This window comes from Streptomyces sp. F001, from assembly GCF_004187715.1.
GTDB classification, from domain to species: domain Bacteria; phylum Actinomycetota; class Actinomycetes; order Streptomycetales; family Streptomycetaceae; genus Streptomyces; species Streptomyces flavusporus.
In genome coordinates this window covers 400,678-458,348 of sequence record NZ_QZWF01000005.1, presented here as the reverse complement: position 1 = coordinate 458,348, position 57,671 = coordinate 400,678, and the positions used below count along the sequence as shown (strand labels likewise).

The window sequence follows — 57,671 nt, the reverse complement described above, 5'->3', positions numbered from 1 at the left end:
GGTGCCGGTGCCCGACGCCTTCGAGTCCGAGGACGAGGAGGACGGCGTCGACGAGGACGAGGTCGACGGCTTCGACGACGCCGGCGAGCTGCTCGACGAGGAGCCGCGGCTGTCGTTGCGGTAGAAGCCGGAGCCCTTGAAGACGATGCCGACGGCGGAGAACACCTTCTTGAGGCGGCCACCGCAGTTGGGGCACTCGGTCAGGGCGTCGTCGGTGAACTTCTGCACCGCCTCGAGGCCCTCGCCGCACTCGGTGCACTGGTACTGGTAGGTCGGCACTTGTCTTCCTCCTGGCACTCTTACTCGATGAGTGCTAACGACGGTCCATAGTGACGTATTCCTCGGGTTCAGTCCACTGCGACCGGCGTGCGGTGACCGACGCCACGCGCGACGGTGCGGCTGTGGGACCGTGCCGTGAGCTGCGAGCGGAGCGCCACCAGCGTCGCCAGGGCGAGCGCCGTGCCGCCGAGCGGAACGAGGAACCCGGCGCCGTTCCAGAAGCGGTCCTCCAACTGTCCGGCCACCGTGACCGCGCCCGCCTGGCCGAGCGCCACCGCGCCGGTCAGCCAGGTGAAGGCCTCGGTGCGCGCCCCGGCCGGAACCAGCCCCTCGACCAGCGTGTAGCCGGTGATCAGGGCGGGCGCGATGCACATGCCGACCAGGAGGCCGAGACCTGCGAGCAGGAGCACCGAGTGTGCCGCCCACAGGCCGGAGGTGGCCAGGGCGAGGGCCGCGTATCCGACGACCAGGCGCTGTTGGGGGGCCGCCTTCCATGCGATGGCGCCGCAGGCGATGCCGGAGAGCATGTTGCCGGCGGCGAAGGTCCCGTACAGGACGCCGTTCAGGCCGGGCTCGCCGATCGACTCGGTGAAGGCGGCCAGCGACACCTGCATGCCGCCGAAGACGGAGCCGATGCCCAGGAAGGCCACGATCAGAACACGCACCCCGGGGACCCGGAGCGCGGAAACGGGCTGCACGCGCGCGTGCCCACCGGCGGCGACCGCGGGTTGGGTGCCCTTCTGCGCGGCGAACAGCAGACCTCCGACCAGCGTCAGTGACGCCTCCGTCACCAGGCCGGCGGCCGGGTTCACGGCGGTGCACAGCGCGGTGGCGAGCAGTGGACCGACGACGAAGGTCAGCTCGTCCGTGACCGACTCGAACGCCGCCGCCGTCGTCATCAGTGGCGAGTCCTTGAGCCTCACTCCCCAGCGGGCGCGCACCATGGGGCCGATCTGCGGGACCGAGGCGCCGGTGGGGACGGCGGCCGCGAACAGCGCCCACAGGGGGGCGTCCGCCAGCGCGAGCGCCGTCAGGGTGAGGCCGGACAGCGTGTGCACCAGCACGCCGGGGATCAGTACGGCGCGCTGCCCGAAGCGATCCGCCAGGCGGCCGCTGTAGGGCGCGAACAGCGCCATGGAGACGCCGGTGACGGCCGCGGCGGCGCCTGCCACGCCGTACGAGCCGGTGGTGTGCTGCACCAGCAGCACGATGGAGATCGTGAGCATCGCGAACGGCTGGCGCGCCGCGAAACCGGGGAGCAGGAACGTCCAGGCGCCACGGGTGCGCAGCAGTTGCCCGTATCCCGGGCGGGAGGAGGGGGCCGGCGAGTCCTTCGACGGCGTGACCGTGGATGCCACGGCCTGTGCCTTTCTGCCGCCTGGTAGCGCGCCCGTGCGGGTGCGCCGAGAGCTGTCCTCTTGCGCGGAACTGCGGTAGATACCGGCGCCCACTGAGGGAGGCGTCCCGGCCGCCATACGGTCGCGCCAGCTCTGCGTCAGGCAGAGTTGGTTCGATCAAGGTCCGCCTTCATCGTACAGGGGTCAACGGCTGGTGCACCTGTGAAAACGAGCACCTTGGGCCTGTTCGCCTGCGATTGGCGGTGGTGTGAACCGTATGAAACACACCCTTAACGCTCCGCCCCGGCGCCGTTCACGCCCAGCCAGCCCGCCAGCTTGCCGCCGCGGCCCACCGCGCGCAGTCGCCGCTCCGCCGCGTCCCGGACCGGATCCGTGGCCACCACGAGGAGTTCGTCGCCGCGCTGCAGCACCGTCGTGGGCAATGGCACGAAGGATGTGCCCTCCCGCACGACGAGGGTGACCGCGGCTCCGGCCGGCAGCCTCAGCTCGTTGATCTCGACTCCGTGCATCTTCGACTCGGTGGGGATCGTCACAGAGAGCAGATGCCCGCGCAGTTGCTCCAGGGGTGCCGATTCGATCCCGAGGTCGGCGGCCCCGGACTCGTCGCCCAGGTGGAGTTTGCGGGCGACCCAGGGCAGCGTCGGCCCCTGGATCAGGGTGTAGACGACGACCAGGACGAAGACGATGTTGAAGATCCGGTCGCTGTCCTCGACATCGCTGACCACGGGAATCGTCGCCAGGATGATGGGCACGGCGCCGCGCAGCCCGGCCCAGGACATGAGGGTCTGCTCCCGCCACGGCACCCGGAACGGCAGGAGGCAGAGCACGACGCTCAGCGGGCGGGCCACCATGGTCAGCACGAGCCCGATGACGAGCGCGGGCGCGATGTCGTCGCCTATCTCGTGCGGGGTGACCAGCAGACCGAGCAGGACGAACATGCCGATCTGGGCGATCCAGCCGAGCCCGTCGGCGAACCCGCGCGTGGCGGGCCAGTGCGGGAGTCGTGCGTTGCCCATCACCATGGAGGCGAGGTAGACGGCGAGGAAGCCGCTGCCGTGCGCGAGCGCGCCCGCCGCGTACGCCGCGACCGCGATGGCCATGACGGCGATCGGGTAGAGGCCGGAGGCGGGCAGGGCCACGTGTCGCAGCCCCCACGAGCCCAGCCAGCCCACCGCGAGACCGATGGCCGCGCCGATGGCCAGCTCCAGCGCTATCTCGCCGATCAGCACGTACCAGTGCTCGATCGGGCCGACGGCGGAGAAGGAGACGACCAGGATGACGACGGGAGCGTCGTTGAAGCCGGACTCGGCCTCCAGCGTGCCCGTCACGCGCGCGGGGAGCGGGATCTTCCGTAGTACGGAAAAGACCGCCGCCGCGTCCGTTGAGGAGACGACCGCCCCGATGATGAGCGCCTGACGCCACTCCAGCCCGACGAGATAGTGCGCGGCCGCAGCTGTGATTCCGACGCTCGCGGCGACCCCGGCCAGAGCCAGCGAGGTCGCGGCCGGCAGGACCGGTTTGATCTCCTTCCACTTCGTGCCCAGGCCGCCCTCGGCCAGGATCACCACCAGGGCCGCGTACCCGATGACCTGGGTCAGCTCGGCGTTGTCGAAGTGGATGCCGCCGATCCCGTCCTCGCCCATGAGGACGCCGATGCCCAGATAGACGAGCAGGCTGGGGAGCCCGCTGCGCGAGGAGATCCGGACCGCGGACACGGCGACGAGCAGGACGATCGAGCAGACGAGCAGGAGCTCATTGAGGTCGTGGATACTCAGCGGCCGTTCCCTTCCCTGGTGCAGTTACTTTGTTACCTTACCTAACTCTTGACGATTTCTTGACGCTTGCCAGGGCAAGATCGAACGTCCGTCCGTGCTGGTTCCCCAGTCCGCGTCAAGGCCCGTCGGGCCCTGCGCCTATGGTTGCTCCAGCGCTCATTCAAAGTCACAGCCCGACCTGCCGCTCGCGTTAGGACAGCAAGGACAGCGATGCCCCCCAACACCACCGCTCCAACGGGTCAGCAGCCCGGCAAGTCCGGCAGGAAGAAGGGGCGCAAAGCCCGTCTTATCGTGCTCGTGCTGGTGCTGGCCGTCGTCGGCGGCGTCACGGGCGGGGCGTACTGGTCCATCAGCACCGTCCGTGCATCCTTCCCGCAGACGAAGGGTTCGATCACGCTGGACGGCCTGTCCGGGCCCGTCGACGTCAAGCGGGACGGGCATGGCATCCCGCAGATCTATGCCTCCTCCGACGAGGACCTGTTCATGGCGCAGGGCTTCGTCCAGGCGCAGGACCGGTTCTACGAGATGGACGTACGCCGTCATATGACCTCCGGGCGTCTGTCGGAGATGTTCGGCAAGGACCAGGTCGACAACGACGAGTTCCTGCGCACCCTGGGCTGGGACCGGGTGGCGAAGGAGGAGTACGACACCAAGCTGTCCGCCGCCACGAAGAAGTACCTGCAGGCGTACGCCAAGGGAGTCAACGCCTACCTGGAGGGCAAGGAAGGCGAGGACATCTCCCTGGAGTACGCGGCCCTCGGCTTCGCCAACGACTACAAGCCGCAGCAGTGGACCCCGGTCGACTCGGTCTCCTGGCTGAAGGCGATGGCCTGGGACCTGCGCGGCAACATGCAGGACGAGATCGACCGCTCCCTGATGACCAGCCGTCTCGGCCCCCAGCAGATCGAGGAGCTGTACCCGCAGTACCCGTACAGCCGGAACCAGGTGATCGTCCAGCAGGGCCAGTACGACGAGCTCACCCAGACGTTCGACGGGGGCGACGACGCCGACGGCAGTTCCACGGACGGCACGGCCGCCGGCACCGGTGCCGCGGACGGGACCGCCTCGTCGGCGCTGCAGAGCCAGCTGTCGGGCCTCTACGAGGTCCTGGAGGACGTCCCGACGGCCGTCGGCGTGAACGGCAACGGCATCGGCTCCAACTCGTGGGTCATCGGCGGAGAGCACACCATCACCGGCAAGCCGCTGCTGGCCAACGACCCGCACCTGTCGGCCTCCCTGCCGTCCGTCTGGTACCAGATGGGCCTGCACTGCCGCACGGTCTCCGACAAGTGCCAGTACGACGTCTCCGGCTACACCTTCGCGGGCATGCCCGGCGTGATAATCGGCCACAACCAGGACATCTCCTGGGGCATGACCAACTCCGGCGCCGACGTCACCGACCTCTACCTGGAGAAGCTCACCGGCGACGGCTACCTGTACGACGGCAAGGTGAGGCCCTTCGAGTCCCGCGAGGAGACCATCAAGGTCGCCGGCGGCACCTCGAAGGAGATCGTCGTCCGGGAGACCAACAACGGCCCCCTGCTGTCCGACCGCGCCGACGAGCTCGTGAAGGTCGGCAAGAAGGCCACCGTCGACACCGCCGCCCCCGACCGCGGCGACGGCTACGGCATCGCCCTGCGGTGGACCGCGCTGGAACCGGGCACCTCCATGGATGCCGTCTTCGCGTTGAACAAGGCGGCCGACTGGGACGACTTCCGCGCGGCGGCCGCCCTGTTCGACGTGCCCTCGCAGAATCTCGTCTACGCCGACACCCAGGACAACATCGGCTACACCCTGCCCGGAAAGATCCCCACGCGCGCGCAGGGCCACGACGGCTCGATCCCGGCGCCGGGCTGGGACGCCAAGTACCGCTGGACCGACTACATCGACCAGGACGAGCTGCCCTACGAGTACAACCCGGACCGCGGCTACATCGTGACCGCCAACCAGGCCGTCGTGGACAAGGACTACCCCTACACGCTCACCACGGACTGGGGCTACGGCGCCCGCAGCCAGCGGATCGCCGACCTGATCGAGTCCAAGATCAAGGGCGGCGGCAAGGTCTCCACCGAGGACATGCGCCAGATGCAGCTGGACAACTCCAGCGAGATCGCCAAGCTGCTCGTGCCGCAGCTGCTGAAGATCGACGTCGGTGACAAGGACGTCCGCGAGGCCCAGAAGCTCCTCGAGGGCTGGGACTACACCCAGGACGCCGACTCCGCGGCGGCCGCCTACTTCAACTCGGTCTGGCGCAACGTCCTCAAGCTCGCGTTCGGCCACAAGCTGCCCAAGGAGCTGCGCGTCAAGGGCCAGTGCCTGTGGGTCGAGCCGGTCGACACCACCGGTCCCGCGGACGAGGAGCGCCGGGTGCGCGAATGCGGGGCGCGTGACGCCGACCAGGCGCAGCCGGACGGCGGCGACCGCTGGTTCGAGGTCGTGCGCAGCCTCATGGACGACGAGGACAGCGACTGGTGGAAGACGCCCGCCTCGCTCACCCGCCCCGGCGCCGACAACCGCGACGACCTGTTCAAGCGCGCCATGATCGACGCCCGCTGGGAGCTGACCGCCAAGCTCGGCAAGGACATCGACACCTGGAGCTGGGGCCGGCTGCACCGTCTGTTCCTGAAGAACCAGACCCTCGGCACCGACGGCCCCGGCTTCCTGCAGTACGCCCTCAACCGCGGCCCCTGGAAGCTCAGTGGCGGCGAGGCGACCGTCAACGCGAGCGGCTGGAACGCCGCCGGCGGCTACGGCGTCGTCTGGGTGCCGTCGATGCGGATGGTGGTCAACCTCGACGACCTCGACAAGTCGAAGTGGATCAACCTCACCGGAGCCTCGGGGCACGCCTACAACGCCCACTACACCGACCAGACGAGCAAGTGGGCCAAGGGCGAGCTGCTGGACTGGTCCTTCTCCCGGCAGGCGGTCGACGAGAGCACCGGCGACACGCTCGTACTGAAGCCGTGAGCCGCTGACGGCGAGCGACGCCAAGGGCCCTCCACGCGCGCGTGGAGGGCCCTTTCGCCTGACAAATGTTACGAGTCGCCGGTGAAGCGGCGGACCCCCGATGGCGTCACCACCGCGTGCACCGGCCGGTCGTGCGCCTGAGCGGGGACACGCTCGACGACCTCGGAGTCGTACAGGAGCACCACCAGCGCCGGCCGGACGCCCGCGTCCTCCAGGCGTGCGAGCACGCGGTCGTACGAGCCTCCGCCGCGCCCCAGACGCATCCCGCGCGCATCGACCGCGAGCCCCGGCAGCAGGACGACGTCGGCGGCGGTCACCGCGTCCGGTCCGAGGCGCTCACCGACGGGCTCCAAGAGGGCCATTTTCCCGCCGTGTTGGACGCGCGCGAGGGAGCCCTGTCCGGCGTATGCGCCCCAATCCAGGTCGTTGTCGGGCAGAAGCACCGGAAGCAGGACGCGTTCGCCCCGGGAGTGCAGTGCGTCGAGCAGGGCGAGCGTTCCGGGTTCGCTCCCCACGGAGACGTACGCCGCCACGGTGCCTGCCTGCGCCAGTTCGGGCAGATCCAGCGCACGCTGGGCCAACGCGGCCGAGACCGCCTGTACGTCATCCGCAGGCAACCTGTCTCTCACTGCGAGGATTTCTCGTCGCAACGTTTGCTTGTCAGGCTCGGCCGCGCGTCCGATGTGACTCATGAGTTGCTCCCGTACCGTCTTCGAAGTGCTCATATGAGGGCCAATTAACCGGAGCCACAGATTCCACACAAAGGCACCGGATATGGTTGCGGGCATGACTCAGTCGCACCTCAGGATCAGCAAGGCCGTCATCCCCGCAGCAGGCCTCGGCACCCGCTTTCTGCCGGCCACCAAGGCCACTCCCAAGGAGATGCTGCCGGTTGTCGACAAGCCTGCGATCCAGTATGTGGTCGAGGAGGCCGTGTCGGCCGGTCTCGACGACGTTCTCATGATCACGGGCCGCAACAAGCGTCCCCTTGAGGACCACTTCGACCGCAATTACGAACTCGAGTCTGCTCTGCAGAAGAAGGGCGACGCCGGGCGGCTCGCCAAGGTCCAGGAGTCCAGCGACCTCGCGACGATGCACTACGTGCGCCAGGGTGACCCCAAGGGCCTGGGCCACGCCGTCCTGTGCGCTGCCCCGCACGTGGGCAACGAGCCGTTCGCCGTCCTCCTCGGCGACGACCTGATCGACCCGCGCGATCCGCTCCTCAAGCGGATGATCGAGGTCCAGGAGCAGCGCGGCGGCAGCGTCATCGCGCTCATGGAGGTCGCGCCCGAGCAGATCCACCTCTACGGATGCGCCGCCGTGGAGACCACCGAGGACAGCGACGTCGTCAAGATCGGCGACCTGGTGGAGAAGCCGGACCCGGCCGACGCCCCCTCCAACTACGCGATCATCGGCCGGTACGTCCTCGACCCGCGCATCTTCGACGTCCTGCGCAAGACCGAGCCCGGCCGCGGCGGCGAGATCCAGATCACCGACGCCCTCCAGCTGCTCGCCCAGGACGAGAAGGTCGGCGGCCCCGTGCACGGCGTCGTCTTCAAGGGTCGCCGCTATGACACCGGCGACCGAGGCGACTACCTGCGTGCCATTGTCCGACTCGCGTGCGAACGTGAAGACCTGGGCCCGGACTTCCGGACCTGGCTTCGCAGTTACGTCACCGAGGAGATGTAGCCACCTTGAGCACCACCGCGCCCCGCGCCACCGGCCAGGACCACCTGTGGTCGGTGGACGAACACCTGGAGGACATCCTCGAGACCGTCCGCCCCCTCGAACCCATCGAGCTGCAACTCCTCGACGCCCAGGGCTGCGTCCTGGTCGAGGACGTCACGGTGCCGGTCTCCCTGCCGCCGTTCGACAACAGCTCCATGGACGGGTACGCGGTGCGGGTCGGGGATGTCGCGGACGCGAGCGAGGAGTTCCCGGCCGTCCTCGAGGTCATCGGGGACGTCGCGGCCGGCCAGGCGGATCTGCTCCAGGTGGGTCCCGGCCAGGCCGCCCGCATCATGACCGGCGCCCCGCTCCCGCCCGGCGCCGAGACGGTGGTCCCCGTCGAGTGGACCGACGGCGGCCTCGGCGAGGGCCCCGTCACCGGGATGCGGGCGCGCAGCCTCGCCCCCGAGGGCGCCACCGGGCACGTGCGCGTGCACCGGCCGGCCGGGGCACGCGCGCACGTACGCGCGAAGGGCAGCGACGTGAAGGCCGGCGACCGCGCCCTGGAGGCCGGCACCATCCTCGGCCCGCCGCAGATCGCCCTGCTCGCCGCCATCGGCCGCGGCACGGTACGCGTACGCCCGCGCCCGCGCGTGGTCGTGCTGTCCACCGGCAGCGAACTCGTCCAGCCCGACGAGGAACTGGGCAGCGGCCAGATCTACGACTCCAACAGCTTCGCCCTCACCGCGGCCGCCCGTGACGCCGGCGCCATCGCCTACCGCGTGGGTGCCGTCGCCGACGACGCCGAGACCCTGCGCACCACCATCGAGGACCAGCTCGTCCGCGCCGACCTCATGGTCACCACCGGCGGCGTGAGCGTCGGCGCGTACGACGTGGTCAAGGAGGCGCTGTCGCACGTCGCCGACGAGGACGAACCGGGCAGCGGCATCGAGTTCCGCAAGCTCGCCATGCAGCCCGGCAAGCCGCAGGGCTTCGGCTCCATCGGCCCCGACCACACCCCGCTGCTGGCCCTCCCCGGCAACCCGGTGTCGTCGTACGTCTCCTTCGAACTGTTCGTCCGCCCCGCGATCCGCACCCTCATGGGGCTGGAGGACGTCCACCGGCCCAGGACCCGGGCGACCCTGACCGCGGACAAGGCGCTGACCTCGCCGAAGGGCCGCCGGCAGTTCCTGCGCGGTACGTACGCCGACGGCAAGGTGACCCCTGTCGGCGGCGCCGGCTCCCACCTGGTGGCCGCCCTCGCGCACGCCGACGTGCTGATCGTGATCCCCGAGGATGTCGAGTCCGTCGCGCCGGGCACCGAGGTCGAGGTGGTCCTGCTCGGCTGAGCGCCCCGGGTTGGCGGTACCGTGTCGCGCACAGCAGGCCCGTGCGCCGCACCGCGACGGGCCCGGACCGGGAGCGCCACACCATGACCGTGCCTTCCCGGGGGGAGACCCCCGGATCCCCTGTGCAGGACCGACTGACGCACATCGACGACGCGGGGGCCGCCCGCATGGTCGACGTGTCGGACAAGGACGTCACCGCGCGCACCGCGCGCGCGAGCGGACGCGTCCTCGTCTCGCCCCGTGTGATCGAGCTGCTGCGCGGCGAAGGCGTACCCAAGGGCGACGCCCTGGCCACCGCGCGGATCGCGGGCATCATGGGCGCCAAGCGCACCCCGGACCTGATCCCGCTGTGCCACCCGTTGTCGGTGTCGGGTGTGACACTGGACCTGTCGGTCGCGGACGACGCCGTGGAGATCCTGGCCACGGTGAAGACGACGGACCGCACGGGCGTCGAGATGGAGGCCCTCACCGCGGTCTCCGTCGCCGCGCTCACCGTGATCGACATGGTCAAGGCGGTCGACAAGGGAGCGGTCATCACGGACGTACGGGTGGAGGAGAAGACGGGCGGCAAGTCGGGCGACTGGAGCCGGGCATGACTCTCGACGCCTCAGCCGGCGGAGCCCTGGCGGCGCCGTACAGCGCTCTTGTGGTCACCGCCTCCAACAGGGCTGCCGCCGGCCTGTACGAGGACAAGGGCGGCCCGCTGATCGCCGAGGGCCTCAAAGGCTTCGGGTTCGCGGTCGACGGACCACAGGTCGTCCCCGACGGGGACCCCGTGGAGGCCGCCCTGCGCGCCGGTGTCGACGCCGGGTACGACGTGATCGTCACCACCGGCGGCACGGGTATCTCGCCCACCGACCGCACGCCCGAGGCGACCCGCGCGGTGCTCGACCACGAGGTGCCGGGCATCGCCGAGGCCATCCGCGCGTTCGGACGGGAGAAGGTGCCGACCGCCGCGCTCTCCCGGGGGCTGGCCGGGGTGGCGGGGCGGACACTGATCGTCAACCTGCCGGGCTCCTCCGGCGGGGTGCGGGACGGACTGGCCGTCCTGGAGCCCCTCCTGATCCACGCCGTCGACCAGCTGCGCGGCGGCGACCACCCCAGACCCAGCAGTGGGGGTGCGAGCTGAACAGCCCGTCCTGGCCCGTCGAACTGGTGGAGGGCGATGTCGTCCTCCGGCCGATAAAGCTGCGCGACCAGCGGGCCTGGCGTGAGGTCAACCGGCGCAACCGTGACTGGCTGCGCCCCTGGGAGGCGACCATTCCGCCGCCCGCCCCCGGCGGGCCGGTCGCGCACCGGCCGACCTACCGCCAGATGGTGCGCCATCTGCGCTCCGAGGCGAACGCGGGCCGGATGCTGCCGTTCGTCATCGAGTACCAGGGGCGGCTGGCCGGGCAGTTGACGGTGGCCGGGATCACCTGGGGTTCGATGTGCTCGGGGCACATCGGTTACTGGGTGGACGAGTCCGTGGCCGGACGCGGTGTGATGCCGACGGCCGTGGCGCTCGCCGTGGACCACTGTTTCCGGACCGTCGGGCTCCACCGCATCGAGGTCTGCATTCGCCCCGAGAACGCCCCCAGCCGCCGCGTCGTGGAGAAACTCGGATTCCGCGAGGAGGGCCTCAGGCCCCGTTATCTCCACATCGACGGAGCCTGGCGCGACCACCTCGTCTTCGCCCTCACCGCGGAAGAAGTGCCCGACGGACTGCTGAGCCGCTGGCGGCGGAACCGGCTGCGGAACACGGGCGAGAGCGGGCAGAGCACGCCGCGCGACCCGCAGAGCCTGCCGTGGAACCCGCAGAACGCCCCGGGCAATCACGCGTAACCCCGGAATTGAATAAATGTTCGAAAATGATCGGACGGTGACTACTCCGGGGCGTTGAATTCGCGACCTCGGTGACCTACTGATCGCATCGCTCACAAAAAAAGCTCGAAATATCAGCCAGATCGTGCGACACACCGGCCCAATTGGCAGATGGCCTCACGCAAACCCCTCTACCGTGTGAGGCGTGAGCAGCAGCGGCCTCATCTACGCAGTCATTGTCGGGGCCTGGGCCGCCTACTTGGTGCCCATGTGGCTCCGTAGGCAGGACGAGCTGAACGAGGCCCGTCCGACGGAGCGCTTCAGCACCGCCATCCGGTTGCTGTCCGGACGGGCGGCCATGGAGCGCCGGTACGCCAAGGACCTGCAGGCGCGCTCCACCGACGAGGGGGAGCCCGACCCCGACCCGGACGCCGCCACCGACTCGGTGGACGTCCGGGCCTTCGCTGTGTCTCCGGCCAGGCCCCGGACGCAGGCGACGGTCCAGGCGCAGGGCACGGAGCAGACGCAACCGGCACGCGAGCCCGCCGGCGCGTCCGTGCGGGAGCCGGACAGTGCGCCCGCGCGGAAGCCCGGTGACGCGTCCGCGCACCCATCCGGCGCCGCGTCCGCGCGCGAGGGCGACTCGGCGCCGACGGGCGACCGAGTGCCGTCCGCCCGTCGCGCGCCCGCCGCGGAGGCGGCCGCGGCGCGCGCCCAGCGCTCGAAGGTGCTCGCGCGCCGCCGACGTACGACAGTGATGCTCTTCTTCGCGTTCACGCTCGGCGCGATCGTCGCGGCCGTGGGCGGGCTCGCCTTCCTGTGGGCGCCCGGTGTGCCCGCAGTGCTGCTCAGCGTGTACATCGCGTATCTGCGCACCCAGGAGCGCCGCCGCTTCACCTACCAGATGGACCGCCGCCGGGCGGAGGACGCAGCACAGCACCTGCGTGAGCGGGCACGCCAGCCCCGCCGACAGGCGGCCGCCGAGATCGACGCCGGCGACCCCGACGAGGGACCCGAGCCGGAGGCCGACCCGGGGCTGTCGGCGCTCGCGGCGGACCGGCGGGCGCTCGTCGAGCAGACCGATCACGCGGAGTGGGTCGACCAGCAGCGGGAGCGGCAGCGCGGGCCGGGCCGGGGCGAGAGCTGGGAGCCGGTGCCGGTACCACTGCCGACGTATGTGACGGCGCCGGTCGCTCCGCGGGCCACGCCCGATGTCGATCTGGGGGCACCGGACGCGTGGAGTTCGGCGCGGTCGAGTTCCGTCGTGCGGGACCAGGAGGCCGGGGACGGGGCCTCCTCCACGGCCTCCCCGGAAGGCGTGGAGACGGCGGAGCCGGACGAGGCGGCGGACCGTACGGACGGTGACGACCGCAGCGACGCCCGGCGCGCGGCCTCGGCCCGCCGGGCACGGGAACGCGGGCGTACGCCCCTGTTCGACCAGTACGAGGACGGGGAGCGACCGCGGGCGGCCAACGAGTAGGGCAGCTCGGGCCTCACGGCAACGGATTTCCGAGCAGGCCGATCGGGGTGCTAAAGTTTCACTCGTTGCAAGGGCCTGTGGCGCAGTCCGGTAGCGCACCTCGTTCGCATCGAGGGGGCCAGGGGTTCAAATCCCCTCAGGTCCACCGCAACAACTGCCCCGGGGAAACCTGGAGTCGGTTGACAGGAGCCCGCCCGATCGATTGATCGGGCGGGCTCCTTTTGGTGCCTGCCCCGGCCCGGCTGATGCCGGGTCAGGCGAGGGGCTTCGCGTAGCAGCGGCTGTTCTCGTGGAAGCGGTAGTAGCCGAACTTGGTGCACGGCTCGTAGTCGCTGGAGGTGTAGAGGGCGATGGCCTCCGGCTGCTCTGTGCCGGTCTCCAGGACCATGCGGATACGGCCGGCGGCGCGGGCGTCGTCCTCCAGGGCGGTGAGCATGCGCCGGGCCAGGCCGCGGCCACGCAGCTCCCTGATCACGTACATCCGCTTGAGCTCGGCGTCGCCGTCCTCGTTGCCCTCGCCGTTCCGGTCCCGGCTGCGCCAGCCGCCGGTGGCGACGGGGCGGTCGGACTCGTCGTAGGCGATCAGGTAGACGCCGTTCGGCGGCCGGAAGTCCGACGGGTCGAGAACGGTGGCGTCGCCGCCGTCGCCGTAGCGCTCGTGGTACTCGGCCTGGACCTCGTCGTTGAGCTTGACGGCGTCGGGGTGGTCGAAGGAGACGCGACGTATATTCATGCTGGACATCATATATCTATGCGATGATCGGATCCGGACTCCGTCCAGTGTGCCGGTATCGTGCCCGGGTGCTCACTGTGACCTCTGTGAACGTGAATGGACTCCGCGCTGCCGCGAAGAAAGGCTTCGTGGAGTGGCTCGCCGATACGCAAGCCGATGTGCTCTGCCTGCAGGAGGTGCGTGCCGAGCCGCAGCAACTGCCCGAGCAGGTCCGCGCGCCGGAGGGCTGGCATGTCGTGCACGCCCCCGCGGCCGCCAAGGGGCGCGCCGGCGTCTCGCTGTACAGCCGGCGTGCGCCGGACGCCGTCCGCATCGGATTCGGGTCGGCCGAGTTCGACGACAGCGGGCGCTACGCCGAGGTCGACCTGCCCGGTGTGACGATCGCCTCCCTCTATCTCCCCTCCGGCGAGGTCGGGACCGAACGGCAGGACGAGAAGGTCCGGTTCATGGGGGAGTTCCTCGCCCACCTGAAGGCGCTGCGCGAGCGGGCCGCCGCCGATGGCCGCGAAGTCGTCGTCTGCGGCGACTGGAACATCGCCCACCAGCGGGCCGACCTCAAGAACTGGCGCGGCAACACCAAGAACTCCGGCTTCCTGCCGGAGGAGCGGGAGTGGCTGGGGCGGGTCTTCGACGTGACGGACGGGGGTTATGTCGACGTCGTGCGGGCCCTGCATCCCGAGGTCGAGGGGCCGTACACGTGGTGGTCGTACCGGGGGAGGGCCTTCGAGGCGGATTCAGGTTGGAGGATCGACCTCGCCGTCGCGACGCCCGGGCTGGCCGCCCGTGCCGTCAAGGCGTTCGTGGAGCGGGCGGCCAGCCATGAGGAGCGGTGGTCGGATCACGCTCCTGTGACGGTGGTCTTCGACAGGTGAGACGCGTCGACTCGTTCGCCGACTGTGAAGGTCAAGCGAGAGATATCCGGTCCGGCCAGCCGCTCCGGTCCGCCGCCCGACCGCCCCTTGGCTACTGTGACGCGAACTCCGTCCGTGAGGAGTTGCTCCCGTGTCACCTCGCCGTTCACGGCGAACGCCTCGCGGTAGCGGCTGACGGTGTACTCGTCGAGCCAGTCGGCGCGGATCGCGGCGGGGGCGGGACAGGTCGTGCCGCGGGCAGCAGCGCAGCAGCCGTAGTCGCCGTAGGTATAGGCCTTCCGGGCGGCGAAGTACATGCGGCCACCACACCCGGCGCAGTGCGCGACACCGATGAGCAACGACGTCTCCCGGCGCTTGGGGTGGATGCCGTTCGAGCGGGCGTTGAGGATGTCCTGGAGGGCCTGGAACTCCTCTTCGGTGAGCAGTGGGGGACCGATCAGCACGGGTGAGCCCTCAGCGTCACGGACGGTCTTCCCCTTGTGTACGCGGTGGCCCATCAGTGCCGGTGTGCGGAGGATCTTGCACAGACTGCCCGGTGTCCAGCTGAATCGCTCGAAGTCGTGTCCGTGGCGGCGTCCACCTGTGGGACGTCCCTGAAGTTGGGCGTGGCGGTCGCGCGGTACTAGAACGCCCGCGCTTTCGAGTTTGCGGGCGATGGCGACCAGGGACAGTCCCGAGTGAACATCGTCCACAATCGCGCGGACAACGGTGACGGTCTCCGGGTCGGGAGCCAGACACCAGCCGATGCCGGAGGGATGAGGTGCCTTCTTGTACCCGAACGGTACAAGGCCACCGCCGTATCGGCCCGTCGCGCGCAGCGCTTCGTGGGCGCCGGTGAGGCGAGCAGATAGGGCGCGAGCCTCCTGTTCGGCGGCGTAGGCCAGATTCATGCAGCGGCGAATGGCATCGCCATCTGCCTGCGGCGTGACCACGAGCGGCTGAGGTTCTTCAGGCATCCCGAAGACGAGTGTCGTTGCATGCTGCTGACCCCACTCGATCAACTCGGACATGTGGGCGACGGAACGCACGGCGCGGTCCACATGTGACCACACGATGGCGTCGTAGTCGTCCGGGCGTTGCAGCCACGGCGACAGTGAAGGTCTCTCGAAGGGGGACATCGTGCGGGCGGATACTCCCAGATCTGCGGCTTCGGCGATCAGGGTGAAGCCCAGTTGCTGGGTGCACTGCTGGATGCAGGCGCGCTGCCTGCCGGGCGAGGTGGTCACTTCGGTGAGGTTGCTGAGGCGCACAGCTCCAAGAGCTCGCGGGTTTTCGGTCGGGGTCGAGGTCGGTTGTGATGGCTGAGGACTACGCTTGGGCACGTCGACGCTCCGTGAAAGTGTCGGCCGTACCCCGGGGCTGGTCGCACAGCCGCCGGGGCCTTTTCGATCTCACTCTCGGAGTGCGAACCGAATTCCGTCTGCCGTTCCCCGAAAAGTGCCCTGATGGAGTGAAAGTTCATGAATGCCAGGCACTTGAAGGTCCGGGAACCTACGCTTTGCTGTCGGTGTGACCGCGAGGCTATCGCTGCTTCCGCAGCCGCCGGTCCATGGCCAGCGACAGCTCCGCCTCCACCACGCTGCGGGCCAGCGGGCGCAGGCGCGGCAGGTCGTCCTCGGTGGCGTGGCGCAGGACCAGGTCGGCGAACAACTCCGCCAGCGCGTCGGCGTGTTCACGGACCCGTTTGCCCGCCACCAGGACCTCCGCGAGCGGGATGCCCTCACGCACCAGTGCGGCGGACACCTCCAGCAGGCGGCGGCTGATGTGGACGATCTCGTCGCCGTCGGTGCCGAGGTAGCCGAGTTCCATTGCGGCGGCGAGGTTCTCGGAGGTGGCCTGGCCCGCGAAGTGGTCGGCGAGTTCCTCGGGGTGAGGCGGACGGGGGTTTCCTCGGTGGGGGCGCCCAGGCCGAGGAGGTCGCCGACGTCGCGGCCGTTGTCGAAGGCCTCGGCCAGTTCCGCTATGCCGCTCAGGGTGTGGCCGCGTTCGAGGAGCGCGCCGATGGTGCGCAGACGGGCCAGGTGGTGGTTGTCGTACCAGGCGATACGGCCTTCCCGGCGCGGTGGTGGGATCAGCTTGCGTTCGCGGTAGAAGCGCAGGGTGCGCACTGTGATGCCGGCCAGCCGGGCCAGCTCCTCCATGCGGTACTCACGCTTGTCTGCCACGAACGCACCCTAAGTCGTACTGCCGGTAACTTTCCTGGCGCACGCCCCCTACCCATCAGTACGGAGCTGCCCTACCCTCCCATTGCGCCAGTGTTCACTGGCGGAGTCGCGAACGAAGCGTGGAGGCGGGATGGCCGAGCACGAGCACGAACATGTGCGGGTCGCGGTGGTCGGGTCCGGGTTCGGCGGGCTCGGGGCGGCCGTGCGGCTGCGCCGGGAGGGGATCACCGACTTCGTCGTCCTGGAACGGGCCGACAGCGTCGGCGGCACCTGGCGGGACAACAGCTATCCGGGATGCGCCTGTGACGTACCGTCGCATCTCTACTCGTTCTCCTTCGCGCCCAACCCGGACTGGCCGCGCACCTTCTCCGGGCAGGAGCACATCCGCGCCTACCTGGAGCGCGTCACCGACGTCTTCCGGCTCCGCCCGCACCTCCGCTTCAACTCGGAGGTGAAGAAGATGACCTGGGACGGCCAGGAGCTGCGCTGGGAGATCGAGACCAGCTCCGGCCGGCTCACCGCCGACTTCGTCGTCTCGGCGACCGGCCCCCTGTCCGACCCGAAGGTCCCGGACATCCCCGGCCTCGACACCTTCCCCGGCAAGGTCTTCCACTCGGCCCGCTGGGACCACGACTACGACCTGCGCGGCAAGCGGGTCGCCATGGTCGGCACCGGCGCCTCCGCCATCCAGATCGTGCCGGCCATCCAGCCCGACGTGGCGAAACTGGTCCTCTTCCAGCGCACCCCGCCCTGGGTGATGCCCCGCATCGACCGAGCCATCAGCGGCGCCGAGCGCCGGCTGCACCGCGCCGTTCCGCTGACGACCCAGCTCCGGCGTGGACTGCTCTGGGGGATCCGCGAGTTGCAGGTCCAGGCCTTCACCAAGCACCCGGGCGAGCTGGGCCTGGTCGAGCAGTTGGCCAAGCGCAACATGGCCCGCGTCATCAAGGACCCGGCCCTGCGCGCCAAGCTCACGCCCGACTACCGCATCGGCTGCAAGCGGATCCTGCTGTCGAGCGACTACTATCCGGCGCTCGCCCGGCCCAATGTGGACGTCGTTGCGAGCGGGCTCAGCCAGATCGACGGCTCGAAGGTCATCGCTTCCGACGGCACCGAGACCGAGGTCGACGCGATCGTCTTCGGCACCGGCTTCCATGTCACCGACATGCCGATCGCCGAGCGGGTCGTCGGGGCGGACGGCCGGACACTCGCCGAGACCTGGAAGGACGGCATGGAGGCCCTGCGCGGCGCCTCCGCCGCCGGGTTCCCCAACTGGATGACGATCATCGGTCCCAACACCGGCCTCGGGAACTCGTCCATGATCCTGATGATCGAGTCCCAGCTGAACTACATGGCCGACTTCGTACGGCAGTTGGACGTGCTCGGCGGACGTGTCGCCCTCGACGCCCGCCCGAGCGCCGTGCACGCCTGGAACCGGCGGGTGCAGGAGCGGATGAAGCGCACGGTGTGGAACACCGGCGGCTGCACCAGCTGGTACCTGGACGCGGCCGGCCGCAACACGACCATCTGGCCCGGTACGACAGGGGAGTTCCGGCGCGCGACACGGCGGGTGGATCTCGCCGAGTACGCGGTGCTGCGGCCCGGAACCGAGGTCAGTACCGACGAGCAGGGCACCGTGGAGGCCGCCGTATGAGCCGCCTGCTGCACGTCTCATCCGGCCCCTACGCCCCACCCGTCCCCGCCCGCGAACTGATCGTCACCTCCGCGACGGCTCCCGCCTGCACGTCGAGGTGCACGGCCCCGAGCAGGCGCCGCCCGTCGTCCTGGTCCACGGCTGGACCTGCTCCACCGCCTTCTGGGCGGCGCAGATCCGGGCCCTGGCCGCCGACCACCGGGTCATCGCCTACGACCAGCGCGGCCACGGACGCAGCCCGGCGAGCCCGGCGTGCAGTACCGAGGCGCTCGCCGACGACCTCGAAGCCGTACTCGCCGCGACGCTCGCGCCCGGCGAACGGGCGGTGATCGCCGGACACTCCATGGGCGGCATGACGGTGATGGCCGCGTCCGCGCGCCCCCGCTTGCAGGCGCACGCGGCGGCCGTCCTGCTGTGCAGCACGGGCAGTTCGCGGCTGGTCGCCGAGTCGACGGTGCTGCCGCTGCGCGCGGGCCGGCTGCGCACCGCGCTGACGCGGCGCGTCCTCGGCTCCCGGGCGCCGCTCGGACCGGTCACGCCGCTCGCCCGGCGGATCCTCAAGTACGCCACGATGGGCGCCGGTTCGGCCCCGCACATGGTGGAGGCCTGCGCACGTATCGTGCACGCCTGCCCGCGCAAGGTGCGCCACGCCTGGTCGCACGTACTGGACCTGCTCGACCTCGACCACGGTGTACGGGAGTTGGCGGTACCGACGGCGGTGGTCGTCGGGTCGCACGACCGGCTCACTCCGCCGGTGCACGCGCGGGCCCTGGTCGCCGCACTGCCGCAGTGCGTCGGGCTCACCGAGCTGCCCGGGCTCGGGCACATGACACCGGTGGAGGCGCCCGAGCTGGTCACCGGCAGGATCCGGGAACTCGTCACCACCTACGTGAACAGCGCGGCGGACACCGACGTCAAGGAGGGCGCATGAGCAAGGTGAGCCTGCAGGGGCAGGTCGCGGTCGTCACCGGGGCCGCGCGGGGCGTCGGCGAGCTGCTCGCCCGGAAGTTGTCGGCGCGCGGCGCCACGGTGGCGCTGGTCGGGCTGGAGCCGGACGCGCTCAAGGAGGTCTCCGCGCGGCTGCACGGCGACAGCGACCACTGGCACGCCGACGTCACCGACCACGAGGCCATGGCGAGGGTGGCCCGCGAAGTCAAGGAACGCTTCGGCAAGGTCGACATCGTCGTCGCCAACGCCGGTGTCGCGACCGGCGGTCCCTTCGTCGACTCCGATCCGCAGGCGTGGCGGCGGGTCATCGAGGTCAATCTGATCGGATCCGCGGTGACGGCACGGGCGTTCCTGCCCGTGCTGGTGGAGAGCCGGGGCTATCTGCTCCAGATCGCCTCCCTCGCCGCGATCACGCCGGCGCCGATGATGACCGCGTACTGCGCCTCCAAGTCGGGCGTCGAGGCGTACGCGCACAGTCTGCGCGCCGAAGTCGGGTACCGGGGCGTGAAGGTGGGCGTCGCGTATCTGTCGTGGACCGACACCGACATGGTGCGCGGGGCCGATCAGGACGATGTCATGCGGGAGTTGAGGCAGCGGTTGCCGTGGCCGTCCAGCAAGACGTATCCGCTGGGGCCCGCGGTCGACCGGATCGTCGCCGGGATCGAGCGGCGGTCGAGCCATGTGTACGGGCAGTGGTGGCTGCGCGGGATGCAGGGGGTCCGCGGGTATCTGCCGGGAATCATCGGGACGGTGGGGCAACGGGAGATGCGGCGGTTCGCGGATCGGTTGCAGGGGATGCGGACCGGGCTCGTCGGTGCGGGCGGCGCGGCCGATGAACAGGCCCGCGCTACAGAGCGTAGTTGATCGAAATGCGTGCTTAGTCCGTCCGTGTAAATCTGGTCGAGGCCCGATCCCCTCACCCACCTTGGGAGTGAATCTCATGGGCATGAAGGACCAGTTCCAGGACAAGGCCGAGCAGATCAAGCAGCAGGCCAAGCAGAAGCGCGGTCAGCAGGACGAGCGTGAGCGCGAACGCAGCGAGCGCGGCGAGCCGATGAGCGAGCGCGGCCGGCGGGAGACGGAGCGCGAGCAGCGCGAGGCGGAGGACCGCTTCGACCAGGACTACGACGTGTGACGTCTGTCAACTTGTCCTCGGCCTCGGCCGATTGACGCGGGGTGCCCTGGTGAGGGCGCCCCGCGTTCCTTCGTTCACGGGGGCGGCGCTCAGATCCGCGGCGGGAGCTTGGGGCGGGAGCGGTTCGGGATGTCGCTGTGGTCCGGGGGTGTGGCCGCCGGATTGGTCGTCAGGAGCTCCAGGGCCAGCCGGACTGCGTCGTCGAGTTGGGCATGGCGGCCCTCCGCCCAGTCGAGGGGGGTGCGCAGCGCCTCCAAGTCGGGGGCGACACCGTGGTTTTCGACGGACCAGCCGTAGGCGTCGAACCAGGCCGCGTTCATCGGGACCGTGATGACGGTGCCGTCGCCCAGGCGGTGCCGGCCGGTCATGCCGACGACTCCGCCCCAGGTGCGCTGCCCGACGACCGGGCCCAGGTTCAGGAGTTTGAAAGCGGCCGTGATCATGTCGCCGTCCGAGGACGTGGCCTCGTCGGCCAGCGCCACCACCGGCCCGCGGGGCGCGTTCGAGGTGTACGACACCGGCTGGGCGTTGCGGGTGAGGTCCCAGCCGAGGATCGTGCGGGTCAGCTTCTCGATGACGAGTTCGCTGATGTGCCCGCCGGCGTTGCCGCGCACGTCCACGATCAGCGCGGGCCGCGAGACCTCCATCCGCAGGTCGCGGTTGAACTGGGCCCAGCCGGAGCCGCCCATGTCGGGGATGTGCAGATAGCCGCAGCGGCCGCCGCTCAACTCCCGTACCACCGCACGGCGTTTGGCCACCCAGTCCTGGTAGCGCAGCGGCCGTTCGTCGACGAGCGGGATGACGGCGACCCGGCGGGAGCGTCCCTCGCCCCCGGACGGGGTGAACGTGAGCTCCACCGTCGTACCGCCGGCACCCGCGAGGAGCGGGTAGGGGCCGGCCACCGGATCCACCGGGCGTCCGTCCACATGGGTCAGGATCGCCCCCTCCCGGATCCCCGAACCGGCGAGCGGGGAGCGGGCCTTGGAGTCGGAGGAGTCACCCGGCAGGATCCGTCTGACCGTCCAACCGTCGTCCCGGCGCACGAAGTTGGCGCCGAGCAGGCCCTGCCAGCGCTGGTACTGCGCCGGCCCCTCGTTGCGGCGGGCGGCGGAGACGTAGGCGTGCGAGGTGCCCAGCTCGCCCAGCACTTCGCGGAGCAGGTCGGCGAACTCGTCCGGCGACGCCACCCGGTCGACCAGCGGCCGGTACTGCTCCAGGACCGCGTCCCAGTCGATGCCGCACATCCCCGGGTCCCAGAAGTACGCGCGGATGAGCCGGCCCGCCTCCTCGTACGACTGGCGCCACTCGGCACCCGGATCCACCTCGTGCATGATCCGGCGCACATCGATCCAGGTCGTCGTGTCGCTGTCGCCGGACTCCGTGGACGGCACCGCGCGCAGGTCGCCCTCGTCGGCCACGACGAGCCGGGTGCCGTCGCCGCTGACCGCGAAGAGGTCGAGGTGCTGGACGAGTTCGGACTTCTTCGCCTTGGTGATGTTGAAGTACTCGAGGGTGGGGCGGCCGCTGGTGTCGTCCGGGTTCACGAACGTCTCGCCGAGTGCGCCCGAGATCGGCCAGCGCAGCCAGACCAGTCCGCCGCCCGCGACCGGGGCCAGCGCCGAGTACTTGGAGGCCGCGACCGGGAACGGGGTCACCCGGCTCTCCAGGCCCTCGATCTCCACGGTCACCGCGCCGGCCTCGCCGGGCTCCTCCTCCTCGACCGGGTCCAGGCCGCCGGCGGCCGGGCGGCCGTCGGGGCTCAGGGCGAAGGGGGACGGCGTGGCGGAGGAGAGCGGGACCAGGTACGGGCGGCAGCCCAGCGGGAAGGACAGGTCGCCGGTGTGGACGTCGTACACCGGGTCGAAGCCGCGCCAGGAGAGGAAGGCGAGATAGCGGCCGTCGCGGGTGAAGACCGGGTTCTCGTCCTCGAAGCGGCCGTTGGTGACGTCGACGATGAAACGGTCCTTGATGCGGGCCATCTTGATCTGGCGCAGGGTGCGCCCGATCCCCGGGTGCGACCACGTCAGCCACGTCCCGTCCGGCGAGAAGGCCAGGTCCCGCACCGGTCCGTTGATCGACCGGATCAGCTCGGTCACTTCACCGTTCGAGTCCTCCGTCGCGTCGATCAGCAGCAGCCGGCCGTCGTGCGCGGCGATCGCGAGCCGCTCGCCCTGCGGATCGCAGACCATCTCCAGGACGCGTCCCAGCTCCCCCTGTGCCAGCCGCCGCGGCTCGCGGTCGCCGGTGGCCCGCGGCAGATAGGCGATCTCGATCGCGTCCTCGCCCTCCGCGTCCGTGATGTAGGCGACCTGGCCGCCCGAGCCGAGCATCTCCGGGAGCCGGACCCGTACGCCGGGCGTGTCGGTGAGCGTGCGCGCCGGTCCGTCCCGGTGCGTCAGCCAGTAGAGACTCCCTCGTACGACGACCGCGCTCGCGCGGCCCGTCTCGTCGACGGAGATGCCGTTCACGTGCTGGGCGGCGGGCACCTGGTACGTACGCCGGCCCGCGCGCGGCCCGCTCAGGCGCACGTCGAGGCGGCGCGGCGCCGAGTCCGCGGCCAGATCGTCGACGATCCACAGGTCGCCCGCGCACTGGTACACGACCCGCGTGCCGTCGCTGGAGGCGTGCCGGGCGTAGAAGGCGTCGTGGTCGGTGTGGCGGCGCAGGTCGGAGCCGTCGTAGGCGCACGAGTAGAGGTTGCCGACGCCCTCGTGGTCGGAGAGGAAGGCGATGCGGCCGCCGACGAACAGGGGGGAGTGCAGATGGCCGTTCAGGTCGGCGAGCAGGCGTTGCCCGTGCAGCCACAGCCGGCCCGTCGCCCCGCCCCGGTAACGCTTCCAGGAGGCCGGTTCGTGGGGTGGGGTGCCGGTGAGGAGAAGTGTCCTGCGCTCCCCCTCGATGTCGGCGACCTGGATGTCGGAGACCGGCCCCCAGGGCAGCTTGCGGCCCGGATCGCCGTCGGGGGAGACCTTGTAGGCCCAGGTGAAGTGGGAGAAGGGCTCGCCGTGCGAGGCGACGGCGAGGATGTCGCCGTCCGGGGTCCAGCCGCAGACCTGGGTGTCCGCGCTGCCCCAGTAGGTCAGCCGGCGTCCCGCACCGCCCTCCACCGGGACGAGATGGATCTCCGGGACGAGGCTGCGCCAGCTCGTGTACGCAAGGTGGCGGCCGTCGGGCGAGAAGCGAGGATGGCCGATCTTGGTGCGGTCGACGGTGAGCCGCCAGGCGCGGCCCGGGCCGTCGAGCGGGGCGAGCCAGAGGTCGTCCTCGGCGACGAAGCACAGCAGGTCACCGCTGAGGTGGGGCAGACGCAGATAGGTCACCTTTCCATGCTTTGCCCGGGGACGAAGTGGAGCAAATCGTGAAAAACTGACCGTGCGTGACGCAGGACACGTACGAAACGGTTTCGTTTCGAATGGCGGTTGCGCTACCTTCGTCGTGTACGAAACCGTGTCGTTCGGAACAGGAAGGTGAGCGGAATGGCTGAGGTCGCAACGCCGCGTCGCAGTCGTATCACTCCCGAGCGCGCGGCCGAGCTGTACGAGGCCGTGCTCGACCTGCTCCGTGAAGTCGGCTACGACGCCCTCACCATGGACGCCGTGGCCGCCAGGACACGCTCCAGCAAGGCCACGCTCTACCGCCAGTGGGGCGGCAAGGCCGAGCTGGTCGTGAAGGCCATCCAGCACAACAAACCGGGTTCGTTCGCCGGCGTCGACACCGGCACGCTCCGGGGCGACCTGCATGCCCACATGGAGCTGGCGGACGACTGCCAGATGGAACAGAACGCTGCGCTCATGCGGGGTCTGGCCATGGCGGTGCACAACAACCCCGACCTGCTGCGGGAATTCCGGGAACAGCTCATCGAGCCGGAGATGACGGAGTTCCGTCGTGTGCTGCAGCGCGCCATCGACCGGGGTGAGATCCGTGCGGACAACCCGGCGCTGGACTTCGTGGTGCACATGATGATCGGCGCATTCGTCACCCGGGGGCTGATCGAGGATCAGCCGCCGAACCGGGCCTTCCTCATCTCGTACATCGACGCCGTGGTCCTCCCCGCCCTCGGCGCGCCCACCACCTGAGCCGCATCCCCCTCAGCTAGTACCCGACCAGTACCTGACGCGACCTCCCCCAGCCTTCGAATCCGCTCAGGCCGGGGGCGCCCCCATCGTCGTCGGGCCGATCACCCCTGCCACCCCCCGGGTTGATCAACCCTGCCCTGAACACCCCACGACCTGACCGGGAGACGCCCTCGTGGCCACGTTCCTCTACAAACTCGGCCGGCTCGCCTTCCGGCGACGGCATTTCGTCGCCCTGATATGGGTGGCGCTGCTGACGCTCGCAGGCGTCGGCGCCGCCAGTGCCCCCGCCGCCGGCACCACCTCCTTCTCCATCCCCGGCACCGAGGCCCAGAAGGCCTTCGACCTGCTGGAGGACCGCTTCCCCGGCATGAGCGCCGACGGAGCGACCGCCCGGGTCGTCTTCAAGGCGCCCGACGGCGAGAAGATGACCGACGCCGAGAACAAGGCGACCGTCAAGGAGACCGTCCGGGAGCTGTCCGACGGCTCCGAGGTCGCCTCCGTCGCCGACCCGTACCAGGCGCAGGCCGTCAGCAAGGACGGCACGGTCGCCTACGCGGCGGTGAGCTACGACGTCTCCGGCATGGAGCTGGAGGACTCCACCAAGGAAGCCCTGGAGGAGGCCGCGCAGAACGCGCGGGACGCCGGGCTGACCGTGGAGGTCGGCGGTGACGCGCTCCAGGCCACGCCCGAGACCGGCACCACCGAGATCATCGGTATCGCGGTCGCCGCGGTCGTCCTGGTGATCACCCTGGGCTCGCTGGTCGCGGCCGGACTGCCGCTGCTGACGGCGATCATCGGCGTGGGCATCGGCGTCGCCACCATCACGGCCCTCGCCAACACGCTCGAACTCGGCTCCACCACCTCCACGCTGGCCATGATGATCGGCCTCGCCGTCGGCATCGACTACGCGCTGTTCATCGTCTCCCGCTACCGGGCCGAACTCGCCGAGGGCCGCGACCGCGAGGAAGCGATCGGCCGGGCGGTCGGCACGGCGGGCTCCGCGGTGGTCTTCGCGGGCCTGACGGTCGTGATCGCCCTGGCCGGACTCGCGGTCGTCAACATCCCGATGCTGACGAAGATGGGCTTCGCCGCAGCGGGCACCGTCGTCATCGCCGTACTGATCGCGCTGACGATGATCCCGGCGCTGCTCGGATACGCGGGCCGCAAGGTGCAGCCGGCGGGGGAGAAGAGCAAGCTGCTCGGACGCCGGAAGTCGTCGGCGCAGAACAAGCCGAACATGGGCACGCGCTGGGCGAGCTTCGTCGTCCGCCGTCCCGTCGCCGTCCTCCTCTTCGGCATCATCGGCCTGGGCGCCGCCGCGGCCCCGGTCGGCTCGCTCGAACTGGGCCTGCCCGACGACGGTTCGCAGCCGACGTCGACGACCCAGCGCCGCGCCTACGACCTGCTGTCCGAGGGCTTCGGGCCCGGCTTCAACGGTCCGCTGATGGTGGTGGTCGACGCCAAGTCCAGCGACGACCCCCAGGCGGCCGCCGCCACGGTGACCGACGAGATCAAGGACCTGGAGGGCGTCGTCACGGTGGCCCCGGCGGCGCCCAACAAGGCCGGTGACACCTACACGATCACCGTGATCCCGGACTCCAAGCCCTCGTCGACCGAGACCGAGGACCTGGTCCACGGCATCCGTGACGCGGGCGCGGACATCAAGGCCGACACGGACGCGGAGGTGCTGGTCACCGGCACCACCGCAATGAACATCGACTTCTCGCAGAAGATGAACGATGCGCTGATCCCGTACCTGGCGCTGGTGGTGGGCCTCGCGTTCCTGCTCCTGATCGCGGTCTTCCGCTCGATCCTGGTCCCCCTGAAGGCGGCCCTCGGCTTCCTGCTGAGCGTGCTGGCGGCGCTGGGTGCCGTGGTCGCGGTCTTCCAGTGGGGCTGGATGGCCGACCTGATGGGCGTCGAGGAGACCGGCCCGATCATGTCGATGATGCCGATCTTCATGGTGGGTGTCGTCTTCGGCCTCGCGATGGACTACGAGGTGTTCCTCGTGACCCGGATGCGGGAGGCGTACGTCCACGGCGAGAAGCCCAGCCAGGCGGTCGTCACGGGCTTCAGGCACGGCGCGCGGGTGGTCACGGCCGCGGCAGTGATCATGATGGCGGTGTTCGCCGGCTTCATCGGCTCCAGCGAGTCGATGGTCAAGATGATCGGCTTCGGCCTCGCGATCGCGGTCTTCTTCGACGCGTTCATCGTCCGCATGGCGATCGTCCCGGCGGTGCTCGCCCTGCTCGGCGACAAGGCCTGGTGGCTGCCGAAGTGGCTGGACCGCGCCCTGCCCAACGTCGACGTCGAGGGCGAGGGTCTGAAGGCGCAGTCGAAGGACGCGGATCCCGATGAGGAGAGGGAGCTGGTACGCGTCTGACGCACCGCTTCTGATTCAAGACCAGCCGGTGAGGGTTCCGTGGGGACGGGGCTGCCCTCACCGGCTTCCTTCTGCGCTCGCTTCGGCCCAGACCGTCTTGCGCGGTGCCGGACCGGCGGCCACACCCCAGGGGACGGCCAGGGCGTCGACGAGTGTGCGTAGCGGGACTGTCTCGGCTTTGTCTCGTGCTGTCTCGGCTGTCTCAGGGGTTGTAGGGGTACGACTGCGCGGTGGAGGTGGGGCATGAACGAGGTTGCGGACGAGGCCGGTTGGGATGTCGAACCCGGGGACGAGATCGAACCGGTGGTCGAGGCGGTGGGGCGGCTGCTGAAGGTGTGCCGGGAAGCTGCGGGCATGCGGGTGGCCGACTTCGGGGAGGTCATGGGCTACGGCGAGGACATGATCCGCAAGATGGAGCGGGGACAGCGGATTCCCCGGCCGGAGTTCCTGGACAGAGCGGACGACGTCCTGAAGGCGCAGGGGCATCTCAAGGCGTTCAAGAAGGACATGGAGAAGGCTCGGTATCCGAAGAAGGTGCGGGATCTCGCGGACTTGGAGGAGCGGGCGGTGGAGATGCTGCTGTACGGCAGCCACAACCTCCATGGCCTGCTGCAGACTCCGGAGTACGCGCGAACGCTGTTCGAGATGAGGCAGCCCGCACTCAGCGAAGACGTCGTAGAGCGCGAGACCGCCGCACGCATGGCTCGGAAGGCCGTTTTCGAGCGGGAGCTCGCGCCGACGCTCAGTTTCGTCCAGGAACAGGTGACACTCGAACGGCCTTACGGTGGGAAGATGGTGCTGCGCCGACAACTCGAACACCTCTTGGAGGTAGGGCAGTTGCGGAACGTCACGCTTCAGATCATGCCGACCGACCGGCAGGAGAACGCTGGAGCGTCGGGCCTGATCCAGGTGCTGAAGTTCGCCGACGGCACGGCGATCGGACGTTCCAGCGGTGTGTTCAACGCGCGTCCGGTCGAGAGCCCCAGGGATCTCCGTATCCTTGAGCTGCGCTATGGCATGATCCGGGCGCAGGCTCTCACGCCGAGGGAGTCGCAAGCCTTCATCGAGCAAGCGCTGGGGAGACTATGAGCACCGCCGAACTCCACTGGTTCAAGAGCAGCTACAGCGACAGCAGCGAACCCGGCGACTGCGTCGAGGTCGCCACCACCCCCGCCACCATCCACATCCGCGACTCCAAGACCCCGAACACCCCCCACCTCACCGTCGCCCCCACACCTGGACCGACTTCCTGACGTACCTCGCGAAGTGACCATCGGGGCCGCTCGCTTCTTTGCCAGTGTCGTGCTTCCACGGCCCGGGTGAGAAGCGAGCGAGCGGCCCGGAAGGCGGGTGGCCGAGGCAGGCGGTCGCCTCCATCGCTGCGGGGCGGCCGGGTTGGGCGGGCGCGGCATCGGGGTGGCGGTACGCCGGGTCGGTGGCATCGGAGCCCCGGGGGACCGGCTTGCCGGTCACAGGCCCCGGACGCGGCCGCCAGCCCTTCATCCGTAAGCCGCTAACAGGAAACGGGACATATCGCCATGCTCGGGGAGTGTGGCGGCGTGCGAGCCGCTGGTAACCCGGTCGCATGTGCCGTACACGGACCGCTAGCGTGCCGTTCATGACCACTTCGGATGCCGGAACTTCACGAGCTCATCCCCGTTTCGCCGAGGCCCTCGACGCGCTGGGGCTCCGTGAACTGCACGGCCGTGTCCGCCGGTTCCCGGACGCGACCCGTACCGCCGCCGAGGCCGCCGCCGCGATCGGGTGCGAGCTGAGCCAGATCTGCAAGTCGCTGGTCTTCGCGGCGGACGGGGTCCCGGTGCTCGTCCTCATGGACGGGGCGTCCCGCGTCGACGTGGAGCTCGTGCGGCGGGAGCTCGGCGCCGCGAAGGTCATGCGGGCCGGCGCCGACGTCGTACGGGAGACAACGGGGTATGCCATCGGGGGCGTACCGCCGTTCGGGCACCGGACGGCGACGCGGGTGCTCGCCGACCGGTCGCTGCTCGACCATGACGTGGTGTGGGCCGCCGCCGGGACGCCGTACACCGTGTTCCCGATGGAACCCAGGGCGCTGATCGCCCATGCCGGCGGCACCCTGGTGGACGTGCGCGAGCGGGCTGCGTGACGCCGCTGGTCACGGCGGCCGTGCTGCTGGCCGCCGTTGCCCACGCGAGCTGGAACGCGATCGCCCACCGCATCACCGACAAGCTGGTCGGGTTCGCGCTCATCTCGGGCGGAGGCCTGGTCATCGGGCTCGCGCTCGTGCCGTTCGTGGCCTTCCCGGCCGTGCAGGCGTGGCCGTATCTCTTCGCCTCCGCCGCCATCCACATCGCCTACTACGCGCTGCTGATGACGTCCTTCCGGCTCGGCGACTTCGGGCAGGCGTATCCGATCGCGCGCGGCAGTGCGCCGCTGGCCGTCACCGTGCTCGCCGCCGTCTTCGCACACGAGGTGCCGGACGGCTGGGTGGTCGCCGGCATCGCGCTGAGCTGCGCGGGACTCACCGGCGCCGCGCTGTGGGGGCTGCGCGGGCGGCGGCCGGACTGGGCGGCGATCGGGGCGGCGCTGGCGACCGGGCTGTCGATCGCGGCGTACACGGTGGTGGACGGGCTGGGCGTGCGGGCGTCCGGCTCGCCCCTCGGGTACGTCGCGTGGCTCATGGCGGTGCAGGGAATGGTGATACCGGCGTACGCCGTGTACCGCTGGCGTACGCAGACGCCCGCGCGCCTGCGGCCGTTCCTCGGGCTCGGACTGCTGGGCGCGGGGCTGTCCGTGGGGGCGTACGCGCTGATCCTGTGGGCGCAGACCCGCGCGGAACTCGCGCCCATCTCCGCCCTGCGCGAGTCCTCGGTCATCGTGGGCGCGGCCATCGGGGCGGTGGTGTTCAAGGAGCGGTTCGGTACGCCGCGGATCGTGGCCGCCGGGCTGCTGGTGGCCGGGATCGGGTTGATGCTGCGGTGAGTTGAGGAGGGTGACCGGCCGTTCGGTCTTGTTCGGCGGTCAGTGGTGTCGGCCTGCGGCTCAGGCCACCGTGAGCCGGCCCGTCGCCGGCTCCCGGGGTGCCGGGCGGGCGATGCCGGACAGGTCGTGGGTACGGACGCTGTTGCGGTCGGTGACCGAGCGGCCGAGGGCGTAGTGCGGCCACAGGCCGCCCGCCACCCGGCGGCTGCGTTCGGCCCAGGCACGCGCGGGGGCGTCGCGGGGCGTGTAGTGGTTGAGGGCGTAGCCGCCGGAGTGGAGCCGGAGCAGGCTGAAGCCGCCGGGATAGTCCTTGACGGCGCTGACCTCCTGGAAGGTGACGTGCGGGGCCTGCGGCAGCACCGTGCGTTTGTTGCGGTGGGTGTGGCCGGCGTGGTGGAGGAAGACGCCGCGCGCGGCGGCGTACGCGGTGAGGATCGCGCGTGCGTCACGCCGGGACAGGCGCTGGCCCGCGCTCACCGGGAAGAGCGAGTCCCGGACCGTGAGGGGGTGGTGGCCGAAGACGAGCGTCGGCTGTTCCCTCGCCTCCCGCAGTCGCGTCCGCAGCCATGACAGCTGTTCCGCACCCAGCCCGCCCGCGTCGGCGCCGGTGCCCGTCTTCGCGTAGGTGTCGAGGCCGATGATGCGCAGTCCGCCCAGGTCATGGGCGAAGTAGGGGAGGCCGGGGAAGCCCGTCCGGAACGCGTCGCCGTCGGGTCCGGCCCGGTCGTGGTTGCCGCGTACGACGAAGTAGTCGCGGCCGAGGGCGCCGAAACCGTCCAGGATGCGGCGGGCCGTGGCCAGGTCGCGGGGCGCGCCGCCCGCCGATATGTCCCCGGCGGCCAGCAGAAGGTGCGCACCGCGGCGCCGTGCCTCCCTCACCACGGCTCGGGTGGTGATCTCCGGGTACGGTGCTCGGCCCGGCGCTTGGGAGACGCCGCGCAGCAGGGGCAGGCCGGCCACCAGACCGGCCGTGGTCTCGCCGAGGTGAAGGTCGTTGCAGAGGGCCAGGGAGAGCAGGTGGCGGCCGGGCGGGGCTGGGGAGTGGTGAAGGAGTAGGGCCGCCGGGGAGCCGAGGCCGTGCCGGGAGGTGCCGACGGCGTTGCCGCCGGTCAGGTGGAGCGGGGTGGGCGTGGCGGCGACGCCCCGGGAACGGGCCTGGTAGTAGTACGTCTGGCCGGGCTCCAGGCCGGTGAGTTCGATGTGATGGTGGGCGGTGGGGCGGTCCTCGCCCGCGACCCGGTTCAGCCGCGCGGGATGGGTGCCGTACACCACCTCGCCCTCGGTGATCGCCGGCACCATCCGGCCGAGGCCGTCGTCGGTGCCGGGCACGCCGGTGAACCAGGTGAGGACGGCGTGGTCCTCGGTGAGGGTGACCAGTTCCAGGTGGACGGCGGCGACGGCGTCGGGTGCCGGGCGTGGCGGGGGCCGGGGTGCGCAGGCCGTGCAGGAGGACGGGGCGAGCAACGCGGCGGAGCGCAGGACGTGATGGGGGGCGGGGAGCGCAGACAGGGCGGACAGAGCGGAGAGGCAGCAGCGCATGCCGTCTTCGTGCCCTGCGGCAGTGAACGGCGGCCGTGGTCACGGCGGCGGCATCGGGTCCGGAGCGCGGCAAGTGCGATGGAAGCGCGACAACTCGGGCATCGAAGGGGCACCCTGGAAGCAGCCCTGGAAACACGGGTTCCGGAGGAGATCGTCATGATGCACACCGCTGTGGGATGGCATGTCGAACTGGAGTTTCAGGAGGACGACACGCACACGAAGGCAGCCGCGTTGGTGCGCTTGCCCGACGGGAGTGAGGTTCGAGCCCACGGGCACGCCAGCCGGCACCACACCGACCCTAATCAGCCAAGGGTCGGCGAGGAGATCGCTGGGGCGCGGGCGCTCAACGAGCTCGCGATGCAGCTGCTCACCAAGGCGCACGGCGAGATCGACTCGGTGTCCGGGCGGACGTCGCACCCGATTCACGTCTGATCGCCGTACGTCCTAGTCGTACGTCTCGGCAGTTACGTCCTGGCCGTACGCACAACCGGAGGTGGCCGTCAGGTCGCCCGACCGGGGGAAAGGCCTGGTCAAACGGGCCCAGGGCGGTTCACGGGAGGCGGCGACGCGGCACGATCGGCGCATGACGCAACAGCCTCTGAGCCGACGCCGTGCGCTCGGCACCGTCGCCGCCACCAGTCTGGCCGCCCTGTTCACCGCCGGTGCCCCCCGGGCGGCGGCCGCCACGAGCCGGCCGGCGCCCCTTGCCGGCGGGACCTACACCATCGCCAAGAACCCCGGGCAGCTCCTCACCGCCCAGGGCGTCGACGAACCGCTCGTCATCCTGCCGCCCGGTGCGGCGCCGGGCGCCCAGGAGTGGGAGGTGGTGCGGCTCACCCACGGCAACATCGCCCTGCGTAACATCCGGCAGAACACCTACGTGGGCCATCAGGGCACGTTCCGGCCGCACCGGTTCGCCGTGACGACGAGCACCCCGTACGAGTGGGGGCTGAGCCCGGCGCTGCACACGGGCAGGGGCTTCCTCGCCTTCCACCTCCAGGCTCCCGACAGCGAACTGGTCCTCGACCGGAGCCCGTTGGCGGTCTACCCGCCCCGCGTCGACCTTCAGCTCCCCCGGAAGGGCGACGTGCGTCAGGCGTGGCAGTTCCGGGCCGTCACGAAGTGACCCACCCGTGGTCGCTGTGTGGTTGCTACGCGATGGCTTGGCGTACCGCGCGCACCAGTGCCTGTGCCCTCGGGTCCGCCGTGACGCTCTTGCGGAAGCCGTTCGTGACATAGCCGAAGGCGATGCCGGCCTCCGGGTCGGCGAACCCGAGGGCGCCGCCGCGGCCCGGGTGGCCGAAGGAGGCCGGGGAGAGCAGCGGGGAGGCGGCGCCGTCCAGCATGTAGCCGAGGCCGAAGCGGGTGGTGATGACAAGGGTGCGGTCGGGGCCCGCGGACTGCTCGGCGCGGGCGAGTTCGGCCGTCTCCGGGGTGAACAGGCGCTGCCCGCCGTCCACGTCGCCGATCAGCGCGGCGTAGAAGCGGGACAGGCCCTCCGCCGTGGCGATGCCGTTGGAGGCGGGGAGGGCGGCGGCGCGGTAGGCGGGGTCGTTCTCGTCGGGCAGGGGCGTGATCGCGGCGAAGGCGCGGCGGGTGAGGGACGCGGGGTCGGCGTAGGCGTCGGCCACGGCTCGCTTGGGGCGCGTCCTCAGTGCGCCGGCCGGCTCCGGGGGCGCGACCTGCCCGACGCGTCCGACCCGGGCGGCCTGGTCCGCGGGGAGCCCGAGCCACAGGTCGGCGCCGACCGGGCCCGCGATCTCGTCCGCGATCCACTCACCGACCTCACGCCCGGTGACCCGCCGTATCAGCTCGCCGACCAGCCAGCTGTACGTCTGCGCGTGGTACCCGTGGTCCGCTCCCGGCTCCCACACCGGCGTCTGCGCGGCCACCGCCGCGGCGCCGAGGTCCGGGTCGGCCGCCTCCGACGGGGTCAGCGGACGGTCCAGGACCGGCACCCCCGCGCGATGCGTGAGCAGATGCCGTACGAGGGTCCGCTCCTTGCCGGCCGCCTTGTACTCCGGCCACCACTCGCCGACCGGCGCGTCCAGGTCCAGCTCGCCGCGCTGCTGCAGCAGCAGGAGTGCGGCGGCGGCGACGCCCTTGGTCGCCGAGCGCACGATCTGCGCGGTGCCCTGCTCCCACGGCTCACTGCCGTCGACGTCCTTCGTGCCGCCCCACAGGTCGACGACCTTGTGCCCGTCGCGGTGGACGACCACGGCCGCGCCGCGGTCGCCGAGCGCCTCGAAGTTCTGTACGAACGCTGCCCTGACCGGCTCGAAGCCCTCGGCAACCGTGCCGTGCACATCCACGTCCGCACTCCGTTCACTCACGCCTGTGACGGTGGGTGCAGCGCGGACGTACGGCCGGCGATTCCTTGGTTCCGGGTGGTTTTCGTCACCCCAGCAGAATCGTGACGTCGATGTTGCCGCGGGTCGCGTTCGAGTACGGGCAGACCTCGTGGGCCGCGTCGACCAGCTTCGTGGCGATGTCCGGGTCGAGGACGGGCAGGGAGACGCTGAGCGCGACCGCGAGGCCGTAGCCGCGCTGCTTGTTGGGGCCGATGCCGACCTTCGCGGCGACCGCGGAACCCGACAGGTCGTAGCCCGCCCGACGGCCGACCAGGACCAGCGCGTTGTGGAAGCAGGAGCTGTAGCCGGCCGCGAACAGCTGCTCCGGGTTGGTGCCGTTGCCGTCGCCGCCGAGCTCCGGAGGCATCGCCACCTTCAGTTCGATCTGGCCGTCCTGACTGGTGACATAGCCGTCCCGGCCGCCGTGCGCGGTGGCCTCGGCAACGTACATGATCTTCGTCGGGCGGGTGTCGAGGACGGTGTCGACGGCGGTCTCGACAGCGGTGTCTTCGGTCACGGCAGGACCTCCCCCAGAGCGGACACAACGGCAGGCAGCACAGCGGCGTGCAAGTACATCGTGCACAAGGTACTGGCGGGTAGGGCTTGTTGGGCTACTGGGGGGTAGTGACCGGGGGTAACAGGGCGCGTGGTGCGCTGTGCGCGTCGTCAGCGGGCGCTCTCGGCCGCCGCTCCCGCCCGCTGCGCGAGCTGCCACAACTCCTCGCGCAACCGTGCGACCTCCGCCGCGCCGAGCCCCGTCGTCGCGAGCAGCGCGCCCGGCACGCGAGTCGCACGCTCCCTCAGTTCCTCCGCGCGCCCCGTGCAGGCAACCAGCACCGAGCGCTCGTCGTGCGCCGCGCGCTCCCGGCGTACGAGCCCCGCCGCCGCAAGCCGCTTGAGCAGTGGTGACACCGTCCCGTAGTCGAGCCGGAGCGCCGCCGCCAGCTCCTTGACCGTGGTCTCGCCGCGCTCCCACAGGACGAGCAGCACGAGGTACTGCGGGTAGGTCAGACCGAGCTCGTCGAGGAGCGGGCGGTACGCGGCCGTCACCGCGCGCTGGGCGGCGTACAGCGCGAAGCACAGCTGCTCGTCCAGCAGCAGCGACCCGGCGTCCTCGTGTTCCGTCACGTGCCCATTGTCACGGACGCCGGGGGACGGCGGTCACGGAAACGCATCACGCGGGCCCCGACCCGGCCGGCACCGACCGTGGGTCGAAGCCGAAGGGCAGCTCCAGACGGTGCGCCCGCATGAGCGCGTCGTCGCCGAGCAGGTCGCCGGTCGGACCGTCGGCGGCGATGACGCCGTCGCTCAGGATCAGCGAGCGCGGGCACAACTCGAGGGCGTACGGCAGGTCGTGGGTGACCATGAGCACGGTCACGTCCAGGGACCGCAGGATGTCGGCCAGTTCGCGACGGGAGGCCGGGTCGAGGTTGGAGGACGGCTCGTCCAGGACGAGGATCTCCGGCTCCATGGCCAGCACGGTCGCGACGGCCACCCGGCGCCGCTGCCCGAAGGACAGATGGTGCGGGGGCCGGTCCTGGAAGTCGGCCATCCCCACCTGGTCCAGCGCTCGCTGCACGCGCGCCTGGAGTTCCGCCCCCGTCAGCCCGGCCGCAGCCGGCCCGAAGGCGACGTCCTCGCGGACGGTCGGCATGAAGAGCTGGTCGTCGGGGTCCTGGAAGACGATGCCGACGCGGCGCCGGATCTCGGCCATGTTCTTCTTGCCGACGGGCAGCCCGGCGACCCGTACCGAGCCCGTGCCGCCGGTGAGGATGCCGTTGAGATGGAGCACCAGCGTGGTCTTGCCGGCCCCGTTCGGCCCGAGCAGCGCGACCCGTTCGCCGCGCTCGACGCGGAAGTCCACGCCGAAGAGGGCCTGGTGCCCGTCGGGGTAGGCGAAGGCGAGGCCGGAGACCTCCAAAGAAGCAGTCACAGGACCCATCCCAGCAGACAGACGACAAGAGCGGCACACGGCAGCGCGAGGGCGTACGACCACTGCGCCCGGGACGCGGTCACCTCGTCGATCACCGGCATCACACCGGCGTAGCCCCGGCTGACCATCGCGAGATGCACGCGCTCACCGCGCTCGTAGGAGCGGATGAACAGGGCCCCGGCGGACTTCGCCAGCACCCCCCAGTGCCGTATGCCGCGCGCCTCGAAGCCCCGTGACTCCCGCGCGATGCGCATCCGCCGCATCTCGTCGGTGATGAGATCGCCGTACCGGATCATGAACGACGCGATCTGCACCAGCAGCGGCGGCAGCTTCAGCCGCTGCAGGCCGAGCAGCAGCTCCCGCAGTTCGGTGGTGGAGGCCAGCAGCACGGACGCGGCGACGCCCAGCGTGCCCTTGGCGAGCACGTTCCAGGCGCCCCACAGTCCGCTGACGCTCAGCGACATGCCCAGCACCTCGGTGCGCTCGCCCTCCGCAACGAACGGCAGGAGCACGGCGAACGCGACGAACGGCACCTCGATCAGCAGCCGTTTGAGCAGAAAACCGGCGGGCACGCGCGCGACGGCGGCGACGGCGCCCAGCAGCACGGCGTACGCCCCGAACGCCCACATCGCCTCCCGCGGGGTGGACACCACGACCACGACGAAGGCGAAGCCGGCGGCGAGCTTGGTGTGCGGCGGCAGGGCGTGCACGGGTGAGGACCCCGCCCGGTAGAGCTTGTGGGCGTGGCCCGCACCCATGTCAGACGCCCGTGTTCGTGTTCGTGGGTGAGACGGGCGACACGTCGGTTCCCTCGTCGCTGCGCCGGCGGCGCACCGCCCAGAAGATGCCGCTGCCCGCGACGACGGTGACGCCGACCCCGATCACACCGGCGAGACCGCCGGACAGACGGGCGTTGTCGATGTCCTTGACGCCGTAGTCGGCGAGCGGGGAGTCGGCGATGTCGTGTTCCTCGGCGGACTCGGCGAAGCCCTTGTCCTCGGCGACCTTCTCCAGACCGTCGGGGCTGGCGGAGGCGTAGAAGCTGACGAAACCGGCGAGGACGAGGGAGGTGACCAGGCCGGCGAGCCAGACCTTGCGGTGAGAGCGCGTGGCGAGGGCGACCGGCTCCGCGGCGGGCGCGTCGACGAGTTCGCCGCCGACCCGCAGCTTCAGCGGCCGGCGCAGGTCACGGGCGCCGTACACGAGGTCCGGCCGGACGGCGACGACGGCGCCGACGGTGAGCGCGGTGATCGCGGCCTCGCCGATGCCGATGAGGATGTGGACGCCGACCATGGCGGTGGTGACCTTGCCGAGGGAGACGTCGGTGGTGCCGCCGATCGCGTAGAGCAGCGTGAAGGCGAGGGCGGCGGCCGGCACCGACACCAGGGCGGCGACGAAGGAGGCCGCGGTGATCGAGCGCCGGCTGCGCGGCAGCACCTTCACCAGGCCGCGGAAGACGACGTAGGCGACGACGACACCGACGATCGCCATGTCGGTGATGTTCACGCCCAGTGCGGTCAGGCCGCCGTCCGCGAAGAGGATGCCCTGCATCAGCAGGACCACGGATATGCACAGGACGCCGGTGTAGGGGCCGACGAGTATCGCGGCGAGGGCACCGCCCAGCAGATGTCCGCTGGTCCCGGCCGCGACCGGGAAGTTCAGCATCTGCACCGCGAAGATGAACGCCGCCACGAGACCGGCCAGCGGCGCGGTGCGCTCGTCGAGTTCGCGGCGCGCGCCACGCAGACTGACGGCGACGGCGCCCGCGGCGACGACGCCGGCCACGGCGGAGGTGGGGGCGTTGATGAATCCGTCAGGTACATGCACCGTTCGATGATAGTGGCTTAATGCGAATGTCTTGCAAGAGCGAGGCAGTCTCCCGTTGCTTCATGCGCGTGCATAGGACATCGCCCGTCCGGCGAGCATAATCCCGAAAATATGGGACATTGGAGTGGAAGTGGATGCATAGCTTCCGCACAGCTCACGCAGGGTGAAAGGGCCGTCCGATGTCTGTAGTCGAACAGTACGCACGAGCCCAGATCGTCACGGACGAGGACGTCCAGATACTCGAGGAGAAGGGAGCGGTTCCGGTCGTTCTGCGCTACGACCCCGACATCGACCCGCGCGCGGTCCGCATACGTCTGCCCGGCCCGCACGAGTGGTCCTTCTCCCGGTCCCTGCTCGAACAGGGCCTGCGCGCACCGGCCGGCGACGGCGAGGTACGGGTGTGGCCGTGCGGGCGGGTGCAGGCTGTGGTCGAGTTCCACTCCGCGCAGGGCACGGCGGTCGTGCAGCTCGACATGAAGACCCTGATCCGCTTCCTGCGCCGGACGTACCTGGCGGCTGCGACGCCGGTACACAGCTGAGCAGGTCGGGCGAAGTGCCCTGAAGGGGCGCGGGGAACTGCGCGACCAGCCACGATGGCGCCGCAGACGACCGACGGCCCATGCCAGCACTCCCAGCGGAGCGCTTGCGCGTCAGCCGCCCTGCTTCAGCAGCGCCGCCACGATCGGTCCCGCCGTCTCCCCGCCGTGCCCGCTCGACTGGACGACGCCCGCGGCGGCGAGGTCACCCCGGTACGCCGTGAACCAGCCGTTGGGCTTCTTCTGACCGTCGACCTCGGCGGAGCCGGTCTTCGCACCGACGTCACCGGTGACTCCCGCCATCGCCTCCGCCGCCGTACCGTACGCCGCCGTGTAGGCCATCAGCTCCCGCAGCTGCGACAGGGCGGACGCGGACAGCGTGCGCGAGGCCGTGGCCAGCTTGCGTCCGTCCACCGACGGGGCGACCAGGTACGGCTGGTGGAAGACGCCCGACTTGATCGTCGCCGACACCGATGCCATGTTCAGCGGGTTCATCCGCACCCCGCCCTGCCCGATGAGCGACGCCGCCATCTGGGCGTCGGACTGCACCGGCACGGCGCCGTCGAAGGTCGGTACGCCGACCGACCAGTTGTTCTGCGACAGGCCGAACACCTGCTGCGCCTGCTTGGTCAGATCGTCGTCGGCCAGTTCGGGCGCCTGGCTGATGAACGCCGTGTTGCAGGACCGCGCGAAGCTCGCCTTGAACGTCCCGCCCTTGATCTGGAACTTGTCGTCGTTCTGGAACTTCCAGCCCCCGTACGAGAAGTATTTGGGGCACGGATGCTGCTTGTCCGAGGACGCCAGCCCCTTCTCGATCAGCAGTGATGACGTGATGACCTTCATCGTCGAACCGGGCGCCAGCGAGCCCTGGAAGGCGGTGTTGAAGCCGCGGGAGGCGTTCGCGACCGCCAGGATCTCGCCCGTCGAGGGCCGCAGCACGACCACCGACGCCCGCGCCTTCGAGGCGACCTGGTCCTCCGCCGCCGCCTGCATCGACGGGCTGAGCGTCGTCTTCACCTTGCCTGGTGTGCCCTCGCTCAGCTCCAGCAGCGTCTTGTCGGACAGCTCCTTGGCCTGGGAGGCCTTCCCGCGGACCACCTGGAGCTCGACGCCCGCCTTGCCGCCCGCCGTCTTGCCGTACTTCTCGCGCAGCCCGTCCAGCACCGGCGCCAGCGACGGGTACTCCTTCGTCGTCAGCTCCCCGCCGTCCCGGTCCAGCGCCGTCACCGGCGGGGTCCCGGACTCGCCGGTCACCAGCCGGTCACCGGAACGCAGGTCGGGGTGCACGACGGACGGCTCCCAGGCGACGATCGGCGTGCCGTCCGCCTCTTGTCGTACGACCTTCAGTGAACTCTCGTACGACAGCGGCTTGCTGACCCCCTTGTACGACACCGTGCCCTTCACGGTGAACGGGAGCCGGTCGCCCGTGCGGGTGCCGGGGGTGAGCGTGACGTCCTCGATGTGGGCGTCCTTGGCGTAGGCGGTCAGCAGGGCCTTCGCCGCGGTGGCGTCGTCCGTGGCGGCCGCCGCCTGCGGCACCCGGCCCTGCTGCCAGGCCGTGAGGAACTCCTGGGCGGCGGTGGTGACCTCGGTGGCCGACAGCGGGCCGGTCTTCACGGACTTCTTCCCGCCGGCGGAGGTCGCCGACGTGCCGTCCTCGGCCGCGGCCCCGCCACCGAACAGCGCGTAGGCGCCGATCCCGGCACCGCCGACGACCACGGCGATCATCCCGCCGATGACGGCGGGCTTCGTCTTCCGTCGCTCGGCGACGCGCCTTCTCTTGCCCACTGCTTCCCGATCCTCCGCGCATTCCCGGGTCCCACCGCCCCGCATGGCCGGCTACGACCCCGTGCGGCCGTACCGGCCTCGTAGCACTCACAGTCCCCAACGACGGCCCCACCCTAGAGTCCCGTCCTGTGCGGGTGAGATGTGGGTGACATCAGCCACCCGCCCGCAGGACGGCCGCCACGATCGGACCGGCCGCGTCACCGCCGCGACCGCCCTGCTGAGCCATGGCCGCCGCCGCAACGTCGTTGCGATAGCCAGTGAACCAGCTGTTGGCCTTGGCCTGCCCGTCCACCTCCGCCGAACCGGTCTTCGCCCCGATGTCGCCGCCCAGCCGGGACATCACACCGGCCGCGGTGCCGCTGGTGGCGGTGCGGTTCATCATGGCGCGCAGCTGGGCGACGGTGCTGCCCGACAGGCCCTGCGCCCGGGCCAGTTCACGGTCGTCGAGGCGCTGCGGCACGATCACCGGCTGCCGGAACGTGCCCGTCATCGCTGTCGACGTCACCGAGGCCATGTTCAGCGGGCTCATCTGGACCTGGCCCTGGCCGATCATGTTGGCCGCGGTGTCCGGGCCGCCGGCGGCGGGGACCGAGCCGTCGAAGGAGGGGATGCCGACCTTCCAGTTGTCCTGGCCGAGCCCGAAGCGTTCCTGCGCCTCCTTGGTCAGGGAGTCCACCTGCACCTCGTCCGCGAACTTGATGAAGGCCGTGTTGCAGGAGCGGGCGAAGCTCTCGGAGAGGGTCGCGTTCTCGTTCGGCGTCATGCCGGTGATGTTGTGGAAGGTCTGGCTTTCCGAGATCGCCGAGTCGGGACAGGGCGCAGGACCGTTCATGCTGGTGAGCTCGTTGTCGATGAGCATGGCCGCGCTGAGGATCTTCATCGTGGAGCCGGGCGCCACCTGGCCGAGGAACGCCGCGTTCCAGCCGTCCGTGCGGTTGTTGGCGACCGCCAGCACCTCGCCGGTGCTCGGTTTGACGGCGACCACGGACGACTCGTCGTACTCCTTGACCGCCTTCTCGGCCGCCGCCTGCACGCTCGCGCTGAGGGTCGTCGGCAGTCTGCCCGGCTTGCCCTCGGACAGGGTCAGCAGCGAGGTGTCGGCCGCCTCGCCCGCCGTGTGCCGGACGGCGAGTTCGACGCCGGGGGTGCCGCCGGCCTTGTCGCCGTAGCGGGCGCGCAGCTCGTCCAGGATCGGGCCCAGCGAGGGGTACTTCTCCTTCGTCAGGACGGTGCCGTCGCGGTCGACCGCCTCGATGGGCGGGTTCGCCGCCTCCTCGGTGACGAGGGTGTCGCCGTCTTTCAGGGCGGGATGGACGACGGACGGCTTCCAGTCGACCAGCGCCCGCCCGGTGGTGACCCCGCGGACGACGGTGAGGCGGCTGTCGTACGCGAGCGGCTTGGACTTCCCGTCGTACGACACCGTCGCCTTCACCGAGAAGGGGACCGTACGGCCGGTCGCCTCACCGGGCGTGATCTTCACGGCGGTGAGGTGCGCGTCCTGCCCGAAGGAGGTCAGCAGCGGCTCGGCCTCCGACGCGTTGTTCGTGTACGACGCCGCCTTCGCGCCCTGCGCCTTCTCCCACGCGGCGAAGAACGCGCGGGTCGTCTCCTCGACCTCCGCACTGCTGGGCGGCCCGGTCTTGACGGCCTCCTGGCCGGCCGAGCCGGCCGAGCCGTCACCGTTCAGCGCGGACACGAGGTTGAAGGCGCCGTACCCGGCCCCTCCCACCATCACGACGAACACACTGCCGACGACGGCAGCCTTGACCCCCTTGCGCACGATGCGCCCCCTCCCCCTACTCGATCTCCGCACTCTAGGCGGGAGCTGCGAAGGGAGGGGCGGCTGTTTCTCAGATTGTTAGACCGGCCGTCAGACCCAGGTGTCCAGCCACATTCGTGAACGCCAGTCGTCGATCGGGATCGCGGTGCCGGTGTACAGGGGCCAGAAGTAGATGAAGTTCCACGCGATCAGCAGCACCAGTACGCCCGCACCCGTCGCGCCCGCCACCCGGCGGGTGTCGCTCGAGCGGGCCGGGCCGATCAGCGCACCGGCCAGCATCGCCACTGCCAGACAGAGGAACGGCACGAAGACCACGGCGTAGAAGAAGAAGATCGTCCGCTCCTGGTACATGAACCAGGGCAGATAACCCGCCACGATCCCGCAGGCGATCGCGCCCGCCCGCCAGTCGCGGCGGAAGAACCAGCGCCACAGGACGTACAGGAGGGCGAAGCAGGCCACCCACCACAGCATCGGCGTGCCCAGCGCCAGCACCTCGCGGGCGCACTTCTCGCCGGCGTCGACCGGGCAGCCGTCCTTGCCGGGGGCCGGCGACTCGTAGAAGTACGACACCGGGCGGCCGGTGACGAGCCAGCTCCACGGGTTGGACTGGTACGTGTGCGGCGAGGAGAGGCCGACGTGGAACTCGTACACCTGGTGCTCGTAGTGCCACAGGCTGCGCCACCAGTCCGGGAACAGCCAGGACCAGCTGCTGTTCTTGCCGTCGGTCGCGGCCCAGTTGCGGTAGTAGCCGCCGGAACCGTCGGTGGCGGAGAGGATCCAGCCGGTCCAGGAGGCGAGGTAGGTGGCGACGGCGACCGGCACCGTGCACAGGAACGCCCAGCCCAGATCGCGCTTGATCACCGCCATGTACGGGTGGCGGGCGCCCGCGACCCGGCGCGAGCCGACGTCCCACAGCACCGCCAGCACGCAGAACGCCGCCAGGATGTACAGGCCGTTCCACTTGGTGCCGAGGGCCAGGCCCAGCATCAGGCCCGCCGCCAGCCGCCAGGGGCGCCAGCCGATCCGCGTGTTCTCCGCCGTGTCCGCGTCCGGGCGGACCCTGCCGTCGGCGTCCGCCCGGAGCGCGGCGGCCAGTTTCTCCCGCGCCTTGTCGCGGTCGATCAGCAGACAGCCGAACGCCGCCAGCACGAAGAACATCAGCACACCGTCGAGCAGCGCCGTACGGCTCATCACGAAGTGCAGACCGTCCACCGCCATCAGCGCGCCCGCGAGACAGCCGAGGAACGTGGAGCGGAAGAGGCGGCGGCCGATGCGGCAGAGCATCAGGACGGAGAGGGTGCCCAGCAGCGCGGTCATGAACCGCCAGCCGAACGGGTTGAACCCGAACATCAGCTCGCCGAGCCCGATGACGTACTTGCCGACCGGCGGATGCACGACATACGCCGCGTCCGTCGGGATCGGGACGTTCCCGTTCGAGGAGAGGATGAGGTCGTTGACGTTCTTGTCCCAGTTGACCTCGAACCCGCGGTGGACGATCGCCCACGCGTCCTTGGCGTAGTACGTCTCGTCGAATATCACCGCCTTCGGGTTGCCCAGGTTCCAGAACCGCAGCACGCCCGCGAACAGCGTCACCAGCAGCGGACCGCCCCAGCCCGCCCAGCGGACGAGCCGTTCGGCGAGCGTGTGCCGGATGCCGAGGCTCGCCCACAGCCGCGGGGAGGGCTCGGTGTACGGCGGCACCAGCCGGTCCCGGACATCGCCGCGGGATCCCGACGGCACGTATCCGAAACGGCGCAGCCGCTGCTGCCACGAGGGCCGCTGCTCGTGGGGGGTCTGCTCCTGCCGGGTGTCCGTGGAGGACGCGGTACTGGTCACCGCGCCATCGTAGGGAACAGGTCTGTGGGAGTCCCGTGGACCGCCCCTGCGAGGATGGAAACGTGACTGGAACCCTTGTACTGGCAGGCACCCCCATCGGCGACATTGCGGACGCCCCGCCCCGGCTCGCCGAGGAGCTGGCCGGGGCCGACGTGGTCGCCGCCGAGGACACGCGGCGGCTGCGGCGGCTCACCCAGGCGCTGGGTGTCACGCCCAAGGGGCGCGTCGTGTCGTACTTCGAAGGCAACGAAGCCGCCCGTACGCCGGAACTGGTCGAGGAACTGCTCGGCGGCGCGCGCGTGCTGCTGGTGACGGACGCCGGGATGCCATCGGTGTCGGACCCGGGGTACCGGCTGGTCGCGGCGGCCGTGGAGAAGGACATCAAGGTCACGGCCGTGCCCGGTCCGTCCGCCGTACTCACCGCGCTCGCACTGTCCGGGCTGCCCGTGGACCGGTTCTGCTTCGAGGGGTTCCTGCCGCGCAAGGCGGGGGAGCGGCTGTCACGGCTGCGGGAGGTCTCCGGCGAGCGCCGGACGCTCGTCTACTTCGAGGCCCCGCATCGGCTCGACGACACGCTCGCCGCGATGGCCGAGGTGTTCGGGGCGGAGCGGCGGGCCGCCGTGTGCCGGGAGCTGACCAAGACGTACGAGGAGGTCAGGCGGGGTTCGCTGGGGGAGCTCGCGGAATGGGCCGCAGGGGTGCGGGGGGAGATCACCGTGTGGTCGAGGGGCAGGGGTGCCTCCGGCGGTTGACTCGGAAGAGCTTGTGCGGCGGGTGCGGGTGCGGGAGGAAGCGGGGGAGCGGCGCAAGGAGGCGATTGCTGCGGTGGCGGTGGAGGCGGGGGTGCCGAAGCGGGTTGTCTTCGACGCGGTGGTTGCAGCCAAGCGCCGTTGATGGTTGGGGGTCGTGGCGGTCTGCGGGTTTGTGGGGGCTTGTCGCGCCCACGCGGCGGAGCCGCATATCGTCACAGCCCCGCGCCCCTTTGGGGCGCTGTCCCACGCGTGGGTAAAGAGCGCGGGCGTTTTGGCAAGGTACGGCCAAGTCCGGCCCAATACTGGACAGGTTTCGTGCGTTCGCTCCCGCCCGGGAGTCCACTGGGTGGCGGGACGTAATCCGTCCCTCCAGCGGACAACAGGAGCTGGTGATGAGTGAGATCACTGGACAGACCGGCCTTCGCAACGGGGCGACCGCCGTGGTCAACGAGTCGTATTCCTTCGCCTGCATGCGCTGCGGGCACGGCTGGGAGCAGTCGTACGAGATCGAGCACCACACGGACGCGGAGGGCCGCGAGTTCGTGATGTACGTGGCGGACGGGCGGGTGGTGCCGTCGCCGCTGAGCCGGCCCACGTGCCGGAACTGTGACGGGCATGTGGTGCGCATCATGCGGGCCGGGCAGGTGTCGTCGGTCCGTGATGCGGCGCGCCGGCGCGGGCCGGTCCCTCCGGCGAGGTCCGCCGAGGCGCCGACGGGTGACGGGGAGCACCGCCACCACTGGCACCTGTCCGATCTCCTGCACCCGTTCCAGCGCCGGGCGAGCTGAGACGGCCGGCGGCTCGGGGGAGGCGTGGCCCTTTCGTAGGATCGGGGCATGCCTTCCCCCGCCGAAGCCCCGCCCCTGCCCGAACCCCTCCGGGTGCCGGTCGCCGACTCCCACACCCACCTCGACATGCAGTCCGGCACGGTGGAGGAGGGTCTTGCGAAGGCCGCGTCCGTCGGTGTGACGACGGTGGTGCAGGTGGGGTGCGATGTGAACGGCTCCCGGTGGGCGGCCGAGACGGCGGCGGCGTACGAGAACGTCCACGCGGCCGTCGCGCTGCATCCCAACGAGGCCCCGCGCATCGTCCACGGGGATCCTGACGGCTGGTCGCGGCAGGGGGCGCGCGAGCCGGGCGGTGACGCCGGGCTCGACGAGGCGCTCGCCGAGATCGACCGGCTGGCCGCGCTGCCGCACGTGAAGGCGGTCGGCGAGACGGGACTGGACTACTTCCGCACCGGGCCCGAGGGCAAGGAGGCGCAGGAGCGGTCCTTCCGCGCCCACATCGAGATCGCCAAGCGGCACGGCAAGGCGCTGGTCATCCACGACCGAGAGGCTCATGCGGATGTGCTGCGGGTCCTGAAGGAGGAGGGCGCGCCCGAGCGGACCGTCTTCCACTGCTACTCCGGTGACGCGGAGATGGCGGAGCTGTGCGCCCGCGCCGGCTACTACATGTCCTTCGCCGGAAACGTCACCTTCAAGAACGCCCAGAACCTGCGTGACGCGCTCGCCGTGGCCCCGCTGGAGCTGGTGCTGGTGGAGACCGACGCGCCGTTCCTGACGCCGGCGCCGTACCGCGGACGGCCCAACGCCCCGTATCTCGTTCCGGTCACGGTACGCGCGATGGCTGCCGTGCGCGGCATCGACGAGGACGCCCTGGCGACGGCCCTCGGTGCGAACACGGCGCGTGCCTTCGGTTACCGACCCATAACGCACCACGCTGTGTAGTCGCGTCGTTTTGGAGAGTGACGACCGCTCGGCTAGGTTCTGGGGGCCCGATCCGGACCCCTCCGGCCCCTGGAGCGTGTCGGTGTGAGCAACTCGCAGTTCGAGATGTACAAGCCGTATGAGCCGTATGAGCCGTATGAGTCGTACAGGCCATATGAGACCCACGAGGCGTATGGCACCTATGAGCCGTCGGCGTACGCCGGTTTTGATGTGCACAGTGCGCCGACGCTGGCATATGGCGCCACGTATGACACATACGACACGTGCGACACAGACGATGACACATACCGGCCCGCTTACGAGAGGCCCGATCCTGTGCTGCCCCGGCAGGGCGGGTCGCGCGCCGGAGTGGAGCGGCGGGGTGGGCGCCGGCGCAGGGGGCGGTACGCCGAGCGCGCGGACGGCTCCGTGCGCCGCCTGCTCCCGCAGGCACTGGTCGTCGCCTTCCTCGCCGGCGGCACCACCGCGTTCGTCGCCGAGGACAAGGCCGTCGAGCTGAGCGTCGACGGCGAACCGCGCCGACTGCACACCTTCGCCGACGATGTGACCGAGCTGCTCGCAGAGGAGGGCGTGGAGGTGGGGGCGCACGACGTGGTCACACCCGCCCCCGGCACGGAACTCGCCAACGGCGACGAGATCGCCGTGCACTACGGGCGCCCCGTCCGGCTCACCCTCGACGGCGAACGGCGCGAGGTGTGGACGACGGCGCGCACGGTGGAAGGGGCGCTCAAGCAGTTCGGGGTGCGTGCGGAGGGCGCGTACCTGTCCGCGTCGCGCTCCCGGCGTATCGGGCGTGCGGGCCTCACGCTCGACGTACGCACCGAGCGGTCCGTGACGATCATGGCGGACGGCCGCGCCCGCACCATCCGCACCAACGCCGCCACCGTGGGCGAGGCCGTCGACGAGGCCGGGATCACCCTGCACGGCCAGGACACGACCTCCGTCCCGGCCGACAGCTTCCCGCGCGACGGGCAGACGGTCAGCGTGCTGCGGATCACCGCCGCGAGGGAGGTGATCGAGGAGCAGATCCCGTTCCAGGTGCGGCGGATCGAGGATCCGACGGTTTTCCGGGGCACGGAGGTCATCGAGCGGGCCGGGCAGCCGGGCCTGCGCCGGATCACGTACTCCGTGCGCAGCGTGAACGGGGTCCGGCAGAAGCCGCGACGGATCGGCTCCGAGGTCGTGCGCGAGCCGACCACGCAGGTGGTGAAGGTGGGGACGCAGCCGTTGCCGACGTCCGTGCAGAGCGCCGACCACCTCAACTGGCAGGGCCTCGCGGCATGCGAGTCCGGCGGCCGCCCCGGCGCGGTCGACACCTCGGGAACGTACGGCGGCCTCTACCAGTTCGACACCCACACCTGGCACAGCCTGGGCGGCACCGGCCGCCCCCAGGACGCCCCGGCCACCGAACAAACCCTCCGGGCAAAGAAGCTCTACGTACGCCGAGGCACGGCCCCCTGGCCACACTGCGGGAACCGCCTGCACTCGTGACCCCCCGTAGCTGCGGGCAGTCGTGCCTCCCCCAGTGCCTCAAGGGCCTGGGAGGTGCCCCCAGGGCGGCACGGGTGGGCGATGGGGGTCCCCCCTCGAGCGAAGCGAGAGTGGGGAGGCACCCCGCCAACGCCGGGCTGCGCCCCGCCGCCCAGCCCCACCCCGAGCAACCGAAGCACCCGGCCCACCTACGCCCGTACCCTTCGGGTGAGCAGCCCCACCCCGACGCCCTCCTGGGCCCCGCCGACGTCCGAGAACTCGCGGCCGCCCTAGGCGTACGCCCCACCAAACAACGCGGCCAGAACTTCGTCATCGACGCCAACACGGTCCGCCGTATCGTCCGCACCGCGGACGTCCGCCCCGACGACGTGGTCGTCGAGGTCGGCCCGGGGCTCGGCTCCCTCACCCTCGCCCTGCTCGAGGTCGCCGACCGCGTCACCGCCGTGGAGATCGACGACGTACTCGCCGCAGCACTGCCCGCGACGATCGCGGCCCGCATGCCGGACCGCGCGGAGCGCTTCGCGCTGGTGCACTCCGACGCGATGCATGTGACCGAGCTGCCGGGCCCGCCCCCGACCGCGCTGGTCGCCAACCTCCCCTACAACGTCGCCGTGCCCGTCCTGCTGCACATGCTGGACACCTTCCCGAGCATCGAGCGCACCCTCGTGATGGTGCAGGCCGAGGTCGCCGACCGGCTCGCCGCGGCGCCCGGCTCGAAGGTGTACGGCGTGCCGTCCGTGAAGGCGAACTGGTACGCCGAGGTCAAGCGGGCCGGCGCCATCGGCCGCAACGTCTTCTGGCCCGCGCCCAACGTCGACAGCGGGCTCGTCTCGTTCACCCGCCGCCCCGAGCCGCTGAAGACCACCGCCACGAAGCGCGAGGTGTTCACCGTGATCGACGCGGCGTTCGCCCAGCGCCGCAAGACCCTGCGGGCCGCGCTCGCCGGGTGGGCAGGTTCGGCGGCGGCCGCCGAGGCGGCGCTCGTCGCGGCCGGGGTCTCGCCGCAGGCGCGTGGTGAGGCGCTGACCGTCGAGGAGTTCGCCCGTATCGCGGAGCACAAGGAAGCCGGCGCCCAGCACAAGGAGTCCGAGTAAGTGAGCGCGAGCGTCACCGTACGCGTCCCCGCCAAGGTCAACGTCCAGCTCGCGGTCGGCGCCGCCCGCCCCGACGGCTTCCACGACCTGGCCAACGTCTTCCTGGCGGTCGGGCTGTACGACGAGGTCACGGTCACCGCGGCCGACGAGCTCCGCGTCACCTGCGACGGCCCGGACGCCGGCCAGGTCCCCCTGGACCGCACGAACCTCGCGGCCCGCGCGGCCGAAGCGCTGGCCGTGCGGTACGGCCGCACCCCGGACGTGCACATCCACATCGCCAAGGACATCCCGGTCGCCGGCGGCATGGCGGGCGGCAGCGCGGACGGTGCGGGTGCGCTGCTGGCCTGCGACGCACTGTGGGGCACGGGCGCCTCCCGTGACGAACTGCTCGACATCTGCGCCGAGTTGGGCAGCGACGTGCCGTTCAGCCTGGTCGGCGGGGCGGCTCTGGGTACGGGACGCGGCGAGAAGCTGACGACGCTCGAAGTCGGCGGCACCTTCCACTGGGTGTTCGCGATGGCGGACCGGGGGCTGTCGACCCCGGCGGTCTTCCGGGAGTTCGACCGGCTCGGCGCGGGCATGGACATCCCCGAGCCGCTCGCCTCCCAGGCACTCCTCGACGCCCTGGCCGAGGGCGACCCGGACGCGCTCGCCGCCGCCGTGTCCAACGACCTCCAGCCGGCCGCCCTTTCCCTGTTCCCCGAGCTCGCCGACACCCTCGCGGCCGGCCGCGCCGCCGGCGCCCTCACCGCGCTGGTCTCCGGCTCCGGTCCGACGACCGCCTTCCTCGCCCGCGACCCCGAGTCCGCGGCGAAGGTGGCCGAGGCGCTGAGCGTGTCGGGGACGTGCCGGACGGTGCGTACGGCTTCGGGGCCGGCGCCGGGGGCGACGGTGCTCGGCTGACCACGGCGCCGGTGCCTGGCAGCGCCTGACCGCCGGCTGCGCGACCGCGAGGACGGCGGTACGGCGCTCGTCGCGGCCGACGCCGACCCGGCGGCCACCGTGCGGGGCATCTACGAGGGCCGCTACTTTGGCGACGACGGCCTGCTCACCGCGGTCCGCGCGACAGCGGCACCCCGCTGACCTGCGCGTATCGGTCACCTCCCGGCGCGGACTACGCTGGGAGGCTGACCGATCCCCGCGAGCAGGAGCGAAATGGCCGTCAATCTGGTCAATGTCGAGAACGTCAGCAAGGTGTACGGCACCCGCGCCCTTCTCGACGGCATCTCCCTGGGCGTCTCGGAAGGGGACCGCATCGGCGTCGTCGGCCGCAACGGCGACGGCAAGACCACGCTGATCCGGATGCTCGGCAAGCTGGAGGAGGCCGACACCGGCCGGGTCACCCACTCCGGCGGCCTGCGCATGGGCGTGCTCACCCAGCACGACTCCCTCGACCCCGAAGCCACCGTCCGCCACGAGGTGATCGGCGACATGGCCGACCACGAGTGGGCGGGCAACGCCAAGGTCAGGGACGTGCTCACCGGTCTGTTCGGCGGGCTCGACCTGCCGGGGTTCCCGAAGGGCCTCGACACGGTCATCGGGCCGCTCTCCGGTGGCGAGCGGCGGCGTATCGCGCTCGCCAAGCTGCTCATCGACGAGCAGGACCTGATCGTCCTCGACGAGCCCACCAACCACCTCGACGTCGAGGGCATCTCCTGGCTGGCGCAGCACCTGCGCGAGCGCCGCTCGGCCCTGGTCTGCGTCACCCACGACCGTTGGTTCCTCGACCAGGTCTGCACCCGCATGTGGGACGTCCAGCGTGGCGCGGTGTACGAGTACGAGGGCGGCTACTCCGACTACGTCTTCGCCCGCGCCGAGCGCGAGCGGATCGCCGCGACCGAGGAGGTCAAGCGGCAGAACCTGGTCCGCAAGGAGCTGGCCTGGCTGCGCCGCGGCGCCCCCGCCCGTACGTCCAAGCCGCGCTTTCGCGTGGAGGCCGCCAACGAGCTGATCAAGGACGTACCACCGCCCCGGGACAGCTCCGAGCTGATGAAGTTCGCCTCCTCCCGGCTCGGCAGGACGGTCTTCGACCTGGAGGACATCACCGTCCAGGCCGGTCCCAAGGTGCTGCTCAAGCACGTCACCTGGCACCTCGGCCCCGGCGACCGCATCGGCCTGGTCGGCGTCAACGGCGCCGGCAAGACCTCCCTGCTGCGCGCCATGGCCGACGCGGCCCGCACGGAGGGCGAGGCGCAGCCGGCGGGCGGGCGGATCGCCGTGGGCAAGACGGTCAAGCTCGCGTACCTGTCGCAGGAGGTCGCCGAGCTGGACCCGACCTGGCGGGTCCTGGAAGCCGTCCAGCGGGTGCGTGAGCGCGTCGACCTCGGCAAGGGGCGCGAGATGACCGCGGGCCAGCTGTGCGAGACGTTCGGTTTCAACAAGGAGAAGCAGTGGACGCCGGTCGGTGACCTGTCCGGCGGTGAGCGCCGCCGGCTCCAGCTGCTGCGCCTGCTCATGGACGAGCCCAACGTCCTCTTCCTCGACGAGCCGACCAACGACCTCGACATCGAGACCCTCACCCAGCTCGAGGACGTCCTCGACGGCTGGCCCGGCTCGATGATCGTCATCTCCCACGACCGGTTCTTCATCGAGCGCACCACCGACCGCGTGTACGCCCTCCTCGGCGACGGCACGCTGCGGATGCTGCCGCGCGGCATCGACGAGTACCTGGAGCGGCGCCGGAAGATGGAGGAGGCGTCCGCCGCGTCCGCCCCGGCCGCCCCGGCGAAGCCCGCCGCCGAGAAGAGCGCCGCCGACCAGCGTGCCGCCAAGAAGGAACTGCAGAAGATCGAGCGGCAGCTGGACCGGATCTCCGAGAAGGAGACCAAGCTGCACGCCCAAATCGCCGAGAACGCAACGGACTTCGCAAAGGTGGCCGAACTCGACGCCGAGCTGCGGCAGTTGACGGGGGAGCGCGAGGAGCTGGAGCTGCGCTGGCTCGAACTCGCCGAGGACGCCTGAGCACCTGGGCGCGGGGCGCGCACGCCTCGTGAAGGGCACGTGAAGGCGCGTAACGAGGGCATCACGGGCCGGTTCTCCCTTGGGAACAGGGGAGGATCCGGCCCCGTGTCGTGTCGGTCCCGGGTGATAGAAAGGCCGTCTGAGAACCGTCTGAGAAGCATGGATGTGGCGGAAACACAGCGCCACCGGGCGCGGGCCACATCGGGCACATGCTCATCAGCCACAAGGGGGAACCGCTGATGACCCAGCCGCCCAGCCAGCCGCCGAACGGCGGCTTCGGCGCGCCACAGGACCCGCCGCCGGGCGGCTTCGGCGCACCACAGGACCCGCGGCAGGGCACGCCCCCTCCGCCCGCCCAGCCGCCCCAGACGCCGCCGCCCCCGCAGGGCGCCCCGCAGCCGGGTTACGGCTATCCGCAGCAGCAGCCGGGCCCTTACGCCCAGCCGGGCCCGTACGGCACCCCCGGCCCCTACGGGCAGCCGAACGCCCAGGGCCCGTACGGCCAGCCGCAGCAGCCCGGCCCGTACGGCCAGCAGCCCGGCTACGGCTACCCCCAGCCCCAGTACCCCGGCGCCCAGCCGCCCGGCTCCGGCTCGCGCAACCCCTTCAAGGGCCGGCCCGCCCTGGTGATCGGTGCCGCGGTGGCGGCGCTGCTCGTCATCGGCGGCACCGTGTTCGCGGTGGCCGGCGGCGGTGACGACGACGGGAAGAAGAAGCCGGTCGCCGGGCCGAGCGACGACGCCGAGCCCACCGCCTCCGACGACCCGGTCAACCCCGGCGACGGAAGCGGTGACGGCGGCGAGGACCCGGAGGACCTCAACGCGGGCCGCCAGGCGGGCGAGGCGAAGGTGCTCTGGTACAAGGAGGCGCCCGACGCGCCCGGTTCCGGCGCCGACGCCCCCGGCATGTGGATCACCGACAAGACGGCGGTGAAGGCGGCGTACAAGCAGCTCCTCGCCTTCAACGTCGGTGACGGCAACCCCACTTGGGACCCCATCACCTTCCCGCAGAAGATCTGCGCGGCCACCCCGCAGAAGACGGCCGACGACAAGATCGTCGTGGCGTACATGAACGGCGCCAGCGACCGCGCCAAGTGCAACCAGATCCAGCAGGTCGACCTCAACACCGGCGCGAAGGGCTGGAGCGGCGAGGTCGCCGACGGCGCGCTGTTCGACAGTGCGCTCACCATCGAGCTGTCGCTGACCGGCAACACGCTGATGGTGGGCCGCTCGCAGTCCGGCACGGCGTACGACATGGCCGACGGCGACAAGCTGTTCGACAAGAAGAAGTACGGCGACGCCTGCTTCCCGACCGCGTTCGCGGGCGGCAGCCGGCTGATCTCCGTCGCGTCCTGCGGGGCGGCCACGTCGAACGAGCACGACGAGATCCAGGAGCTGGACCCGCGCACCGGCCGGGTCCTGTGGACCCAGAAGTTCGACAAGGGCTGGCGGGTCGCCCGCACCTACTCCGTGGACCCGCTGGTCGTCTACAGCACCAACGACGACAAGGACGCGTGGAACATCTCCACGCTCGACGCCAAGGGCGGGTTCCGCTCCCAGGTCGGCGTCGACGAGGACTTCGCCCCCGATTGCGGCTGGTCCGTCCTCCAGCGCGACCTGACCGGCTGCGGGGGCGTCGCCGCCGATGCGAACACGCTCTACCTGCCCACCGAGGCCACCGGCGGCGCCAACGAGATCGTCGCGATCAACCTCGCCAACGGCAAGGAGAAGTGGCGCGTCAAGTCCCCCGCGGACGAGTCGATGCTGCCGCTGAAGACCGAGGGCGGAAAGCTCATCGCCTACGTCGAGGCCTCCTACGACGCCGGCGGCCAGATCGTGTCCATCCCGACGACCGGCAGCAGCCACAAGCCGGCGAAGCTCCTGCAGAACCCCGCCGGCGCGGCGGACGTCGAGGACAGCTTCTTCTCGCGGGACATCGACTGGGTGGACGGCCGCTTCTACCTCTCCTCCACGCGCCTGTCCGGCGACGACGAGGCGAAAGAGAAGCTGATGCTCGCCTACGGCAAGTGACGCGCTCCCCCGACTTCCTCCGTCCCCGTATCTCAGAGGTACCCACGTCATGACCCAGCCGCCGCCCCCGCCGCCCAACCAGCCCCCGCAGGGGGGAGGTTACGGCGCCCGCAGTCCCCGCAGGGCCAGCCCGCGCAACAGCCGCCCGGCTTCGGTGCGCCCCAGTCCCCGCAGACGCCCCCGCCGCCGGCTCAGCAGCCCGCGCAGCCCCCGCAGCCTCCGCAGGGACAGCCCGGCTACGGCTACCCGCAGGCGCCCGCCGCCGCACCGCAGCCGCCGCAGGGCCTGCCGCAGCCCCCGCAGGGCACTCCGGCCCCCGGCTACGGCTATCCCGGCCAGCAGCCGAGCCCGTACGGCTACCCGGGCCAGCAGCCGAACCCGTACGGCCAGCAGCCCGGTTACGGCTACCCGCAGCAGAGCATGCCGATGCACGTGCAGGCCGGCGGGCCGGCCGGTGGCGGCCGGAAGCCGAATGCGCAGCTGCTCATCATCGTCGCGGCCGTCGTCGCGATCGCCGTGATCATCGGCGGCGGCGTCTGGTACGCGAACTCCTCCGGCGACAAGGGCAAGGACGACACCGCGAGCTCCAACGGCGGCACCGGCGGCGACGACAAGGGCGGCTCCTCCTCAAAGGGCTCGGAGAAGGTGCCGTCCGACCCGAGCTCCAAGGTGCTGTTCCAGATCCCGCAGCCCGAGGTCGCCAAGGACGACAGCGTCGTGGTCGAGGGCTCCTGGCTCACCGACAAGGTGTACGCCAAGAGCGGCATCGCCGAGATCGTCGGCTACGACCCCGACAAGGGCACCAAACTGTGGACGATCCCGCTGCCCGGCCCGGTCTGCGAGGCCAGCCGGCACGTCTCCCAGGACAACAAGACGGCCGTCCTCTTCCAGCCGAAGATGCCCGCCAAGAACTCCTCCGAGGGCTGCAGCCAGGTCGCGGCGATCGACCTCGACACGGGCAAGAAGCTGTGGACGAAGACCGCCACCTCCGGTGACCAGCCGATCAGCTTCGACAACGTCACCGTCAGCGCGAACACGGTCGCCGTCGGCAGCTCCAGTGGCGGTGCCGCCTTCGACCTCGCCACCGGCGACGCGCTGTGGACGCCGAAGCCGGCGGACACCTGCTACGACTCCGGGTACGGCGGCGGCGTCAAGCTCGTCGCCGTGCGCAAGTGCGGTTCGTACGACGAGCGCGAGCTGCACATCCAGACCATCGACCCGAAGTCCGGGAAGGTCATCTCCGAGTACAAGATGTCCAAGGGCATCGAGTACGCCAGCGTCGTGTCGACCGACCCGCTGGTCGTCGCGGCCGACGTGGGCGACTCCGCGGGCGACGGCAGCGGCATCTCGGACTTCTTCTCCATCGACAACAAGACCGGCAAGCTGCTCACCCGTATCTCCGCGCCGGGCGACAACTACGCCGCCGAGTGCGACGGCATCACCCGGGTCGAGGACTGCTCCGGTATCGCGATCGGCAACGACCGGCTGTACCTGCCGACCGAGGAGCACGACGGTTCCGGCGAGTACAGCCGGACCAACGAGGTCGTCGTCTTCGACCTGGCCACCGGCAAGCAGACCGGCCAGCGCGCCGACGCGGGCGACGGCTACACGATCACGCCGCTGCGCATGGACGGCGGCAACGTGATCGCGTACAAGCGTCCGCCGTACGACAAGGGCGGGCAGATCGTCAGCATCGACGGCGGCAGCTTCAAGCAGACGACGCTGCTGGAGAACCCGGCGACGGACTCGGTGCGGGACGTGGAGACCACCATGTCTCCGGAGTACTCGGAGATCCTCTACGCACAGGGGCACCTGTACATGTCCGACGTGTACGCGAGTGGATCGAGCTCGGGCAGCCAGGAGTATCTGGCCATCGCGTTCGGCACGAGCGGCTGAGCGCGACGCGCTGTCGTCACGGCCCCGTCCCTGCTCAGGGGCGGGGCCGTGCGCGTACCGCTCAACACCCTCGAATGAGAGGAATTTCGGCGATCCGGGGCACTTCTCACCAGTAGGGGCAGCGCAACGTCGAACAAGCGTGTAGCTTCCGGGGGCATGAAGGCGCAGTGCCGGGGGGCCTGCGTGCTTGGGGTCTGTCCGTGGGGACCTGTGGGCATCCATAGTGGGCGTCCATCGGGGGGACTGGGGGGTTGATGGGAGTGCGGCTCATGGTGGTCGACGACCACCGATTGCTCGCGGAGGCACTGGCCTCGGCGCTGAAGCTGCGGGGGCACCGGGTGCTGGCCGCCGCGGCGCCTGCCGCGGGGGCGGCGGAGCTGGTGATCGCCCGGGCGCCGGAGGTGTGCCTGCTGGGTACGGCGACACCGGCCGAGCCGGGGGCGTTCGACCCGGTGGTACGGATCAAGCGGGAGCGGCCGCAGGTGGCGGTGGTGGTGCTGGGCCCGGTACCGAGCCCGCGCGGAATAGCCGCGGCCTTCGCGTCAGGCGCGTCCGGCTACGTCCGTCACGACGAGCGCATAGAGGGCGTCGAGCGGGCGATCATGAAGGCAAGGGGAGGCGAGGCGGCCGTCGCGCCGCAGCTCCTGCAGGGGGCGTTCAGCGAGCTGCTGAACCCCGCGGCCCAGCCCGACGACGAGGGCCAGCGGCTGCTGCAGATGCTCACGCCGAGGGAGATCGAGGTCCTGGTCCGTGTGGCCGACGGCGAGGACACCCGCCTGATCGCCGCGGGCATGGGCATCGCCCCCTCCACCGCCCGCACCCACGTCCAGCGCGTCCTCATGAAACTCGGCGTCGGCTCCCGCCTGGAGGCCGCGGCCCTGGCAGCCCGCACCGGCCTGCTGGACCGAGCAACCCCGACCCTCCAACACCCGCCACCACAGAACAGCGCACCGGACAGCGAGCACTGAGAACCACCCACCGCCCGGCACGGCCCGACGGACCGACCTGCCACCACCTCTTGCGACGCCCGCACACGCCACACCCACCCGCCCACGGGCGGGCGTGCCGCAACCACCCGCCCAGCGGCGGGCGTGCCGCAACCACCCGCCCAGCCGCGGGCAGTCGTGCCGCCTGGGGCGGCACGGGTGGGCGCGGGCGGCACCCCCGCCGCGCCGGGTTGCGCCACCCTCCGGCTGCAGCGGGCGGCACGCACCCCGCGCCGGGTCACCAAAACAGCTCGCCGACGTTCACTGCTCCTTCGCCTGCTCGTCCGGCGGGACAGCCGACGGCGGAGCCAGCGGCCGCAGCTTCAGCCACGCCAGGAAGAACAACCCGAGCAGCAGCATCCCCACCCCGGTCCACAGGTTGACGTTCACCCCCTCCGCCTTGGCGATCGCCGCGTCATCGTCGGTCAGCCCGGCGATCGTCACGATGACGCCGTAGATCACGAACAGCGCACCGATGGTCCGACGGATGTCGAACAGCCGTGCGGCGGTGGCGGACTTGCCCTCCAGGTCGGTGACTTCCCGCTGGACGTCCTTCTCGGAGAATCCGTGGTCCTCGGACATGGTCTCTCAATCCTCCCGTGGTCAGAACGAGAACGGGATGTAGCAGGCGGCGGCCAGAATCACGGCACCCCAGCCGAGCAGTGCCGGCTTGCGGTACCACGCGTCGTCGCCCACGGCGGGCGGCTCGGCCACACCGGGGGCCCGGGTGCCGTAGACCAGCCCCTGGAGTTCCTCCGCGGGCTTCGGCGCGGTGAAGAGCGACACGGCCACCATGACCACCGCACCGGCGACGAACCCGGCGATCGCGGAGACGAAGTTGGCGCCCTGGTCGGTGGGGATGCCGATGACGCCCTGCTTGTAGAAGACGAAGTAGTTCACCATCGCGGCGGTGGTGCCGGCGAGCAGACCCCAGAAGCCGGACTTCGCGGACGCCCGCTTCCAGAACATGCCGATGATGAAGGCGACGAACATCGGGACGTTGAAGAAGGAGAACAGCGTCTGGAGGTACGCCATGATGTTCGAGAACGACGAGGCGAGGAACGCCGTGCCGATGGACGCGAGCACACCGATCGCCGTGATGAGCCGCCCGAACCGCACGTAGTACTCGTCCTCGCGGCCCTTCACCACGTACTTCGCCCAGATGTCGGACGTGAAGACGGTGTTGAAGGCCGAGATGTTGGCCGCCATGCCCGCCATGAAGGCCGCCAGGAGACCGGTGACCGCGATGCCCAGGACGCCGTTGGGCAACAGGTCCTGCATGAGGTACGGGATCGCGTCGTTGTACTGCAGGTCCGACTCGGGCGTACCGATCTGCGGCACCAGCGCCGCGGCGACCAGGCCCGGGATCATCACCAGGAAGACGATGAAGATCTTCGGGAACGCGGCGATCAGCGGCGTACGCTGCGCCGCGGACAGGTTCCTCGCCGACAGCGCGCGCTGCACCTCGGCGAAGTTCGTCGTCCAGTAGCCGAAGGACAGCACGAACCCCAGGCCCAGGACGATCGTCAGCCAGT

46 protein-coding genes, 1 tRNA gene and 5 pseudogenes (2 of these 52 only partly in view) are annotated in these 57,671 nt (G+C 70.7%); 32 read left to right on the top strand and 20 right to left on the bottom strand.

Annotated features, from left to right (window positions below; translation table 11 throughout):
• The 3 genes from StrepF001_RS22260 to StrepF001_RS22245 all read right to left on the bottom strand — a co-directional run.
• On the bottom strand, positions 1-279 hold the 5' portion of the coding sequence (locus StrepF001_RS22260) for an FmdB family zinc ribbon protein (RefSeq protein ID WP_129799967.1). 24 nt of this gene lie to the left of the window's left edge; the window shows 279 of its 303 coding nt (coding positions 1-279); it begins with the start codon at positions 277-279; its stop codon lies beyond the left edge, outside the window.
• 68 nt (positions 280-347) lie between these two features.
• Positions 348-1,637 (bottom strand): MFS transporter, encoded by a 1,290-nt coding sequence (locus StrepF001_RS22255; RefSeq protein WP_129799966.1) that lies wholly within the window; start codon positions 1,635-1,637, stop codon positions 348-350.
• Positions 1,638-1,906: 269 nt separating this feature from the next.
• Entirely contained in the window at positions 1,907-3,436 is a 1,530-nt protein-coding gene (locus tag StrepF001_RS22245) for a potassium/proton antiporter (protein ID WP_129799965.1), read from the bottom strand.
• Positions 3,437-3,622: 186 nt separating this feature from the next.
• Between StrepF001_RS22245 and StrepF001_RS22240 the strand changes: the two genes are divergently transcribed.
• Positions 3,623-6,379, top strand: coding sequence for a penicillin acylase family protein (locus tag StrepF001_RS22240; protein ID WP_129799964.1), 2,757 nt, complete (start codon positions 3,623-3,625; stop codon positions 6,377-6,379).
• A 68-nt stretch (positions 6,380-6,447) separates the two neighbouring features.
• Here StrepF001_RS22240 and StrepF001_RS22235 read toward each other — a convergent pair whose 3' ends face one another.
• Positions 6,448-7,071, bottom strand: coding sequence for a 5-formyltetrahydrofolate cyclo-ligase (locus tag StrepF001_RS22235; protein WP_129799963.1), 624 nt, complete (start codon positions 7,069-7,071; stop codon positions 6,448-6,450).
• 94 nt (positions 7,072-7,165) lie between these two features.
• On the opposite strand from StrepF001_RS22235, the gene galU reads away from it, so the two are divergent.
• From galU to StrepF001_RS22200, 7 genes are all read left to right on the top strand, one after another.
• The gene (galU, locus tag StrepF001_RS22230) at positions 7,166-8,068 is read left to right on the top strand and encodes a UTP--glucose-1-phosphate uridylyltransferase GalU (protein WP_129799962.1); all 903 of its coding nucleotides are present in this window, start codon (positions 7,166-7,168) and stop codon (positions 8,066-8,068) included.
• Positions 8,069-8,073: 5 nt separating this feature from the next.
• The gene (glp, locus tag StrepF001_RS22225) at positions 8,074-9,396 is read left to right on the top strand and encodes a gephyrin-like molybdotransferase Glp (protein ID WP_129799961.1); all 1,323 of its coding nucleotides are present in this window, start codon (positions 8,074-8,076) and stop codon (positions 9,394-9,396) included.
• Between the two features lie 83 nt (positions 9,397-9,479).
• On the top strand, positions 9,480-9,992 hold the full coding sequence (moaC, locus tag StrepF001_RS22220; protein WP_129799960.1) for a cyclic pyranopterin monophosphate synthase MoaC: 513 nt from the start codon (positions 9,480-9,482) through the stop codon (positions 9,990-9,992).
• Positions 9,989-10,525, top strand: a complete 537-nt coding sequence (locus tag StrepF001_RS22215) for a MogA/MoaB family molybdenum cofactor biosynthesis protein (RefSeq protein ID WP_129799959.1) — start codon at positions 9,989-9,991, stop codon at positions 10,523-10,525. The genes moaC and StrepF001_RS22215 overlap by 4 nt, the downstream gene beginning before the upstream one ends.
• 23 nt (positions 10,526-10,548) lie before the next feature.
• Positions 10,549-11,220, top strand: a complete 672-nt coding sequence (locus StrepF001_RS22210) for a GNAT family protein (RefSeq protein ID WP_240797639.1) — start codon at positions 10,549-10,551, stop codon at positions 11,218-11,220.
• Positions 11,221-11,404: 184 nt separating this feature from the next.
• On the top strand, positions 11,405-12,679 hold the full coding sequence (gene glpR, locus StrepF001_RS22205; RefSeq protein WP_129799958.1) for a gephyrin-like molybdotransferase receptor GlpR: 1,275 nt from the start codon (positions 11,405-11,407) through the stop codon (positions 12,677-12,679).
• A gap of 71 nt (positions 12,680-12,750) precedes the next feature.
• Positions 12,751-12,824: transfer RNA gene (locus StrepF001_RS22200), tRNA-Ala, on the top strand.
• 108 nt (positions 12,825-12,932) lie between these two features.
• Here StrepF001_RS22200 and StrepF001_RS22195 read toward each other — a convergent pair.
• Positions 12,933-13,412, bottom strand: coding sequence for a GNAT family N-acetyltransferase (locus tag StrepF001_RS22195; RefSeq protein ID WP_129799957.1), 480 nt, complete (start codon positions 13,410-13,412; stop codon positions 12,933-12,935).
• A 68-nt stretch (positions 13,413-13,480) separates the two neighbouring features.
• Between StrepF001_RS22195 and StrepF001_RS22190 the strand changes: the two genes are divergently transcribed.
• A complete protein-coding gene (locus StrepF001_RS22190) occupies positions 13,481-14,284 on the top strand; it encodes an exodeoxyribonuclease III (protein WP_165396325.1) in 804 nt (267 codons plus the stop codon).
• Here StrepF001_RS22190 and StrepF001_RS22185 read toward each other — a convergent pair.
• Both StrepF001_RS22185 and StrepF001_RS22180 read right to left on the bottom strand, forming a co-directional pair.
• Positions 14,251-15,510 carry a recombinase family protein gene (locus StrepF001_RS22185; RefSeq protein ID WP_165396324.1) on the bottom strand — a complete coding sequence of 420 codons (1,260 nt, stop codon included), beginning with the start codon at positions 15,508-15,510 and terminating at the stop codon, positions 14,251-14,253. The genes StrepF001_RS22190 and StrepF001_RS22185 overlap by 34 nt on opposite strands.
• A 295-nt stretch (positions 15,511-15,805) precedes the next feature.
• Positions 15,806-16,425 (bottom strand): annotated as a pseudogene (locus StrepF001_RS22180) (MerR family transcriptional regulator).
• Positions 16,426-16,579: 154 nt separating this feature from the next.
• Between StrepF001_RS22180 and StrepF001_RS22175 the strand changes: the two are divergent.
• The 4 genes and pseudogenes from StrepF001_RS22175 to StrepF001_RS22160 all read left to right on the top strand — a co-directional run bounded on the left by StrepF001_RS22175 (position 16,580) and on the right by StrepF001_RS22160 (position 20,186).
• The gene (locus StrepF001_RS22175; RefSeq protein WP_129799955.1) at positions 16,580-18,103 is read left to right on the top strand and encodes an NAD(P)/FAD-dependent oxidoreductase; all 1,524 of its coding nucleotides are present in this window, start codon (positions 16,580-16,582) and stop codon (positions 18,101-18,103) included.
• A pseudogene (locus StrepF001_RS22170) lies at positions 18,100-19,034 on the top strand (alpha/beta hydrolase). Before StrepF001_RS22175 ends, StrepF001_RS22170 begins: the two are co-directional and overlap by 4 nt.
• Complete coding sequence (locus StrepF001_RS22165; protein ID WP_129799954.1) at positions 19,031-19,915, top strand: SDR family oxidoreductase; 885 nt, start codon at positions 19,031-19,033, stop codon at positions 19,913-19,915. The pseudogene StrepF001_RS22170 and the gene StrepF001_RS22165 overlap by 4 nt, the downstream one beginning before the upstream one ends.
• A 76-nt stretch (positions 19,916-19,991) precedes the next feature.
• On the top strand, positions 19,992-20,186 hold the full coding sequence (locus StrepF001_RS22160; RefSeq protein WP_129799953.1) for a hypothetical protein: 195 nt from the start codon (positions 19,992-19,994) through the stop codon (positions 20,184-20,186).
• Between the two features lie 89 nt (positions 20,187-20,275).
• Here the strand turns inward: StrepF001_RS22160 and StrepF001_RS22155 are convergent, their stop codons facing one another.
• Complete coding sequence (locus StrepF001_RS22155; protein WP_129799952.1) at positions 20,276-23,506, bottom strand: S41 family peptidase; 3,231 nt, start codon at positions 23,504-23,506, stop codon at positions 20,276-20,278.
• 156 nt (positions 23,507-23,662) lie between these two features.
• Here StrepF001_RS22155 and StrepF001_RS22150 point away from each other — a divergent pair, with 156 nt between their 5' ends.
• The 6 genes and pseudogenes from StrepF001_RS22150 to StrepF001_RS22125 all read left to right on the top strand — a co-directional run bounded on the left by StrepF001_RS22150 (position 23,663) and on the right by StrepF001_RS22125 (position 29,606).
• Positions 23,663-24,262 (top strand): TetR/AcrR family transcriptional regulator, encoded by a 600-nt coding sequence (locus tag StrepF001_RS22150; RefSeq protein WP_129799951.1) that lies wholly within the window; start codon positions 23,663-23,665, stop codon positions 24,260-24,262.
• 172 nt (positions 24,263-24,434) lie between these two features.
• Positions 24,435-26,645, top strand: a complete 2,211-nt coding sequence (locus tag StrepF001_RS22145; RefSeq protein WP_129799950.1) for an MMPL family transporter — start codon at positions 24,435-24,437, stop codon at positions 26,643-26,645.
• A 243-nt stretch (positions 26,646-26,888) separates the two neighbouring features.
• Positions 26,889-27,734, top strand: a complete 846-nt coding sequence (locus StrepF001_RS22140) for a helix-turn-helix transcriptional regulator (protein ID WP_129799949.1) — start codon at positions 26,889-26,891, stop codon at positions 27,732-27,734.
• A pseudogene (locus StrepF001_RS22135) lies at positions 27,731-27,915 on the top strand (DUF397 domain-containing protein). The gene StrepF001_RS22140 and the pseudogene StrepF001_RS22135 overlap by 4 nt, the downstream one beginning before the upstream one ends.
• Positions 27,916-28,263: 348 nt before the next feature.
• Positions 28,264-28,770, top strand: a complete 507-nt coding sequence (locus StrepF001_RS22130; RefSeq protein WP_129799948.1) for a YbaK/EbsC family protein — start codon at positions 28,264-28,266, stop codon at positions 28,768-28,770.
• A complete protein-coding gene (locus tag StrepF001_RS22125; RefSeq protein WP_129799947.1) occupies positions 28,767-29,606 on the top strand; it encodes a DMT family transporter in 840 nt (279 codons plus the stop codon). Before StrepF001_RS22130 ends, StrepF001_RS22125 begins: the two co-directional genes overlap by 4 nt.
• 60 nt (positions 29,607-29,666) lie before the next feature.
• Here the strand turns inward: StrepF001_RS22125 and StrepF001_RS22120 are convergent, their stop codons facing one another.
• Complete coding sequence (locus tag StrepF001_RS22120) at positions 29,667-31,145, bottom strand: metallophosphoesterase family protein (RefSeq protein ID WP_129799946.1); 1,479 nt, start codon at positions 31,143-31,145, stop codon at positions 29,667-29,669.
• A 156-nt stretch (positions 31,146-31,301) separates the two neighbouring features.
• Between StrepF001_RS22120 and StrepF001_RS22115 the strand changes: the two genes are divergently transcribed.
• Together StrepF001_RS22115 and StrepF001_RS22110 are read left to right on the top strand one after the other, a co-directional pair.
• Entirely contained in the window at positions 31,302-31,577 is a 276-nt protein-coding gene (locus tag StrepF001_RS22115; protein ID WP_129799945.1) for a DUF1876 domain-containing protein, read from the top strand.
• Positions 31,578-31,728: 151 nt separating this feature from the next.
• The gene (locus StrepF001_RS22110) at positions 31,729-32,271 is read left to right on the top strand and encodes a hypothetical protein (RefSeq protein ID WP_129799944.1); all 543 of its coding nucleotides are present in this window, start codon (positions 31,729-31,731) and stop codon (positions 32,269-32,271) included.
• 25 nt (positions 32,272-32,296) lie between these two features.
• Here the strand turns inward: StrepF001_RS22110 and StrepF001_RS22105 are convergent, their stop codons facing one another.
• The 6 genes from StrepF001_RS22105 to StrepF001_RS22080 all read right to left on the bottom strand — a co-directional run bounded on the left by StrepF001_RS22105 (position 32,297) and on the right by StrepF001_RS22080 (position 37,256).
• Positions 32,297-33,457, bottom strand: coding sequence for a serine hydrolase domain-containing protein (locus StrepF001_RS22105; protein WP_129800097.1), 1,161 nt, complete (start codon positions 33,455-33,457; stop codon positions 32,297-32,299).
• An 85-nt stretch (positions 33,458-33,542) separates the two neighbouring features.
• The gene (locus StrepF001_RS22100; protein ID WP_129799943.1) at positions 33,543-34,013 is read right to left on the bottom strand and encodes an organic hydroperoxide resistance protein; all 471 of its coding nucleotides are present in this window, start codon (positions 34,011-34,013) and stop codon (positions 33,543-33,545) included.
• A 149-nt stretch (positions 34,014-34,162) separates the two neighbouring features.
• Entirely contained in the window at positions 34,163-34,624 is a 462-nt protein-coding gene (locus StrepF001_RS22095) for a MarR family transcriptional regulator (protein WP_129799942.1), read from the bottom strand.
• 46 nt (positions 34,625-34,670) lie between these two features.
• Complete coding sequence (locus StrepF001_RS22090) at positions 34,671-35,438, bottom strand: ABC transporter ATP-binding protein (protein ID WP_129799941.1); 768 nt, start codon at positions 35,436-35,438, stop codon at positions 34,671-34,673.
• The gene (gene cbiQ / locus StrepF001_RS22085; RefSeq protein ID WP_129799940.1) at positions 35,426-36,187 is read right to left on the bottom strand and encodes a cobalt ECF transporter T component CbiQ; all 762 of its coding nucleotides are present in this window, start codon (positions 36,185-36,187) and stop codon (positions 35,426-35,428) included. The genes StrepF001_RS22090 and cbiQ overlap by 13 nt, the downstream gene beginning before the upstream one ends.
• 1 nt (position 36,188) lies before the next feature.
• Positions 36,189-37,256 (bottom strand): energy-coupling factor ABC transporter permease, encoded by a 1,068-nt coding sequence (locus StrepF001_RS22080; RefSeq protein WP_129799939.1) that lies wholly within the window; start codon positions 37,254-37,256, stop codon positions 36,189-36,191.
• A 179-nt stretch (positions 37,257-37,435) separates the two neighbouring features.
• Between StrepF001_RS22080 and StrepF001_RS22075 the strand changes: the two genes are divergently transcribed.
• Positions 37,436-37,795 carry an SsgA family sporulation/cell division regulator gene (locus StrepF001_RS22075; RefSeq protein WP_129799938.1) on the top strand — a complete coding sequence of 120 codons (360 nt, stop codon included), beginning with the start codon at positions 37,436-37,438 and terminating at the stop codon, positions 37,793-37,795.
• A gap of 111 nt (positions 37,796-37,906) precedes the next feature.
• Here the strand turns inward: StrepF001_RS22075 and StrepF001_RS22070 are convergent, their stop codons facing one another.
• The 3 genes from StrepF001_RS22070 to StrepF001_RS22060 all read right to left on the bottom strand — a co-directional run bounded on the left by StrepF001_RS22070 (position 37,907) and on the right by StrepF001_RS22060 (position 43,196).
• Complete coding sequence (locus StrepF001_RS22070) at positions 37,907-39,580, bottom strand: penicillin-binding transpeptidase domain-containing protein (RefSeq protein WP_129799937.1); 1,674 nt, start codon at positions 39,578-39,580, stop codon at positions 37,907-37,909.
• Between the two features lie 151 nt (positions 39,581-39,731).
• Positions 39,732-41,360 carry a penicillin-binding transpeptidase domain-containing protein gene (locus StrepF001_RS22065; protein WP_129799936.1) on the bottom strand — a complete coding sequence of 543 codons (1,629 nt, stop codon included), beginning with the start codon at positions 41,358-41,360 and terminating at the stop codon, positions 39,732-39,734.
• Between the two features lie 90 nt (positions 41,361-41,450).
• A complete protein-coding gene (locus tag StrepF001_RS22060) occupies positions 41,451-43,196 on the bottom strand; it encodes a phospholipid carrier-dependent glycosyltransferase (protein WP_129799935.1) in 1,746 nt (581 codons plus the stop codon).
• Between the two features lie 62 nt (positions 43,197-43,258).
• Here StrepF001_RS22060 and rsmI point away from each other — a divergent pair.
• The 10 genes and pseudogenes from rsmI (at position 43,259) to StrepF001_RS22010 (ending at position 56,118) form a co-directional block, all read left to right on the top strand.
• A pseudogene (gene rsmI, locus StrepF001_RS22055) lies at positions 43,259-44,090 on the top strand (16S rRNA (cytidine(1402)-2'-O)-methyltransferase).
• 250 nt (positions 44,091-44,340) lie between these two features.
• Positions 44,341-44,736, top strand: a complete 396-nt coding sequence (locus StrepF001_RS22050) for a hypothetical protein (RefSeq protein ID WP_129799934.1) — start codon at positions 44,341-44,343, stop codon at positions 44,734-44,736.
• A 48-nt stretch (positions 44,737-44,784) separates the two neighbouring features.
• On the top strand, positions 44,785-45,678 hold the full coding sequence (locus StrepF001_RS22045) for a TatD family hydrolase (protein WP_129799933.1): 894 nt from the start codon (positions 44,785-44,787) through the stop codon (positions 45,676-45,678).
• 84 nt (positions 45,679-45,762) lie between these two features.
• Positions 45,763-47,169, top strand: a complete 1,407-nt coding sequence (locus StrepF001_RS22040) for a resuscitation-promoting factor (protein WP_129799932.1) — start codon at positions 45,763-45,765, stop codon at positions 47,167-47,169.
• A 233-nt stretch (positions 47,170-47,402) separates the two neighbouring features.
• Positions 47,403-48,263: a 16S rRNA (adenine(1518)-N(6)/adenine(1519)-N(6))-dimethyltransferase RsmA gene (gene rsmA / locus StrepF001_RS22035; protein WP_129800096.1), complete on the top strand. Its 861-nt coding sequence runs from the start codon at positions 47,403-47,405 to the stop codon at positions 48,261-48,263.
• Entirely contained in the window at positions 48,264-49,166 is a 903-nt protein-coding gene (locus StrepF001_RS22030) for a 4-(cytidine 5'-diphospho)-2-C-methyl-D-erythritol kinase (RefSeq protein WP_129799931.1), read from the top strand.
• Between the two features lie 252 nt (positions 49,167-49,418).
• Positions 49,419-51,224 carry an ABC-F family ATP-binding cassette domain-containing protein gene (locus StrepF001_RS22025; protein ID WP_129799930.1) on the top strand — a complete coding sequence of 602 codons (1,806 nt, stop codon included), beginning with the start codon at positions 49,419-49,421 and terminating at the stop codon, positions 51,222-51,224.
• Between the two features lie 239 nt (positions 51,225-51,463).
• Complete coding sequence (locus StrepF001_RS22020; RefSeq protein WP_129800095.1) at positions 51,464-53,254, top strand: PQQ-binding-like beta-propeller repeat protein; 1,791 nt, start codon at positions 51,464-51,466, stop codon at positions 53,252-53,254.
• 49 nt (positions 53,255-53,303) lie between these two features.
• Positions 53,304-55,150, top strand: a pseudogene (locus tag StrepF001_RS22015) (PQQ-binding-like beta-propeller repeat protein).
• A 254-nt stretch (positions 55,151-55,404) separates the two neighbouring features.
• Complete coding sequence (locus StrepF001_RS22010; protein WP_129799929.1) at positions 55,405-56,118, top strand: LuxR C-terminal-related transcriptional regulator; 714 nt, start codon at positions 55,405-55,407, stop codon at positions 56,116-56,118.
• Between the two features lie 279 nt (positions 56,119-56,397).
• Here the strand turns inward: StrepF001_RS22010 and StrepF001_RS22005 are convergent, their stop codons facing one another.
• Positions 56,398-56,718 (bottom strand): hypothetical protein, encoded by a 321-nt coding sequence (locus StrepF001_RS22005; protein WP_129799928.1) that lies wholly within the window; start codon positions 56,716-56,718, stop codon positions 56,398-56,400.
• Positions 56,719-56,739: 21 nt separating this feature from the next.
• A protein-coding gene (locus tag StrepF001_RS22000) for a sodium:solute symporter family protein (protein ID WP_129799927.1) crosses the window boundary here: on the bottom strand, positions 56,740-57,671 show its 3' portion. The gene runs 748 nt beyond the window's last position; the window shows 932 of its 1,680 coding nt (coding positions 749-1,680); its start codon lies beyond the right edge, outside the window; it ends in the stop codon at positions 56,740-56,742.

Excerpts from the sequence above, each read along its gene's own strand:
- StrepF001_RS22240 (WP_129799964.1), top strand. The coding sequence starts at position 3,623 with ATGCCCCCCAACACCACCGCTCCAACGGGTCAGCAGCCCGGCAAGTCC.
- StrepF001_RS22235 (WP_129799963.1), bottom strand. The coding sequence starts at position 7,071 with ATGAGTCACATCGGACGCGCGGCCGAGCCTGACAAGCAAACGTTGCGA.
- galU (WP_129799962.1), top strand. The coding sequence starts at position 7,166 with ATGACTCAGTCGCACCTCAGGATCAGCAAGGCCGTCATCCCCGCAGCA.
- moaC (WP_129799960.1), top strand. The coding sequence starts at position 9,480 with ATGACCGTGCCTTCCCGGGGGGAGACCCCCGGATCCCCTGTGCAGGAC.
- StrepF001_RS22215 (WP_129799959.1), top strand. The coding sequence starts at position 9,989 with ATGACTCTCGACGCCTCAGCCGGCGGAGCCCTGGCGGCGCCGTACAGC.
- StrepF001_RS22195 (WP_129799957.1), bottom strand. The coding sequence starts at position 13,412 with ATGAATATACGTCGCGTCTCCTTCGACCACCCCGACGCCGTCAAGCTC.
- StrepF001_RS22175 (WP_129799955.1), top strand. The coding sequence starts at position 16,580 with ATGGCCGAGCACGAGCACGAACATGTGCGGGTCGCGGTGGTCGGGTCC.
- StrepF001_RS22165 (WP_129799954.1), top strand. The coding sequence starts at position 19,031 with ATGAGCAAGGTGAGCCTGCAGGGGCAGGTCGCGGTCGTCACCGGGGCC.
- StrepF001_RS22160 (WP_129799953.1), top strand. The coding sequence starts at position 19,992 with ATGGGCATGAAGGACCAGTTCCAGGACAAGGCCGAGCAGATCAAGCAG.
- StrepF001_RS22150 (WP_129799951.1), top strand. The coding sequence starts at position 23,663 with ATGGCTGAGGTCGCAACGCCGCGTCGCAGTCGTATCACTCCCGAGCGC.
- StrepF001_RS22140 (WP_129799949.1), top strand. The coding sequence starts at position 26,889 with ATGAACGAGGTTGCGGACGAGGCCGGTTGGGATGTCGAACCCGGGGAC.
- StrepF001_RS22130 (WP_129799948.1), top strand. The coding sequence starts at position 28,264 with ATGACCACTTCGGATGCCGGAACTTCACGAGCTCATCCCCGTTTCGCC.
- StrepF001_RS22120 (WP_129799946.1), bottom strand. The coding sequence starts at position 31,145 with ATGCGCTGCTGCCTCTCCGCTCTGTCCGCCCTGTCTGCGCTCCCCGCC.
- StrepF001_RS22115 (WP_129799945.1), top strand. The coding sequence starts at position 31,302 with ATGATGCACACCGCTGTGGGATGGCATGTCGAACTGGAGTTTCAGGAG.
- StrepF001_RS22110 (WP_129799944.1), top strand. The coding sequence starts at position 31,729 with ATGACGCAACAGCCTCTGAGCCGACGCCGTGCGCTCGGCACCGTCGCC.
- StrepF001_RS22090 (WP_129799941.1), bottom strand. The coding sequence starts at position 35,438 with ATGGGTCCTGTGACTGCTTCTTTGGAGGTCTCCGGCCTCGCCTTCGCC.
- cbiQ (WP_129799940.1), bottom strand. The coding sequence starts at position 36,187 with ATGGGTGCGGGCCACGCCCACAAGCTCTACCGGGCGGGGTCCTCACCC.
- StrepF001_RS22075 (WP_129799938.1), top strand. The coding sequence starts at position 37,436 with ATGTCTGTAGTCGAACAGTACGCACGAGCCCAGATCGTCACGGACGAG.
- StrepF001_RS22050 (WP_129799934.1), top strand. The coding sequence starts at position 44,341 with ATGAGTGAGATCACTGGACAGACCGGCCTTCGCAACGGGGCGACCGCC.
- StrepF001_RS22045 (WP_129799933.1), top strand. The coding sequence starts at position 44,785 with ATGCCTTCCCCCGCCGAAGCCCCGCCCCTGCCCGAACCCCTCCGGGTG.
- StrepF001_RS22025 (WP_129799930.1), top strand. The coding sequence starts at position 49,419 with ATGGCCGTCAATCTGGTCAATGTCGAGAACGTCAGCAAGGTGTACGGC.
- StrepF001_RS22020 (WP_129800095.1), top strand. The coding sequence starts at position 51,464 with ATGACCCAGCCGCCCAGCCAGCCGCCGAACGGCGGCTTCGGCGCGCCA.
- StrepF001_RS22010 (WP_129799929.1), top strand. The coding sequence starts at position 55,405 with ATGGGAGTGCGGCTCATGGTGGTCGACGACCACCGATTGCTCGCGGAG.
- StrepF001_RS22005 (WP_129799928.1), bottom strand. The coding sequence starts at position 56,718 with ATGTCCGAGGACCACGGATTCTCCGAGAAGGACGTCCAGCGGGAAGTC.